This is a genomic window from Flavobacterium hauense, from assembly GCF_054457175.1.
In genome coordinates this window covers 115,343-173,013 of sequence record NZ_JBTKVX010000002.1, presented here as the reverse complement: position 1 = coordinate 173,013, position 57,671 = coordinate 115,343, and the positions used below count along the sequence as shown (strand labels likewise).

60 protein-coding genes (2 of these 60 running past the window's edge) are annotated in these 57,671 nt (G+C 42.9%); 33 read left to right on the top strand and 27 right to left on the bottom strand.

Annotation, left to right across the window (positions count from 1 at the left end):
- The 9 genes from ACX0HA_RS01940 to ACX0HA_RS01900 all read left to right on the top strand — a co-directional run.
- A protein-coding gene (locus tag ACX0HA_RS01940) for a saccharopine dehydrogenase family protein (RefSeq protein WP_458843582.1) crosses the window boundary here: on the top strand, window positions 1-1,191 show its 3' portion. It extends 180 nt beyond the left edge of the window; only the last 1,191 of its 1,371 coding nucleotides appear in the window; its start codon lies beyond the left edge, outside the window; it ends in the stop codon at window positions 1,189-1,191.
- 252 nt (window positions 1,192-1,443) lie between these two features.
- A complete protein-coding gene (locus ACX0HA_RS01935) occupies window positions 1,444-2,148 on the top strand; it encodes a hypothetical protein (protein ID WP_458843581.1) in 705 nt (234 codons plus the stop codon).
- A 131-nt stretch (window positions 2,149-2,279) separates the two neighbouring features.
- Complete coding sequence (locus ACX0HA_RS01930; protein ID WP_458843580.1) at window positions 2,280-2,978, top strand: hypothetical protein; 699 nt, start codon at window positions 2,280-2,282, stop codon at window positions 2,976-2,978.
- 138 nt (window positions 2,979-3,116) lie between these two features.
- Entirely contained in the window at window positions 3,117-3,791 is a 675-nt protein-coding gene (locus ACX0HA_RS01925) for a membrane lipoprotein lipid attachment site-containing protein (protein ID WP_458843579.1), read from the top strand.
- 87 nt (window positions 3,792-3,878) lie between these two features.
- Window positions 3,879-4,580, top strand: coding sequence for a zinc metallopeptidase (locus ACX0HA_RS01920; RefSeq protein ID WP_458843578.1), 702 nt, complete (start codon window positions 3,879-3,881; stop codon window positions 4,578-4,580).
- A gap of 175 nt (window positions 4,581-4,755) precedes the next feature.
- Entirely contained in the window at window positions 4,756-6,210 is a 1,455-nt protein-coding gene (locus tag ACX0HA_RS01915; protein ID WP_458843577.1) for a DUF1254 domain-containing protein, read from the top strand.
- Between the two features lie 15 nt (window positions 6,211-6,225).
- A complete protein-coding gene (locus ACX0HA_RS01910; RefSeq protein ID WP_458843576.1) occupies window positions 6,226-7,701 on the top strand; it encodes a DUF1254 domain-containing protein in 1,476 nt (491 codons plus the stop codon).
- Window positions 7,702-7,725: 24 nt separating this feature from the next.
- A complete protein-coding gene (locus ACX0HA_RS01905) occupies window positions 7,726-9,126 on the top strand; it encodes a DUF1254 domain-containing protein (protein WP_458843575.1) in 1,401 nt (466 codons plus the stop codon).
- Window positions 9,127-9,150: 24 nt separating this feature from the next.
- Window positions 9,151-11,526, top strand: a complete 2,376-nt coding sequence (locus ACX0HA_RS01900) for an arylsulfatase (protein WP_458843574.1) — start codon at window positions 9,151-9,153, stop codon at window positions 11,524-11,526.
- Between the two features lie 61 nt (window positions 11,527-11,587).
- Here ACX0HA_RS01900 and ACX0HA_RS01895 read toward each other — a convergent pair whose 3' ends face one another.
- Window positions 11,588-11,905, bottom strand: a complete 318-nt coding sequence (locus ACX0HA_RS01895) for a winged helix-turn-helix transcriptional regulator (RefSeq protein ID WP_458843573.1) — start codon at window positions 11,903-11,905, stop codon at window positions 11,588-11,590.
- Between the two features lie 167 nt (window positions 11,906-12,072).
- On the opposite strand from ACX0HA_RS01895, the gene ACX0HA_RS01890 reads away from it, so the two are divergent.
- A complete protein-coding gene (locus tag ACX0HA_RS01890; protein WP_458843652.1) occupies window positions 12,073-12,993 on the top strand; it encodes a DsbA family protein in 921 nt (306 codons plus the stop codon).
- A gap of 74 nt (window positions 12,994-13,067) precedes the next feature.
- On the opposite strand, the gene ACX0HA_RS01885 is transcribed toward ACX0HA_RS01890, so the two are convergent.
- The 3 genes from ACX0HA_RS01885 to ACX0HA_RS01875 form a co-directional block, all read right to left on the bottom strand.
- Window positions 13,068-13,541, bottom strand: coding sequence for a DUF4352 domain-containing protein (locus ACX0HA_RS01885; RefSeq protein WP_458843572.1), 474 nt, complete (start codon window positions 13,539-13,541; stop codon window positions 13,068-13,070).
- A 122-nt stretch (window positions 13,542-13,663) separates the two neighbouring features.
- A complete protein-coding gene (locus ACX0HA_RS01880) occupies window positions 13,664-14,542 on the bottom strand; it encodes a glycoside hydrolase family 16 protein (protein WP_458843571.1) in 879 nt (292 codons plus the stop codon).
- A gap of 153 nt (window positions 14,543-14,695) precedes the next feature.
- On the bottom strand, window positions 14,696-17,758 hold the full coding sequence (locus tag ACX0HA_RS01875) for a leucine--tRNA ligase (protein ID WP_458843570.1): 3,063 nt from the start codon (window positions 17,756-17,758) through the stop codon (window positions 14,696-14,698).
- A gap of 229 nt (window positions 17,759-17,987) precedes the next feature.
- Between ACX0HA_RS01875 and ACX0HA_RS01870 the strand changes: the two genes are divergently transcribed.
- The 7 genes from ACX0HA_RS01870 to ACX0HA_RS01840 all read left to right on the top strand — a co-directional run bounded on the left by ACX0HA_RS01870 (window position 17,988) and on the right by ACX0HA_RS01840 (window position 22,438).
- Window positions 17,988-18,860 (top strand): cell division protein FtsX, encoded by an 873-nt coding sequence (locus ACX0HA_RS01870; RefSeq protein ID WP_458843569.1) that lies wholly within the window; start codon window positions 17,988-17,990, stop codon window positions 18,858-18,860.
- Between the two features lie 95 nt (window positions 18,861-18,955).
- Window positions 18,956-19,264 (top strand): DUF3098 domain-containing protein, encoded by a 309-nt coding sequence (locus ACX0HA_RS01865; protein WP_458843568.1) that lies wholly within the window; start codon window positions 18,956-18,958, stop codon window positions 19,262-19,264.
- 3 nt (window positions 19,265-19,267) lie between these two features.
- Window positions 19,268-20,077, top strand: a complete 810-nt coding sequence (locus ACX0HA_RS01860; RefSeq protein ID WP_458843567.1) for an undecaprenyl-diphosphate phosphatase — start codon at window positions 19,268-19,270, stop codon at window positions 20,075-20,077.
- Between the two features lie 7 nt (window positions 20,078-20,084).
- Entirely contained in the window at window positions 20,085-20,783 is a 699-nt protein-coding gene (gene truB / locus ACX0HA_RS01855) for a tRNA pseudouridine(55) synthase TruB (protein WP_458843566.1), read from the top strand.
- On the top strand, window positions 20,761-21,357 hold the full coding sequence (locus tag ACX0HA_RS01850; RefSeq protein ID WP_458843565.1) for a hypothetical protein: 597 nt from the start codon (window positions 20,761-20,763) through the stop codon (window positions 21,355-21,357). The genes truB and ACX0HA_RS01850 overlap by 23 nt, the downstream gene beginning before the upstream one ends.
- 1 nt (window position 21,358) lies before the next feature.
- Window positions 21,359-21,979, top strand: coding sequence for a YiiX/YebB-like N1pC/P60 family cysteine hydrolase (locus ACX0HA_RS01845; protein ID WP_458843564.1), 621 nt, complete (start codon window positions 21,359-21,361; stop codon window positions 21,977-21,979).
- A gap of 60 nt (window positions 21,980-22,039) precedes the next feature.
- On the top strand, window positions 22,040-22,438 hold the full coding sequence (locus ACX0HA_RS01840; protein ID WP_458843563.1) for a hypothetical protein: 399 nt from the start codon (window positions 22,040-22,042) through the stop codon (window positions 22,436-22,438).
- 220 nt (window positions 22,439-22,658) lie between these two features.
- Here the strand turns inward: ACX0HA_RS01840 and ACX0HA_RS01835 are convergent, their stop codons facing one another.
- Window positions 22,659-23,276, bottom strand: a complete 618-nt coding sequence (locus ACX0HA_RS01835; RefSeq protein ID WP_458843562.1) for a thioredoxin family protein — start codon at window positions 23,274-23,276, stop codon at window positions 22,659-22,661.
- A gap of 130 nt (window positions 23,277-23,406) precedes the next feature.
- Here ACX0HA_RS01835 and ACX0HA_RS01830 point away from each other — a divergent pair, with 130 nt between their 5' ends.
- From ACX0HA_RS01830 to ACX0HA_RS01800, 7 genes are all read left to right on the top strand, one after another.
- A complete protein-coding gene (locus ACX0HA_RS01830; RefSeq protein ID WP_458843561.1) occupies window positions 23,407-24,201 on the top strand; it encodes a patatin-like phospholipase family protein in 795 nt (264 codons plus the stop codon).
- 80 nt (window positions 24,202-24,281) lie between these two features.
- Window positions 24,282-24,989: a UMP kinase gene (pyrH, locus tag ACX0HA_RS01825; protein WP_458843560.1), complete on the top strand. Its 708-nt coding sequence runs from the start codon at window positions 24,282-24,284 to the stop codon at window positions 24,987-24,989.
- Between the two features lie 23 nt (window positions 24,990-25,012).
- A complete protein-coding gene (gene frr / locus ACX0HA_RS01820) occupies window positions 25,013-25,573 on the top strand; it encodes a ribosome recycling factor (protein ID WP_458843559.1) in 561 nt (186 codons plus the stop codon).
- Between the two features lie 86 nt (window positions 25,574-25,659).
- Complete coding sequence (locus ACX0HA_RS01815; protein ID WP_458843558.1) at window positions 25,660-25,905, top strand: hypothetical protein; 246 nt, start codon at window positions 25,660-25,662, stop codon at window positions 25,903-25,905.
- Complete coding sequence (locus ACX0HA_RS01810) at window positions 25,905-26,189, top strand: type II toxin-antitoxin system RelE/ParE family toxin (RefSeq protein ID WP_458843557.1); 285 nt, start codon at window positions 25,905-25,907, stop codon at window positions 26,187-26,189. Before ACX0HA_RS01815 ends, ACX0HA_RS01810 begins: the two co-directional genes overlap by 1 nt.
- 15 nt (window positions 26,190-26,204) lie before the next feature.
- On the top strand, window positions 26,205-28,712 hold the full coding sequence (locus ACX0HA_RS01805; RefSeq protein ID WP_458843556.1) for a DUF5686 family protein: 2,508 nt from the start codon (window positions 26,205-26,207) through the stop codon (window positions 28,710-28,712).
- 188 nt (window positions 28,713-28,900) lie between these two features.
- Window positions 28,901-29,356 (top strand): endonuclease domain-containing protein, encoded by a 456-nt coding sequence (locus ACX0HA_RS01800; protein ID WP_458843555.1) that lies wholly within the window; start codon window positions 28,901-28,903, stop codon window positions 29,354-29,356.
- An 81-nt stretch (window positions 29,357-29,437) separates the two neighbouring features.
- On the opposite strand, the gene ACX0HA_RS01795 is transcribed toward ACX0HA_RS01800, so the two are convergent.
- Window positions 29,438-29,767 (bottom strand): DMT family transporter, encoded by a 330-nt coding sequence (locus ACX0HA_RS01795; protein ID WP_458843554.1) that lies wholly within the window; start codon window positions 29,765-29,767, stop codon window positions 29,438-29,440.
- Window positions 29,768-30,021: 254 nt separating this feature from the next.
- On the opposite strand from ACX0HA_RS01795, the gene asnS reads away from it, so the two are divergent.
- The 4 genes from asnS (at window position 30,022) to ACX0HA_RS01775 (ending at window position 34,422) form a co-directional block, all read left to right on the top strand.
- Window positions 30,022-31,455: an asparagine--tRNA ligase gene (gene asnS, locus ACX0HA_RS01790; RefSeq protein WP_458843553.1), complete on the top strand. Its 1,434-nt coding sequence runs from the start codon at window positions 30,022-30,024 to the stop codon at window positions 31,453-31,455.
- A gap of 99 nt (window positions 31,456-31,554) precedes the next feature.
- Window positions 31,555-32,211: a hypothetical protein gene (locus tag ACX0HA_RS01785; RefSeq protein ID WP_458843552.1), complete on the top strand. Its 657-nt coding sequence runs from the start codon at window positions 31,555-31,557 to the stop codon at window positions 32,209-32,211.
- Between the two features lie 125 nt (window positions 32,212-32,336).
- A complete protein-coding gene (rpoN, locus tag ACX0HA_RS01780; RefSeq protein ID WP_458843551.1) occupies window positions 32,337-33,803 on the top strand; it encodes an RNA polymerase factor sigma-54 in 1,467 nt (488 codons plus the stop codon).
- 4 nt (window positions 33,804-33,807) lie between these two features.
- Window positions 33,808-34,422 carry a hypothetical protein gene (locus ACX0HA_RS01775; RefSeq protein WP_458843550.1) on the top strand — a complete coding sequence of 205 codons (615 nt, stop codon included), beginning with the start codon at window positions 33,808-33,810 and terminating at the stop codon, window positions 34,420-34,422.
- Window positions 34,423-34,839: 417 nt separating this feature from the next.
- Here ACX0HA_RS01775 and ACX0HA_RS01770 read toward each other — a convergent pair whose 3' ends face one another.
- The 11 genes from ACX0HA_RS01770 to ACX0HA_RS01720 form a co-directional block, all read right to left on the bottom strand.
- Window positions 34,840-35,298: a hypothetical protein gene (locus tag ACX0HA_RS01770; protein ID WP_458843549.1), complete on the bottom strand. Its 459-nt coding sequence runs from the start codon at window positions 35,296-35,298 to the stop codon at window positions 34,840-34,842.
- Window positions 35,299-35,408: 110 nt separating this feature from the next.
- Window positions 35,409-36,170 carry a type 1 glutamine amidotransferase domain-containing protein gene (locus ACX0HA_RS01765; RefSeq protein ID WP_458843548.1) on the bottom strand — a complete coding sequence of 254 codons (762 nt, stop codon included), beginning with the start codon at window positions 36,168-36,170 and terminating at the stop codon, window positions 35,409-35,411.
- Window positions 36,171-36,264: 94 nt separating this feature from the next.
- Window positions 36,265-36,828, bottom strand: a complete 564-nt coding sequence (locus ACX0HA_RS01760) for a Crp/Fnr family transcriptional regulator (RefSeq protein ID WP_458843547.1) — start codon at window positions 36,826-36,828, stop codon at window positions 36,265-36,267.
- Between the two features lie 96 nt (window positions 36,829-36,924).
- Window positions 36,925-37,314 (bottom strand): RidA family protein, encoded by a 390-nt coding sequence (locus ACX0HA_RS01755; protein WP_458843651.1) that lies wholly within the window; start codon window positions 37,312-37,314, stop codon window positions 36,925-36,927.
- A 151-nt stretch (window positions 37,315-37,465) separates the two neighbouring features.
- A complete protein-coding gene (locus ACX0HA_RS01750; RefSeq protein ID WP_458843546.1) occupies window positions 37,466-38,035 on the bottom strand; it encodes a Crp/Fnr family transcriptional regulator in 570 nt (189 codons plus the stop codon).
- A complete protein-coding gene (locus tag ACX0HA_RS01745) occupies window positions 38,036-38,758 on the bottom strand; it encodes a porin family protein (RefSeq protein WP_458843545.1) in 723 nt (240 codons plus the stop codon). It abuts the gene before it with no gap.
- A gap of 188 nt (window positions 38,759-38,946) precedes the next feature.
- Entirely contained in the window at window positions 38,947-39,690 is a 744-nt protein-coding gene (locus tag ACX0HA_RS01740) for an SDR family oxidoreductase (RefSeq protein WP_458843544.1), read from the bottom strand.
- 113 nt (window positions 39,691-39,803) lie between these two features.
- Window positions 39,804-41,051, bottom strand: coding sequence for a beta-ketoacyl-ACP synthase II (gene fabF, locus ACX0HA_RS01735; protein WP_458843543.1), 1,248 nt, complete (start codon window positions 41,049-41,051; stop codon window positions 39,804-39,806).
- A 4-nt stretch (window positions 41,052-41,055) separates the two neighbouring features.
- Window positions 41,056-41,493: a PaaI family thioesterase gene (locus ACX0HA_RS01730; protein ID WP_458843542.1), complete on the bottom strand. Its 438-nt coding sequence runs from the start codon at window positions 41,491-41,493 to the stop codon at window positions 41,056-41,058.
- 1 nt (window position 41,494) lies between these two features.
- A complete protein-coding gene (locus tag ACX0HA_RS01725) occupies window positions 41,495-42,676 on the bottom strand; it encodes an acetyl-CoA C-acyltransferase (protein WP_458843541.1) in 1,182 nt (393 codons plus the stop codon).
- Window positions 42,677-42,793: 117 nt separating this feature from the next.
- Entirely contained in the window at window positions 42,794-43,387 is a 594-nt protein-coding gene (locus ACX0HA_RS01720) for a TetR/AcrR family transcriptional regulator (RefSeq protein ID WP_458843540.1), read from the bottom strand.
- 178 nt (window positions 43,388-43,565) lie between these two features.
- On the opposite strand from ACX0HA_RS01720, the gene ACX0HA_RS01715 reads away from it, so the two are divergent.
- Entirely contained in the window at window positions 43,566-43,883 is a 318-nt protein-coding gene (locus ACX0HA_RS01715; RefSeq protein WP_458843539.1) for an HPF/RaiA family ribosome-associated protein, read from the top strand.
- A gap of 99 nt (window positions 43,884-43,982) precedes the next feature.
- Window positions 43,983-45,083, top strand: coding sequence for a DNA alkylation repair protein (locus tag ACX0HA_RS01710; RefSeq protein ID WP_458843538.1), 1,101 nt, complete (start codon window positions 43,983-43,985; stop codon window positions 45,081-45,083).
- Here ACX0HA_RS01710 and ACX0HA_RS01705 read toward each other — a convergent pair.
- From ACX0HA_RS01705 to ACX0HA_RS01690, 4 genes are all read right to left on the bottom strand, one after another.
- Complete coding sequence (locus tag ACX0HA_RS01705; RefSeq protein WP_458843537.1) at window positions 45,080-45,658, bottom strand: low affinity iron permease family protein; 579 nt, start codon at window positions 45,656-45,658, stop codon at window positions 45,080-45,082. The genes ACX0HA_RS01710 and ACX0HA_RS01705 overlap by 4 nt on opposite strands.
- Window positions 45,659-45,742: 84 nt before the next feature.
- A complete protein-coding gene (locus tag ACX0HA_RS01700) occupies window positions 45,743-46,732 on the bottom strand; it encodes a hypothetical protein (protein ID WP_458843536.1) in 990 nt (329 codons plus the stop codon).
- Between the two features lie 32 nt (window positions 46,733-46,764).
- A complete protein-coding gene (locus ACX0HA_RS01695) occupies window positions 46,765-47,484 on the bottom strand; it encodes a LytR/AlgR family response regulator transcription factor (RefSeq protein WP_458843535.1) in 720 nt (239 codons plus the stop codon).
- Window positions 47,481-48,563, bottom strand: coding sequence for a sensor histidine kinase (locus tag ACX0HA_RS01690; RefSeq protein WP_458843534.1), 1,083 nt, complete (start codon window positions 48,561-48,563; stop codon window positions 47,481-47,483). Before ACX0HA_RS01690 ends, ACX0HA_RS01695 begins: the two co-directional genes overlap by 4 nt.
- 205 nt (window positions 48,564-48,768) lie before the next feature.
- On the opposite strand from ACX0HA_RS01690, the gene ACX0HA_RS01685 reads away from it, so the two are divergent.
- Complete coding sequence (locus ACX0HA_RS01685) at window positions 48,769-49,437, top strand: hypothetical protein (protein ID WP_458843533.1); 669 nt, start codon at window positions 48,769-48,771, stop codon at window positions 49,435-49,437.
- 57 nt (window positions 49,438-49,494) lie between these two features.
- Here ACX0HA_RS01685 and ACX0HA_RS01680 read toward each other — a convergent pair whose 3' ends face one another.
- The 4 genes from ACX0HA_RS01680 to ACX0HA_RS01665 are packed head-to-tail and all read right to left on the bottom strand — an operon-like array spanning window position 49,495 to window position 54,447.
- A complete protein-coding gene (locus tag ACX0HA_RS01680; protein ID WP_458843532.1) occupies window positions 49,495-51,165 on the bottom strand; it encodes a sodium/sugar symporter in 1,671 nt (556 codons plus the stop codon).
- Between the two features lie 15 nt (window positions 51,166-51,180).
- Window positions 51,181-52,227, bottom strand: coding sequence for a UDP-glucose--hexose-1-phosphate uridylyltransferase (locus ACX0HA_RS01675; RefSeq protein WP_458843531.1), 1,047 nt, complete (start codon window positions 52,225-52,227; stop codon window positions 51,181-51,183).
- Between the two features lies 1 nt (window position 52,228).
- Entirely contained in the window at window positions 52,229-53,398 is a 1,170-nt protein-coding gene (galK, locus tag ACX0HA_RS01670) for a galactokinase (RefSeq protein ID WP_458843530.1), read from the bottom strand.
- A gap of 26 nt (window positions 53,399-53,424) precedes the next feature.
- Window positions 53,425-54,447 (bottom strand): aldose epimerase family protein, encoded by a 1,023-nt coding sequence (locus ACX0HA_RS01665; protein WP_458843529.1) that lies wholly within the window; start codon window positions 54,445-54,447, stop codon window positions 53,425-53,427.
- Between the two features lie 132 nt (window positions 54,448-54,579).
- On the opposite strand from ACX0HA_RS01665, the gene ACX0HA_RS01660 reads away from it, so the two are divergent.
- Complete coding sequence (locus tag ACX0HA_RS01660) at window positions 54,580-55,578, top strand: substrate-binding domain-containing protein (protein ID WP_458843528.1); 999 nt, start codon at window positions 54,580-54,582, stop codon at window positions 55,576-55,578.
- Between the two features lie 170 nt (window positions 55,579-55,748).
- Here the strand turns inward: ACX0HA_RS01660 and ACX0HA_RS01655 are convergent, their stop codons facing one another.
- Together ACX0HA_RS01655 and ACX0HA_RS01650 are read right to left on the bottom strand one after the other, a co-directional pair.
- Window positions 55,749-56,468 carry an NUDIX hydrolase gene (locus tag ACX0HA_RS01655; protein ID WP_458843527.1) on the bottom strand — a complete coding sequence of 240 codons (720 nt, stop codon included), beginning with the start codon at window positions 56,466-56,468 and terminating at the stop codon, window positions 55,749-55,751.
- Window positions 56,469-56,739: 271 nt separating this feature from the next.
- Window positions 56,740-57,279: a 5' nucleotidase, NT5C type gene (locus tag ACX0HA_RS01650; protein WP_458843526.1), complete on the bottom strand. Its 540-nt coding sequence runs from the start codon at window positions 57,277-57,279 to the stop codon at window positions 56,740-56,742.
- Between the two features lie 117 nt (window positions 57,280-57,396).
- On the opposite strand from ACX0HA_RS01650, the gene ACX0HA_RS01645 reads away from it, so the two are divergent.
- A protein-coding gene (locus ACX0HA_RS01645) for a DeoR/GlpR family DNA-binding transcription regulator (protein WP_458843525.1) crosses the window boundary here: on the top strand, window positions 57,397-57,671 show its 5' end (the start). The gene runs 475 nt beyond the window's last position; only the first 275 of its 750 coding nucleotides appear in the window; the start codon lies at window positions 57,397-57,399; the stop codon falls past the right edge of the window.

Here is a 57,671-nt window from a genome sequence, read left to right as displayed (position 1 = left end):
GAGCAACAACGAAAAAGCGAAATCAGCAAAGCACATATTGTTATATCAATGCTGCCGGCGCATCTTCACCTTGAAGTAGCCAAAGACTGCATTACTTACAAAAAACACATGGTTACCGCTTCATACATAAGCCCTGCCATGCAGGAACTCGATGAGCTGGTAAAAGAAAACAACCTGGTTTTCATGAATGAGATTGGCCTTGACCCGGGCATTGACCACATGAGCGCCATGAAAATCATAGACGATATACGCGATCAGGGCGGCAAGATACTTTTGTTCGAGTCGTTTTGCGGAGGACTTGTTGCCCCTGAAAGCGATAATAACCTGTGGAACTATAAATTTACCTGGAATCCGCGAAATGTTGTGTTAGCAGGACAAGGCGGTACTGCAAAATTTATCCAGGAAGGTTCATATAAGTACATTCCGTACAACAAGCTTTTCCGAAGGACAGAGTTTATGGAAGTTGAAGGCTACGGCCGTTTTGAAGGCTATGCCAACCGTGACTCCCTTAAATACCGAAGCGTGTATGGTCTTGACGATGCCCTTACCCTTTACCGAGGAACCCTTCGCAGGGTGGGCTTCTCTAAGTCATGGAACATATTCGTTCAGCTTGGCATGACTGATGATTCTTATATCATGGAGAATTCTGAAACCATGAGTTACAGGGAGTTCATTAACTCATTCCTGCCCTATCACCCTACCGATTCGGTTGAGCTGAAACTGCGCCATATACTGAACCTTGACCAGGACGACATTCAATGGGAAAAGCTGGTTGAACTTGACCTTTTTAATGCTAATAAGATCATTGGATTGCACAATGCAACCCCTGCACAGATACTTGAAAAGATACTTAGCGATAGTTGGACACTGGGCCCTGAAGATAAAGACATGATCGTGATGTACCACAAGATAGGCTATCAACTGAATGGTGAGCGCAAACAAATTGACGCCACAATGGTATGCATTGGTGAAGACCAAACCTATACTGCGATGGCAAAGACCGTAGGCCTTCCTGTTGCAATTGCTGCGCTTCAGATCCTTAACGGAAACATAACTACTCCGGGGGTACAGCTTCCCATAAACAGGGAGGTATACCTGCCCATACTTGAAGAGCTTGAAGATTTCGGGGTTGTTTTTCACGAAAAGCAAAACACCTACATGGGCTATAACCCAAATAATGTAGCTAGCTAGATACGCTTTAACTAACTCAATATTACAAACCTCTCCTTCCCGGAGAGGTTTTTTTTATAAATATCAGATACTGATAATTAAAACATAAAGTCATTGTCCCAATTTTACAATTTCCGTGATTTTTTTCCTGCTAAATTTGCGGAATAAAATCATTCCGCAAGCGTCAAAATTCCTATATTTACGAGTAATGAAGCACTATTTTGGCATGTTCTTTGGTTTTAAGAAAACAAATCAATTAAAAATCAATCACAAATGAAAAAAGTATTATTTATTGCAGCTGCTATTATTGGTATGCACTATTCAGTAAACGCACAGGATTCAGAAACAACCACACCTGCAGATTCTCAAAGGTATGATGACAATAACCCGGGCAAAGGCCTTTATGTCTCTTTTGGGGTAGCCGGCAACGACGGCTTTAAAATGAATGACAGGCTAAAAGCACAAGGCCTGCCTGAACTTAATTCTACGGCATTTGAATCAACCATCGGTTGGTACATTATGATGAACAAATTGTCTTTCGACTTTGAGATCGTAGCCAGTTATATGGATGAAAAATCAGGGACCGACAGGGTGCGTAATGTCAATACGGGAATCAACCTTCGTGGTCATTACAACATTTTCACGAACAACAAATTCTTCATTACGGGGGGTGCCGACCTTGGCTATGCCTTCAATAACTTCAACATCAATACCCGTGGCAGGCTTATAGACCTGAATGACCTTGACCCGGCTGATAATCCCGGACATATTAACCTGTATAACGACCAGTTTATAATGGGGCCATCGGCAGCGTTTGGATTTTTACAGAATACAGACTATAAGATGAGACTAAATTTTGGATACAACTGGGCAGTGGTAAGCGGTCAATGGAGATCTCAGTTTGGTAATGTACAGAATACTTTCAGAGAAAACGGGCAAGGGCATTTTTATGCTAAGCTTTCGTTAATGCTGGACTAACAGGTACTGCAATATTTTACAGGAAGCCATTCGCAATAACGAATGGCTTTTTTGTGTTAAATACATGTAGTGAAATTAGGATATAACTCGTTAACTTATATCTTTACGCCTCATTCTAAACCAACTAATAAATGAAAAAACTGTTTTTTGCGCTTTTCGCGCTTACTGCGCTTGTCTCGTGCTCAGATGATGATACCAACAGCACCAACAATGAGGAAACTCAAAAATTTGTCACTTCAATGATAATTGGCGAAGGGGAAGATGCAGAGATGATAACCTTTCAGTATGATGATAACAAAAACCTGAAGACCTATCTGGAGGATGGCGATGTATCATTTACATTTACATACAATAGTAATAATGAATTGGTAACTATAACTGACGCTTTTGATGAATCATCATCTGTTGAGATTCAATATACTAATGGTGTATTGTCAGGCTACACGATCGATGGCTCTACCTTCCCCATTACATACAATGAAGAGACAAAAAAATATCTATTTGGCGGTTTTGGGATAGAAGTAGGCCTTGAGGGCAGGGATATTGGAACAGTAGCTGAAGCAGATGAGGAAGACTATGTTACTATTGATTATTTTGATGCCTATAAAGGACCGATGTACAATGTGCCTACCAAAGACATATTTTTAGTGAGCCTGTTTACAGATCTTTATTATTTGACCTCAACAAAGTCAATTAGCGGAATGAACGATGAAGGTCAGAATTATTCAACTGAGAGTACTTATGACGAAGACGGTTATGTAACAAAGATGATCTTAAAATCAGGAAGTACTAACGAAGATGTGATAACATTTCAGTATTCAGAATTATAAAACTTGCAGCTGCAAGTTTTACAGGAAGCCATTCGCAATAACGAATGGCTTTTTTTAGGCCTCAAATTTAACATTCCGTTTTGGAACGTTATTATCTAAAAAAAATATCTTTACACCTCAACCTAAACCAATTAAAAAATGAAAAAAATCCTGTTTTCGCTCTTAGCGATAGCCATACTTGCATCGTGTAACAATGACGATGACAAGAACAACAACCAAAAGTTCATGACTACGGCCGTTGTAGATGGCGACCCTATCGTATTTCAATATGATGACCACAAAAACCTTAAAGCCATGTTTGGCGACGGTGAAGCTATCTACACCTTTGATTATGATGACAACAATAATCTTATCGCAGTAAGAGATGAAGATGATATAGAACCTTTCATAACGATACAATACCAGAACGGTCAGCTGGTAAGCATTACCAATAGTGGTGCGACAATTCCGGTTACCTATAATGAGCAGACAAAAAAATATGTTTTTGGCGGAGTGAATATTGAGGCCGGCCTTGTTGGGAAAGACCTTGGTACGGTAGATGAGACCGGAGGCGAAAACTTGCTTACCCTTGAATATGTTTCGGATCACAAAGGGCCTTTTTATAATACACCAACTAAAAACCCTTTCTTGATTGGTTTACTTGTAGACCTTTATTATTTTACATCGACCAGGCCTATTGCTAAAATGATTGATGATGGCCAAACATATACCACCGAGAACATGTATGATGAGGACGGTTATGTTGTAAAAACTGTTTTTAAATCAGATACACAGGAACAGGCAACGATTGTTTTCCAGTATTCAGAGTTATAGGCAATCTGTCAAAATTTCATACAAAGCCAGTCTGTAAAAGATTGGCTTTCTTTTTGATATAGGTATAGAAACCAAAATTTTAAAACAATGTTAGGATATTATATACTGTTGGGACTAATCGCGCTTGTGAGCTTTGCCGTAAGTGCTAAGCTGAAGAGCAAGTTTGAATATTACTCTAAGGTACAGCTTCGCAATGGCATGAGCGGGGCTGAGATCGCGCAGAAGATGCTTAGCGATAACGGCATTTATGATGTTAGGGTAATCTCTACACCTGGTCGCCTTACCGACCACTACAACCCTGCCGACAAAACGGTGAACCTTAGTGAGGCTGTATACAACCAGCGCAATGCAGCTTCGGCTGCCGTTGCTGCCCACGAAGTAGGCCACGCAGTACAGCACGCTACGGCTTACCAGATGCTGAAGCTGAGGTCTAATCTTGTACCTATGGTAAACATTTCGTCGGGAATGGCACCTTTTATAATAGTTATTGGCCTGGGTATGGGAGCTGCTGCTCACATAGGCGCGGGTTATTATATTGCTGTTGCAGGGCTTATTCTTATGGCGATCACAACGCTTTTTACACTTGTAACCCTTCCCGTAGAGTATGATGCCAGTAACCGTGCCCTTGCTTGGTTAAAGAACAAGAACATGCTTACCCCAAATGAATATGAAGGTGCCGAAGACTCACTGAAATGGGCTGCCCGTACCTATCTTGTAGCAGCCATAGGCGCGCTTGCCACACTGGTATATTTCGCCCTTCAGGTATTTGGAGGTTCAAGGGAGCGATAAGCTTCCTTTCTATATATAGTTTGAAAATCCGCTACGGTTATACCGGGCGGATTTTTTTTGTGCTATTATGTTCCATTTTATAATCTGCAACATCATTGACTGTCAATGATTAGAAGGTAGGAAAGTTTGTTTTTAATTTTAGGCTTCTTCAATACGAATCAAAATTATTACACTTATGAAACAAGCACTTCCTTATCTATTTATGTCACTTCTTCTGATTACATCATGTAAAAAAGAACAGAAAGAAGCGGGTAAAAGTGAATCCGGCACAATAGCCCAAAGTGATTTTAAGCCTGAAAACGTTAATGAACAGGCAATATACAGCAGCGCATTTAATGCAGTGGTATGGGGAATGCCTGCCGTAAACTCTGAACTGATGCATGAAAGCCTGGTTGCTGCCAAAGGCGATTACAACCAGATTATATATTGGTCGGATCTTATCAATGACAAAAACCAGACGCTTACGCCAAATCCTGATGTGATCTATGTAAATCCGTTTTATGATACCCGAAAAGGCCCTGTAGTGCTTGAAATACCTCCTGTAGATGGTGTTTCGTCCATAACAGGCTCTGTAGACGATGCATGGCAGACAGCAATTGAAGATGTGGGACCTGCGGGAGTCGATAAGGGCAAGGGAGGCAAATACCTGATACTTCCTCCGGGCTATAAAGACCCTGTGCCTTCGGGTTACATACCGATGCCTTCATCGGTGTATACCGGATTTGTGATACTTCGCTCCAATCTTACCGACGGTAGCAAAGAAGATATCGCCAGGGCCCTTGAGTACGGCAAAAAAGTAAAGATCTATCCGTATTCGCAGGCGTCGAATCCACCTCAGACACAGTTCCTTGATTTGCTTCAAACGGATTTTGGCAATGTAATACCTTATGATATGCGCTTCTTTGAAACTCTGAATAGCTTTGTGCAGAGAGAGCCATGGCTTGCACGCGATATGGCGATGATAGACAGGCTTAAGACTATCGGCATAGAAAAAGGAAAACCTTTTAACCCTGATGCAAGGACTAAAGAAATACTTACCGCAGCAGTGCAGGATGTGCATGTGTGGCTTGACCAAAAATATGAGGATATATTTAAAAATTCTTTTTATGAAGGGACATTATGGACAATGCCTGCAGAACCTGAATTTGCAAAAGCCATCATGGGTAATTATGAAGATACGTCGAGCTATCCGCTTAACCAAAGGGCTGTTTCCTATTCCATGGGTTATTTCAGTACCAAACATTTGGGAACCGGACAATATTACCTCATGACACCAAGAGACAAGGACAGGAAACCGTTAGACGGTTCTAAGCTGTATAAACTGCATCTGCCTGCCAATGTGCCTGTAAAATTGTACTGGTCCATAACAGCCTATGACCGCGAAACGCATGCCCTGATACAGGGTATGAAGTACTATAGCCGCGCCTCTACCACACCGGGATTGCAAAAAAATGCAGATGGTTCTGTAGACGTATATTTTGGTGCCAAAGCCCCGGCAGGAAAAGAACGCAACTGGGTGCCTACCGATGCCAAAAGATCGTTTGAACTTCTCGCGCGTTTCTACGGTCCTGAAAAAGGATTTTTTGATAAAACATGGACAATGGGCGACGTAGAAGAAGTAAAACAATAACCAACTAACAATATCATGAAAAAAATTATCCCTTCACTTTGTATGCTGCTAGCTTTAGCAGCCTGCAAAAAAGAATCTACTGAAACGGCTACCACAACCTCTGTCGAAAATACAGATGGCTATGAGTTTGTAGGCGGCTATCCTACCGAAAGGACAATACAAAAAGCCTATGATGAGGCCGACCTGTACCGTGCGGTTCAGGCTTATAAGTTTTTCTATCCCAGTGTTTCGGGAGAAGCTATGTTTAAAGGCAACGAACCTGTTGGCGTAGTAGCCAACACAGCATTTGGTACACTTGATACCAAGCCCGGACAGGTAGGCTTTACACTAAATTCCGATACGCCTTATGGCCCTATACCCATTGACCTTTCTAAAGGGCCAATGGTGGTCGAGGTACCTGCGGGTCCGCTTATTGTTGTAGCCATGGATGTAAACCAACGCTGGGTTGCCGACATGGGAATACCCGGTCCTGATGAAGGCAAAGGTGGAAAACACTTGTTACTGCCTCTGAATTATAAAGGAACATTGCCTGCATCGGGCTACCATGTATGGAAAGCTTCTTCGGATAACCTCATCGTAGGGATACGTTCACTCCCCGTGGGTGGCGATGTTAAGGCCGCAATTGAACGTATTAAGACGGTAAAAGTATATCCGTTCAATAAAACGGCAGACTGGAAAGAACCCACATGGTCTGACCTTACCGGAAAGCCACAAAACACTACCCCTCTGGAATGGGAAAACAATATAAAATACTGGGAGAACCTGAATGATGTCATTCAGCGGGAACCTGCCTATGAGGGTTACAGGAACTACTATGGGGAACTGGCAGTATTGGGTATAATCAAGGGTAAAGAATTTAAGCCGGATGCACGCATGAAGGGAATCCTTGAAAAAGCGGCTAAAATTGCCAATGCCCAAATGAGGGTACAATCGTTTGCCGACCGTCGCCCGGATCGCATTGTGTGGAAAGACCGCCAGTGGGAATGGGTAGAGCTTAGGCCAGAGAATGGCGACTTTGATTTACCAACTTATGTAGACCTTGATGCCCGCGAAACGTGGTTTTATCAGGCAATTGGCGCTTCACCCTCTATGGCAAGGCGCAAGGAAGGAATGGGTTCGCTGTATTGGCTTGGACTTAAAGATAACACCGGCAAATATGTAGACGGTGCCAAAACGTATAAGCTTACGATGCCTACACCACTACCTGCGAAACTGTTCTGGTCAGTTACTATTTATGACGCCGAAACCCGAAGCCAGATCGCAACCGACCAGAATATGGCAGCTTTGCGCTCTATGTTTGAACTAAAAGATAAGATTGGAGGCCAGAGCGTAGACCTGTATTTTGGCCCTAAAGCACCCGAAGGAAAAGAAGGTCAATGGATAAAAACCATACCGGGCAAAGGCTGGTTTGCCTACATCCGTATCTATGGCCCCGATGCCGAAGCTTTTAACGGAAGCTGGAAACCGGGCGATTTTGAAGAAGTGAAATAATTCCAATCATAAAAACCATTATACATGAAAAAAATATTCCTGCTGTCGTTGTTGGTGTTGATGGCATCATGCAAAAAAGAAAAGACTGAAGAAACAACAACCGTAGTTGCTTCTTCTGGATCCGAAGTGGCGCAAACGGCCAAAGAAGCCTTTGCTTTTGGTCTTCCATTAGTGCTGATGGACGTTACCCGAATTAAAATGACCAATGGCAATAATCCTGCCGCATCAGCACCCAACGCCTTTACGCATTTGTCTTATTTTCCCGATGCTACCTTTCGGGATGTGGTAAGGGCAAATGCAGACACCTATTATTCTCAGGCAACCCTCGACCTTAAAAAGGAGCCGATGGTATTGTCTGTGCCTAATACCCATGGGCGCTATTATATGATGCCTATACTCGATGCCTACACCAATGTGTTTACATCGCCCGGTACACGTACAACCGGTAATGAAGCCCACAACTTTCTTGTTACCGGACCCAACTGGAAAGGAGAGGTGCCTGCGGGAATGGAACAGCTAAAATCGCCTACCGATATGGCATGGATAATAGGCCGCACGCAGGTAAACAGCAAAGCCGATGGCGATAAAGTGGTTATTCCGCTGCAAAAACAATATAAGCTTACACCATTAAGCGCCTGGGGCAAGCCTTATACACCTCCGGCTGCTACGCCAAATCCTGACGCCTCTAAAGAAGACCCTAATGCTATTGTAAAAGCGATGTCGGCAGAAGAGTTCTTTAACTACGTGAACAAGCTTATGGCTGATAATCCTCCAACTGCGGCCGATGCTCCGGCAATGAAGAAGTTTGCCAAGATAGGTGTTGGTCCGGGACTGAAATTTAGCCTTGCTTCGTTTACGCCCGAAGAGCAGGAAGCTATTAAAAAGGTGCCGGAAGAGATATTTGCAGCCATGGATCAGGAATCTAAAAAAGGAGCCAGTTTGGTAAATGGCTGGAAGCTAATGCCGGATAATGTTGCGGATTATGGGACTGATTATCAGACAAGGGCTTTTATAGCCTACTATGGACTGGGGGCTAATCTTCGCGAGGATGCGATATATCCTGCCTGTTCTTATGATGCCGATGGTAATCAGCTTAATGGATCTAATAACTATGTACTACATTTTGATAAAGGCAAAACACCACCTGCAAAAGCCTTCTGGTCACTGACCATGTATGATATGGAGGGATACATGGTGGCAAATCCTATTAACAGAAATGCCATTGGCGACCGCAGCAACCTGAAAACAAATGCCGATGGATCGGTAGATATTTATTTCCAGAATGCTTCTCCGGGTAAGGATAAAGAGGCCAACTGGCTGCCTGCGCCTAAAGGCGAGTTCAATATACTGCTTCGCGTATACTGGCCGAAAGAAGAAATGCTTAACGGCAGCTGGAAAGCTCCTGCTGTGAAAAAGGTAGGATAAGGACCAAGACCAAACCAACTAATTATGAAAACAATAGTAAAAATATTGATTTTGTGTTCCCTGTTCTCTATTAGGGCAATGGCACAGGATAATAAGAACAAACCGCAGGAACAGCCTAAAGCTGCCGGTGATGGCGTGAACCTGCCCCCTCCGGATTTTCATTTTAACGGATATGTAGGGCGAACCTATCTGGATTCTGACCCTCCACAGTTCCCGCAGCCCGTAAAGGCACCAAAAGGTGCACCTAATGTAGTGCTGATACTACTGGATGATTCGGGCTTTGGGCAGTTCAGTACCTTTGGAGGAGGCATCCCGTCACCTACTATGGATAAGCTTGCCGCTGAAGGACTTCGTTACAATAAATTTCATACCACGGCACTATGCAGCCCTACACGGGCCGCACTTATAACAGGGCGAAACCACCACTCGGTTTCCTTTGCCGGAATTACTGAGGCGGCTACAGGTTATGAAGGATATACCTGTGTAATGCCACGAAGTACTGCCACTATTGGCGAAGTGCTGCATCAAAACGGTTATATGACCGCGTGGATTGGAAAAAACCATAATACGCCTGCTTGGGAAACCAGTGCAGCAGGGCCGTTTGACCGATGGGCGAATGGGTTGGGCTTCGATTATTTTTATGGATTTAATGCAGGCGATATGAACCACTGGAATCCGGTGTTGTTTGAGAATCGTAATCTGGTGCCTGCCTCTGCCGATCCTGATTATCACATGACCGTAGATCTGGCCGACCATGCTATTTCATGGGTGCAAAAAGTTAAGTCTATAGCTCCTGATAAACCTTACTTTTTATATGTAGCTCCCGGTGCGGCACACTCACCACACCATGCACCCCAGGACTGGATTGCAAAATTTAAGGGCAAATTTGATATGGGATGGGATGCCTACAGGGAACAGGCTTTTGCAAGACAGAAAAAACTGGGAGTAGTGCCTGCCGATGCAAAACTGACACCAAGGCCTGAAAGCCTCCCCGCATGGAGTTCACTTAATGCCGACCAAAAAAGGCTTTATGCCCGAATGATGGAAGTGTTTGCCGCTTATGGCGCACATTGTGATTATGAAATGGGAAGGGTGATAGATGCTGTGAAGCAATTGCCCGGTGCCGACAACACTATATTCATATACATTGCGGGAGACAATGGTTCCAGTGCCGAGGGTGGCATTGAAGGCTCGGTAAATGAGAACCTTTTCTTTAATGGCTTTCCTGAAAAATGGCAGGATAACCTGAAAGTAATCGATGAACTGGGTGGGCCTAAACATTACAATCACTTTACAGCCGAATGGGCATGGGCCATGTGTACACCGTTTCAATGGACAAAACAGGTGGCGAGCCATTTTGGAGGTACGAGAAACCCGATGATCATTTCGTGGCCTGCCAAAATAAAAGACAAAGGAGGACTGCGCAGCCAGTTTACCCATACTATTGATGTCGTGCCAACATTGTATGAAGTAATAGGCATTACCCCTCCCGAAACCGTAAATGGGATTCCTCAAAAGCCTATAGAGGGAATAAGCTTTGCCTATACGTTTAATGATGCAAAGGCCAAAGAAAAACATACGACCCAATATTTTGAGATGGCTGTAAACAGGGGTATATACCATAATGGATGGATGGCCTCTGCATTATCTTTTGCTCCATGGAATCCTAACAGGGGAGCATTTGATCCGGATAAGCAAAAATGGGAATTGTATAAAGTGGATGAAGACTTTACACAAGCCAATGACCTTGCAGCCAAGAATCCACAAAAGCTAAGGGAAATGCAGGATTTATGGTGGGTTGAAGCCGCCAAATACAACGTGCTTCCTCTCGACTGGAGAGCTGTAGAAAGGCTTAACGGAGAACTTATGGGAAGGCCTACGCTTGCGGGCAATCAAAAATCTTTTACCTATTACCCCGGACAGGTTGCGCTGCCAAGCGAAGCCGCTCCGCGTATATTGAACAAATCATGGTCGGTTACTGCTGATGTAGAAATACCTGATACTGGTTCCGAGGGCATGATACTTACCCAAGGAGGCATAATAGGCGGCTATGGCCTTTATGTAAAAGACGGCAAGCCTGTATTTATCTATAATTACCTGGCATTAGACCGTCCAACTCTGACCGGTAAAAATGCCTTGCCAAAAGGAAAGGTAAAACTTGTTATTGATTTTAAATATGAAGGTAAAGGAGAAGAAAGAGGTAAAGGCGCTACAGTTACCATGTCGGTAAATGGAACTAAAGTTGGCGATATGCATTTAGAGAAAACCATTCCTCTACAGATTTCATTCAATGAAGGAATGGACGTTGGTATGGATGTTGGTTCTCCTGTAGATTTTAATTATAAGCCGCCTTTTGCTTTTACCGGTAAAATAGAAAAAGTGACAATAGATTTGAAATAGACAGGATACTTTGATAATTGAAAATCCGCTCCTGATAACAGGGGCGGATTTTGTTTTTATACTATTCTGCCGAAAATAATTCAAGTTGCCTGAAAACCGGCACTAAAGATTTGCCCTTGTCTGAAAGTGTATATTCAATATGTAAAGGCTTGAGTGTAACGGTGTTTTTGTCCAGCAATCCGCTTTCATGCAATTCCTTAAGGGCAGTGGCAACAGATTGTTTATTTGCCCCGTTGAGGTCTCTCATCAAGGCGTTGAAACGCACCGGGCCTTCAAGCGCAAAGCGAAATATCTGTGGCTTCCACTTGCCCGAAAGCTGTTTTAATAGCCCTTCAGCAGGACATTCATTACTGTTATTCTGGTCTTTTCCCATAGTCATCTTTTTTTGACTTATTGACTCGTATGTGTATACTTCGCAACTTTGCAGTAAAATTATCAATAATGAACGATTCTCCAATACAGCTATTTAAAACAATGAAGAAAATAGTAACCATTATACTAATAATGATAAACTGTTACGGATGCCAGTCGCAAACAAATAAGAATATGACCGATACTAAGAATAATCCCCTGATGTGTGACCCTGTTACAGGCACTTGTGAAATGCCGGAACAGGCAGCTAAGACAGAAAACGTAGCCATTGTCCCTGACAACAAGCCCGTAAAAATAATTTACTATACCGATCCTATCTGTTCTTCATGCTGGGGAATTGAGCCACAGCTAAGAAAACTTAAGCTTGAGTATGGCGATTATTTTGAGATCGATTACAGGATGGGCGGACTGCTGCCCGACTGGAGCTATAATAGCGGCGGTATCAGCAAGCCGTCTGATGTAGCACACCATTGGGACGAGGCGAGCCACCACTATGAAATGCCTATTGACGGCGATGTATGGCTTGAAGACCCTCTGGATTCGTCTTACCCATCGTGCATTGCCATGAAAGCGGCACAGATTCAGGATAAGGATAAAGCCGTGAAATTCATGCGTATACTCAGGGAAAAGCTATATCTGAATAAAAAGAATATTGCCAAATGGGAGAATATACGTGAGGCTGCATTACTTGCCGGACTGGATACCCAAAAATTAGAAAAAGATTATAACGGTCCTGCAAAACAACTGTTTGAAGCCGACCTGAAAATGGCAAAAGACCTGGGTGTTCGCGGATTCCCAACTATTTTCTTCTCTGACGCAACAAGCAACCAGCTGACGGTCTATGGTTCTAAGCCCTATGCAGACTATGAAAGGGCATTATTATACCTGCATCCTGATGCTAAAAAGAAAGCTATCGCGCCAAACAGTGATGTTCTTGAACTGTTTGCAGTTTACCCGACATTAGCCATAAAAGAAGTTGCCGTGATTCTTAACATCAGTACCACCGAAGCAAAAACAAAACTTGAAGAGCAGCGCACTAAAGGTAAATTGGGCGTTATGAGCTGCAAGAATGGGGTGTTGTATGTGAGGAAGTAAAAAAAATAATTTGAAGAAGGATCCGCTGAGGTATGCCCAAAGCGGGTTTTCTATTTCAGGCATGATCCAATTAATTACTTTTCTTCAATAATTGGATATCTCCTGTCTTCAATAAATAATTCTTTTGGTTTGGCTTTATCGGGAAATTCAAATAGTACGATCCTGTCAATCTCTTTATGGGGTTTTATTTTTATTTTTGTTCTTGCAAAATAAGTCTGCATTGTTAAAAAAGGATATAAAGTGTCCTGTTCCGTTGAAATGTATACATCTGCGAAATCGAAAGTGCAATCTTTATCGCCGTCATTCCTTAGTGTAAGTTTCAGTTTTACAAATTTCATCCCTTCATCGGCAAGATGAGGTTGAGTACCCGATACTCCTTTAGGTACACCGGGACCATTCATCGAATAATTATTGGTTGTTACGGAAATTACATAATCTTCGGACACTTTTCTGAATGTAACCGACAATCCTTCAACATTGTTGTCGGCTCTAAAACCTGAAGCAATAATTATAAGCAGCGTTAACAGTAAAAATATTTTTTTTCGCATTAATCAGTAATTGGCGGTTAATTGGGCAGCCAAATTAACCGTTACTTTTTAAATACCTGTTTCCTGAATATTAAGAATTCATAGATTCATCTCCCCGATTCGACATTAATTATGAAAGATGATTATTCAGCCTTAAAGACCTTTACCCAGTCTACATACATCGATGAGGTTTTTATTTTTGATTCGTCAAAGTCGTCGCCAAACATGGTGCCGCCAACTGCGAGATTAAGCACGATATTTTGTGTTTTGCCAAAAAAAGCAGGTATATATTGCTGTCCCGCTTCTGTAGCTACTCTTTTTTCTATCACTTCGCCATCGAGCAGAAAGGTCAGGCTATTTTTTCCCCATATCAATTCGTATACATGGTAGCCGCTGCTAAGGTCTTTGTTGGTAGTTATCTCTTCAGAGGTCAGGTCGTCATCGGTAACCGCAACATCAGGCTGGCTGCCATAATAATAATTAGTGATATAGCCATGTTTATCTCCTGTGGCTTCGAGTATATCGATCTCGCCATGGGTAGGCCACGGATTGCCGTAACTCCAGAAAGCAGGCCACATACCGTATGAAGAAGGTAGCTTTATACGGGCACTGATGCGAATTTTCTGTGTTGGAGAGGTATGGGCAACTTCATAAACCGACTCTATCCTGCCCGAGGTGTAGGCATAGTCAGACAGTTCGTCTTCGCCCGGCAAAATTGAGCCTGTAACATCTTCTTTCCTGGACTTTATCTCAAGAATGCCATTAGAAACGATGAGGTTTTGCGCTTTGTATAACTGAAGTTCTTCATTAAAGGCACCACCTTCCCAAATGTTCCATCCGTTCAATCCGCTGGTAAAATTATCTTCATAGACCTTGGTATATCCTTCTGCTGCCAAAGCACTTTCGTCAAGGTCAAAATCAACCGGCGAATTGTTTTTAGCAGCATCTTCACTGCTGCTGCAGCCCACGATCATAAAAAAGGAAGCAAAGACAGGGACTACTATTCTGAAGATGTTTTTCATAAAGAAGGATTTAAGGATATAACGTCAAATAATGTGCCTTAGTTGTATCAGCTATAATTAATATTTAAAAGCTCCGGAAGAACGGCATGATAACCGCTCCTCCGGAGCCTTATATAATCTCATGACATCTTATAGTATGATGCCAAAGCGGTATTACATTACTATATTAATGATCCTGCCCGGTACCACAATTACCTTTTTAGGGGCACCTCCGTTAAGCTGCTGTGCAGTACGCTCATCGGCAAGGATTACTTTTTCTATCTCAGCGGCACTCATATCCATTGGCAATTCTATCATAAAGCGGGTCTTGCCATTGAATGACACAGGGTATTCTTTGCTGCTTTCCACTAAGTATTCAGGATTGAATATAGGGAACGGCACCGTAGAGATACTTCCCTGATGACCCAGCCTGTTCCATAATTCCTCGGCAATGTGAGGTGCATAAGGCGATATCAAAACAGCAAGCGGCTCCAGTATGGTACGCTCATGGCAGTTCATGGCCGTAAGCTCATTAACCGCGATCATGAACGAACTTACAGAGGTATTGAACGAGAAATTCTCTATATCTTCCTGCACCTTCTTGATGGTTTTATGAAGCGTTTTATAAGCCTCTGCACTGCCCGGATTAGTTGTAACAATAAGTCCGTTATCGTCAAAATACAATTTCCAAAGTTTTTTCAGGAAGCCTGATACTCCCGTGATACCCGCTGTATTCCACGGTTTAGCCTGCTCTAACGGCCCAAGGAACATTTCGTAAAGACGAAGCGTGTCGGCACCATACTGCTCACAAATATCATCCGGCGTTACCACATTGTATTTCGATTTAGACATTTTCTCTACCTCGCGGGTAGTTATATACCTGCCTTCTTCGTCAGTAAGCACTACAGCTTCTGCCAAATCCTTGTCCAAAGCGCTTTTCTTAAAGGCTTCAACATCCAGTTCGTCGGTAAGCCCTTTTAGTAAAGAAACATCAACATTACGTTTAATAAGATCGGCTGAACTGTATACCACATCAAATGTCCAGCTGCTCTTTTCTCCATATTTTTCTTCAAGCCATTTTTCAATAGTATTCGAAGATCGCCCTTCAGAGATATTCTTGTAGATCTTTTCAGAGATCATAAATGGCATTCTCGCAGGCACGGTAGCTTCATCTACTCCCGGTTTTGCCACAGCATTCAGCTGGTATATGTGAATGAACGCACTTGTACCAAGGATCATTCCCTGATTGATCAGTTTTTTGAATGGCTCCTCCTGGTTAATGTACCCCCTGTCTTTAAGGAACTTGTTCCAGAAACGGCTGTACAATAGGTGGCCTGTAGCGTGCTCGCTTCCGCCAATATATAAATCTACATTCTGCCAGTAGGCTTCAGATGTTGGGTCAACAAACTCATTATTGTTATGCGGATCCATATAGCGTAGCCAATACCATGAACTTCCTGCCCAACCCGGCATGGTGTTAAGCTCTAACGGAAATACGCTTACGTTATCGATAAGGTCGGTTGCAACTACTTTGTTGTTGGCAGCATCCCATCCCCAGTCTTTAGCATTGCCAAGAGGCGGCTGCCCGTCTTCGGTAGGAAGGTATTTCTCCACATCCGGAAGGCGCACCGGCAAATGCTCGGTAGCGATCATCTGCGGCATACCGTTTACATAATATACCGGGAACGGCTCGCCCCAGTACCTCTGGCGGCTGAAAACAGCATCGCGAAGGCGGTAATTGGTCTTGCCCCTGCCCTGCCCTAAGTCTTCAAACGACTCAATGACTTTTTTGGTAGCTTTCTTGTAATCGAATCCGTTAAGGAAATCAGAGTTCTGAAGCTTTACATTGTCTTTAGAACCGTAGGCCTCTTCAGAAATATTAGCTCCGTCAAAAATATTTTTTATTTCGATATCGAAATGTTTTGCAAAATCATAATCGCGCTGGTCGCCCGCAGGTACAGCCATAACGGCACCTGTACCATAACCGGCAAGCACGTAGTCGCCTATCCATACCGGAATCGGCTCTTTGGTGAATGGATGCTCGGCGTATGCGCCTGTAAACACACCCGAAATGGTTTTTACATCGGCCATACGCTCACGCTCACTGCGTTTTGCAGTAGCATCAACATAGGAATCAACAGCAGCTTTCTGCTCAGGTGTAGTAATCCTGGCTACAAGGTCGTGTTCCGGAGCCAGTGTCATGAAAGTTACACCAAAAATAGTATCAGGACGTGTGGTGAACACCTCGATAGTATGACGTTTATCGTCTTCGCCCACCTCGCTGAATATATCTTCGATAAATGCCCTAACACCAAGGCCTTTAGTTGCTTTTAGCGCATCATCAGCTTCTTCATGCGTAAGCACATTGAAGGTTACCGATGCCCCAACCGACTTACCGATCCAGTTTCTCTGGCTTTCTTTAAGCGATTCGGTCCAGTCTATCGTTTCAAGTCCCTGTAATAACCTTTCGGCATAGGCCGAAATGCGCATGCTCCACTGCGTCATCTTTTTACGGATAACAGGGTAACCTCCCCTTTCAGAAACGCCATTTACTATCTCGTCATTAGCAAGTACCGTTCCCAGTGCCGGGCACCAGTTCACTTCGGTTTCGGCAAGGTAGGTAAGCCTGTACTGTAATAGTATTTTTGATTGCTCTTCTTTCGTAAAGCCTTTCCACTGTGCGGCGGTGAAGACGTCGATATTGTCGTCGCTAACAGCATTTACGGCAGCGTTTCCTTCGGCTTCAAATTTTGCGATTAGCGTACTGATGTCCTCAGCCTTATCGCTGTCAATATTGTACCATGAGTTGAACAGCTGGATGAAAATCCACTGTGTCCATTTATAATATTCAGGATTAGAAGTTCGCACTTCACGGTCCCAGTCGAACGAAAAACCTATCCTGTCCAGCTGTCCGCGGTAACGAGAAATATTGGCTTCGGTGGTGATGGCTGGGTGCTGCCCAGTCTGGATGGCATACTGCTCTGCCGGAAGGCCAAAGCTGTCATATCCCTGCGGGTGCAGTACGTTAAAACCGGTGTGGCGTTTGTAGCGCGCATAAATATCTGATGCGATGTAGCCCAGCGGGTGGCCTACGTGAAGTCCCGCCCCTGATGGGTAAGGAAACATGTCAAGCACATAGTATTTAGGCTTATCGCTTACGTCCTCAGCACGGAAAGTGCCGTTCTCTGCCCAGTATTTTTGCCATCTGGCCTCAATTTCGTTCGGATTGTATCTCATCTTAAAAGGTTCTTAGCTGCTTAGTGGCTAAGGTTCTTAGGTTTTTTACTTATCGTATAATTCCTGAATCGTCGGGTTTGGGTAGAAACCTCAGAAACTAAGCACCTCAGTACCTCAGCAACTCAGAAGAGCACAAATTTACGCTTATTGTACGAATGTCAAAACTTTGCCCGTTATAAAGATGTATATAAAAAATAGTTTATTTATTTTTACCGCTAAAATCTAACCTATGGCCACATCTTTTGAAAAGTTTCAGAAAAGACGTCTGATCTCTTCTTATTTTTCTGTTGTATTGTGCATTTTCATCGTGCTTACCCTTTTGGGTGCCCTTGGGCTTTTTGTTATCAATACCGATAAGATATCGAGCCACGTTAAGGAGAACATCCCCATGACGGTATATTTTAAAAGGGAAGCTACCGACAGCATCAAAGAAGCTTTTGGCGTTATGCTGACCAATTCAAAATACATAAAAGACCATAAGTATGTGTCTAAAGAGGATGCGGCAAAGAACAATCCGGACATCGTAGGCGATTACGAAACGCTTTTGGACAATAACCCGCTGCTTGATTCGTATGACATTCACCTGAAAGGCGAATACGTTCAGCCAAAAAAGATAAAAGACATTGAGGTAGAGCTTCGTTCTGATCCTTATGTAGGCGATGTAAGCTATGACAATACCCTTGTAGGCATGGCCAACGAGAACATCAAGAACATCAGCTTTTGGATACTGGTGCTTAGCAGCATACTTGCTGTAGTTGCCATGCTGCTTATTAACAGTGCATTGAGACTTTCCATTTACAACCACCGCTTTACCATCAAGACCATGCAGATGGTGGGTGCCACCAAATCGTTCATCCGTAAGCCTTTTGTATGGAGAGGCATCAAACTTGGACTTATAGGCGCTTTATTTGCCATTGCAGCACTTATATATCTTGTATATTGGCTTGACGGTGCTTTTCCGGTACTTGATATTTGGGAAGACTGGGTTCCTACTGCCATCGTGCTTTCGGGAGTACTGGCGTTTGGTATCATCATTAGTATGATAAGTACGTTCTTTGCAACGCAGCGATTCCTGAATTTAAGGACGGACGATCTTTACTAGAAATAGTATTGCGTATTGAGATTTTAGACATTAGATAATAAACAACATACTCCGGACATCCGACTTCGGACTTCGGACAAAAAACAAAAAAACCGATGAAATCGAATAACGAAATAAACAGCCACTTCCTTTTTGAGAAAGTAAACTATAAGATACTATTGATAGGCCTTGGTGTTATCGCACTTGGCTTTATCCTGATGAGCGGCGGGGGCAGCGATGACCCTAAAGTATTCAGTGATGCTATCTTTAATTTCAGAAGGATCAGGCTTGCGCCAACAGTGGTGCTTATAGGCTTTGGCGTTACTATATATGCTATCCTTAAAAATCCTGCTCCGGCAGAGAAAACCACTACAGGTGAGACTTTCCCTAAAGACGCTGAGATCAAGAACTTCAAAAAGAAATAATACATGGATTTTATCCAGAGCATCATACTTGCCATTATAGAAGGGCTAACCGAATATTTACCTATCTCTTCTACCGCCCACATGATCTTCGCCAGTTCCTATTATGGCATACAGGAAGACGACTTTGTAAAACTCTTTCAGGTATCCATACAGTTTGGAGCCATACTGGCCGTGGTGGCATTGTACTGGAAAAAATTCTTTGACTTCAGCAAACTTGGCTTTTATGTAAAGCTTGCCTGTGCCGTTATACCGGCATTGGTACTGGGTTATATTTTTGACGACATGATCGATTCGGCGCTGGGCAACCCTATCCCTATCGCAATCGTACTTATCCTTGGCGGTATCGTATTATTATTCGTAGATAACTTCTTCAAGAACCCTGTAATCGTTAAAGAAGAAGACATTACCATAAAAAAAGCGGTAACCATAGGCTTATGGCAATGCCTTGCCATGATGCCGGGTACCAGCCGCGCAGCTGCCTCTATCATTGGCGGAATGCAGCAAAAGCTTACCCGCGAAACTGCTGCCGAATTTTCGTTCTTCCTTGCTGTGCCTACCATGGCCGCGGTAACGGTATATTCGGTATTCGTTAAGACCTATCACCAAACTGGCCTTAAAGGCTATGAGCTGCTTACCCAAAACAGCGACAACCTTAAAATGTTCCTTGTGGGTAATGTAATCGCTTTTATCGTTGCCATCATTGCCATTAAAGGTTTTATAGGCATCATCAAGAAATACGGATTCCAGCCCTGGGGCTGGTACAGGATTATAGCCGGAGCTGCGCTTTTGGCTTATTTTACAATTTATAAATAATACTGTTGTGGCTACACCCGAAGATTTCCAGGAAGGAAAAGTTGTGCTGATTGACAAGCCATTGACCTGGAGTTCGTTTCAGGCCGTGAATAAAGTAAAATGGGCGCTAAAAAAGCACCTTGCCCTTAAAAAAATAAAAGTAGGCCACGCCGGAACGCTTGACCCTCTTGCTACCGGACTTCTTATAGTATGTACGGGTAAATTTACCAAACGCATCATGGAACTTCAGGGTATGCCAAAAGAGTACACCGGTACGTTTATGCTGGGCGGCACTACCCCATCATTCGACCTTGAGACCGAGGTAAACGCAACATTCCCCACCGAACATATCACCGAAGAACTGATACACGAAACTATACCCCATTTTTTAGGCGAGATCGACCAGCAGCCTCCCGTATTTTCGGCTATCAAAAAGGATGGTAAACGCCTTTACGAACACGCCCGTGCCGGCGAAGAAGTAGAGATTGCTTTCCGAAAGACCACCATTCACGAATTTGAAATTACCCGCATTGCCCTTCCTGAAATTGACTTTAGGGTAGTTTGCAGCAAGGGTACCTACATACGCTCACTGGCTAACGACTTTGGTAAAGCACTGAATTCAGGAGCGCATCTTACTGTATTACGCCGTACTAAAATTGGTGAATTTGATGTTGCCAATGCCATATCTCCGCAAGACTTTGAAGATGAAGTTGAGGCCTCAGCATAGGCTATGCCTGTTGCTCCTATTGGTAGTTTCGTGCGTTTATGCGCAGGATGGCACTACTGTATTTGTTACAGGCGAAATCAAAAAAGAGAAAAAAGAAAAAACACCTTTCTTTGGTGAAGCAGGAGCCTTTTCTAATTTTTCCATCTCTGTTCCCCTACGCGGAAATGATAGTGATTATGAACCCGAAGAAGATATTTCATGGTTTGCCCCTGACGGCATTAGCTTACACGGCGGGTTTGGCGTACACTCAACCGAGACAATTGCCTTTAGCATTAACACGGGTATAGACGGCATGATCTCCAAAAAACTGGTAGCCGCTCCTGTATATGGCTCATTGCTGTTCAATCCAAAAGTGGGCGACGAAACTACACTTACACTACAGGCTGGTGTGGGCTGGGGATTTGCCCTTGGCCGCGGCGACCTTTCAGGCCTGTACCAAAAATACCGACTTGGTTTTGCAAATGGCGATAATATGGGTATTTTTATCGAAGCCAACATCTATAATTTTGAGTTATATAATGCAACTCAGGTAGGCAGCCTCAATCTTGGCATTTGTTTGTTTAACTTTGAATGACATGAAACATTTAGTTCTTCTTTTACTTCTAAGTTTCTGTTCGCTTTTCGCACAGCAAAAAACCACGCTTAAGGACGGCGACCTCCTTTTCCAGGACATGGACTGCGGCCCGTTATGCGATGCCATAGAAGCCGTAACAGAAGGCTATCAGGACAACGACTTCAGCCATATGGGCATGGTGTACCACCGCAACGACACCATTTATATCATTGAAGCCGCAGGCAATGCCGTGCGCCTTTCTACCCTTGAGAAATTCTCAAAAAACACCAAAAAACCGATGCTCATTGGCCGTGTGAAAAAGCAATACCGCAAACTCATTCCGCAGGCAATTGACTTCTCACTGAAACAGCTTGGTGTTCCCTACGACGACGAATATGTATACGATAACGGCAGCTATTACTGTTCTGAACTTCTATATGACGCCTTTATGTTCGCCAATGGCGGAAAACCGTTCTTTCAGCTATTCCCAATGACCTACAAACAGCCCGGCACGAATGAATTTTTCCCTGCGTGGGTGGATTATTACAAAGCTATCGGTAAAACCATTCCTGAAGGCAAACCGGGATGTAATCCGGGTGGTATGTCAACATCGGAGAAGATTGAGATTGTGGGGAAGATTTAGTTTTCAGTCACAGTCGCAGTTTTCAGAAGTACGAGGAACGAAGCAATCTAAAAGAAAAGTATGAAGAAAATTTCCGCTACCCGAGACCCTATAATATTCAAAGTAATGGCTATAATTATGTTGATTTTTGCAACTATAGCAAGTGTCGACGCAGGCACATACTTTTTAATGATTCCTGCAATACTATTTGCTGCATTTGCTTATTTCAAAAAAAATGAAGTTGTTTATATCGACAAAAATGATTTCGTAGTAAAAGGTAAAAAGATACTGATTAAAGATGTAATTTCTATTAGAAAAGCCTTTTTTATTCCTAATTACAGAGTGAGATATTATGATAAAGATGATAACATTAAAAGCTTCAAACTTAAAGTCGATTCATTCATGAATATAAATCCCGAATTCATGAAGAAACTCCAGGCATTGGCAGCAAAGAATAACCATAATACCAGTCTTCTATAAGAGATTGCCACGTCGTACCCCTCGCAATGACAGTACTGTGGCAAATCTGCGTTAATCCGCCCGATTCGTGTTATCCGCGTTCTACTATGAGATTCTTCATTGCATTTCATTCCGTTCAGAATGACACTCAAAAGCATAAAAAAATCCCCGGCTAAAAGCCAGGGATTATATTTATGAACAGTAAACTGTTAACTTAAAACTGTTAACCGTAAACTAAAATTTACATATTCTCAGAGTTCTCAAGCAGCAGGGTTATCTCTTCCATGGTGCTGACACCTTTATCGTGCAGGTACCACTTTTGCAGGTCTTCTTTGGCTTGTGGAGTTACAACGCCGTGTTTGGCTTTATCATCCATGATAAGCTTGGCGGCATCATGCGGGCGCGGACCCCAGCTGCCACGGGCTACAAGGCTGTCGGTTTCTACCAGAACGAGTTTCGGGATAGAGCGTGCGCCATTAGTAAGGTAATCGCCCATCAGTTCGTCGTTCTCATCGCGAAGCACAATTTTCAGGTTAAGTTTATCACTTTCGCCTACAAGCTTATTCATAACGGGGACTATCTGTGCCGCATCGCCACACCAGCCTTCGGATATCACCAATAGCGTATGCTGTTTCTTAAGTTTCCCTAATTTTTCTTTTATCGCATCAGGCACGTGAATGGTCTTGTCAAGACGGTTCATGCGCACCTCATTCAGTGTTGAATAATGTGTTAAGTCTTCGCTTTGCGTATTACCTGTAGAAAGGCCATCGGCAAGCAATGCAGAAACATGCTTCCTATAATCTTCATAAGAGAAGCTTTTGTTTATGCTATTTTCAATCAATGATGTTGTTACGTTCATATCTCTCAATTTTAAGTGCAAAATTAATGATAGTTTTATTATATCAAAAAAAAGGCCATTCTGCAACAACAGAAAAAAGTCAGGAGAGTTCAACAAAAAACTGTAAATTAGTCAGGTAAATTACTATGAAATGAAAATCGACGGGGGTTCTATAGGACTGGTACTTTCGGGTGGGGGCTCGAAAGGCATAGCTCATGCGGGCGTTTTAAAATATTTTGATGAGATAGGGCTTGAGCCTTCACATATTGCGGGTACAAGCTCGGGTGCCATTGTGTCGTCTTTATATGCCTGGGGCAAGCAGCCCGAGGAGATATTGGAATTCTTTAAATCGATATACTTTTTTCACTGGAAGCATTTTACCTTTCGCAAGGCGGGTTTTATTGACTCAGAAGCTTTCCGCGATTATTTCTATTCGGTTTTCAAAGACGCTACCCTTGGCGATATGCCCTATAAAATGCACCTTACTGCTACCGACCTCGTATCGGGCAAGCTGCGCATTTTTGGCCCGGAGACCAAGATCGCCGATGCTGTACTGGCATCATCGGCATTCCCCGGAATTATTTCTCCCTATGAGATTGACGGAAGATTATACAGTGACGGAGGAATCATCAATCATTTTCCTTCAGATATTCTGCAGGGACGCTGCGACAACCTGATAGGCATTTATGTGAGTCCGATACAAAAAATAAACGCGGGCGACCTTCGCACCATACGTTCGGTAACCACACGCGCCTACGATTTGCTATCGGCCAATACCAACATGCAGAAATTTACGCTATGTGACTGGGTAATAGCACCTGACGAACTGGCACTATACAGTACTTTTGAAACCAACAAGGCCAAAATGGACGAGATTTTCCAGATAGGTTATGAGGCTGCAAAAAAGTCGCACGGAGAACTGATCCCTGTCCATCCGCTGCCTTAAATAAAGGCTTATACAGAGTCATAAAATTGTATTTTACGAAAAACATTTATTACTATATTTGCACCAGTAAAAATTACCCTATGAAATACAACAGAATCCTGTTAAAGCTGAGTGGCGAAGCCCTGATGGGCGACAGGCAATATGGCATTGACCCTAAGAGGCTTGCCGAATATGCAGCGGAGATAAAGCAAATACATGAAAAAGGTGTTGAGATCGCTATCGTAATTGGTGGAGGAAATATTTTTAGGGGTGTATCGGGTGCCAGCAATGGCATGGACAGGGTTCAGGGAGACTATATGGGTATGCTTGCGACCGTAATTAACGGTATGGCATTGCAGGGAGCCCTGGAAGATGCAGGAATGCAGACACGTCTTCAGACTGCACTTAAGATTGAAGCTATTGCCGAACCATACATTAAAAGAAGAGCGGTGCGCCACCTTGAAAAAGGCAGGATCGTAATATTTGGAGCCGGAACGGGTAACCCATACTTTACTACCGATACGGCAGCCGTATTGAGAGGTGTAGAGGTTCACGCCGATGTTATCCTGAAAGGAACACGTGTAGACGGTATTTATACTGCCGACCCTGAGAAGGATCCTTCGGCTACAAAATATGACACGCTTACCTTTAACGATGTACTTGCAAAAGGCCTGAATGTAATGGACACTACAGCATTCACGCTTAGCCAGGAAAATGAACTGCCTATCATTGTGTTCGACATGAACAAAGAAGGCAACCTGATGAAAGTTTGCGAAGGCGAACTGGTAGGAACTACAGTAAACGTTTAATTTTTTATCATAAGAATTACACCATGGAAGAAATCGATTTTATCTTGGATAGCACTCAGGAATCAATGAACAATTCTATTGCGCATCTTGAAAAAGAATTCCTTAACATCCGTGCCGGAAAGGCATCACCGGCCATGCTTGGCGGTGTGTTTGTAGACTATTATGGCTCACAGACACCTCTTTCGCAGGTAGCAAACGTGAATGTGCCTGACGCAAGAACCATTACGGTTACGCCTTGGGAAAAAAGCATGCTTCAGCCAATCGAAAAAGCAATCATGATCGCTAACATTGGCTTTAACCCGATGAACAACGGTGATAACATCATCATTAACGTTCCGGCACTTACCGAGGAACGCAGGAGAGATCTTGTAAAACAGGCTAAAGTGGAAGCGGAAGATGCTAAGATCGGTATCAGGAACGTTCGTAAAGACGCTAATACCGACATCAAAAAACTGGAGAAAGACGGTGTATCTGAAGATGCCTGCAAAGGCGCAGAAGAAAGCGTTCAGGAACTTACCAACAGTTACATCAAGAAAATTGACGAGCTACTGGTACTGAAGGAAGCCGAAATCATGAAAGTATAAGTTCGAATCCGCCCATCGTGGCGGATTTTTTGTATATCATAAATTAGCGGAAAAGTCGTTATCTTTACATTATAAATACCATTGTCATGGATATAGCTGTAAAAAAACTGGAATTGATCGACTGGCTGATGCATCTGAAAGATGAAGCCAAATTAGAAAGACTGCTTGATTTTAAAGCAGAAATGGAAGAAGGCATAGTAGCTTACAGTGCAGTTGGCGTACCTATGGATATCAATCAGTATAAGGCTAAACTGGAAAAAGGATCAAATGATATAAAAAATGGCAATTATATGACTGATGATGAACTTGCCAATGATATGAAAAACTGGTAATGGCCGAAAAACTTTCTATAATATGGTCAAGTGAGGCCATCTCTGATTTAAAGTCTGTTTTTGTGCATTTGCAGGAATCAAATTCAAAAGAGACTTCATTAAAAATCAGAAGCGAAATCTTTAATGCTCCATATAATATAATCTTCCCTGAACAATACCAATCTGATGAATATCGCCGGGTTATCGTTCGCAATTACAAAATATATTATACCCATTTTAAAAAAAGGATACAAATAGTCGGCATATTCAACACTAGCAGGCATCCTTCTAAAATGAGAAGATAACTCTTCTTTTCAACTATGAGAATACTCACGTTTTTGCTTTTATTCTTTTCCCTGACAGGCCATGCACAATCGGCCATCACGGGTATTGTAAAAGACAGTAAAACTGAAACACCGCTACCCTTTGCTACCATTTACCAGCAAAACGGCAAGAGCATCATCGCTGATGTTGACGGCAAATTTGTAATCGAAAGAGCACCTGTTCACGAGATATTCACAGTTACCTATATTGGCTATGGCGAGCGTTCGTTTAAGATCACGCCGGGCAGGATATTCTATTCGGTAACACTGGAGGCAAAATCCGGGCAACTGCAGGAACTCGTAATTGATGGTGCCAATCCCGCCAATGAGATCATCAGGAAAGCAATTCGTGGAAAAGTGATCAATGACCCGCAGCAAAAGCTCAACAGCTTTAGCTACAAAACCTACGAACGCCTTATAGTAACTGCAAATCCGGATTCTATTGCCGGGAACCTGGATTCTATTTATGCCTACGAGAGAGCTGCTAAGATTTTCAAAAAAATAGACTCAACCGAATATAAGTTCAAAAAACTTATCGAGAAACGGCACATTTACCAAACCGAAAAAGTATCTGAATTCCTCTTCAACAAAAACCAGGGGCTTAAAGAGAATGTACTTGCTACACGCATGGCAGGATTCAAGCAGCCATTATATGAGTTCATTGGGCTGAAGCTGCAATCCTATTCCGTTTACACAAACGACATCGATATTCTCGAAACAAAATATGCCGGTCCACTGGCATCGAACGCACTCAAAGAATACCATTACAAGATACTCGACACAGTAGCTATAGACGGACGTGCTGCCTATATGCTGTATTTTACACCAAAGAACAAAAAGAAGAAAAAGAAACTTGACGGCATTATTTATCTTGACATGCAAAACTATGGTGTTGCAAAAGCGGTGTTCAGGGTAAAGAATGTGCTGGATGTAACTTCAACACATTTCTTTAGGTACGAAAAAGAAAAAGGCATTTGGTTCCCGGACAGGAAAACCCTGAAAATAGTTAAGGGAAACAATCAGGATGATATAAAAATACTGGGAGAAACCATTAAGTTTGACGCAGCAAGTACCGGCAAGCGTAAACGTGAAACCGAACCATCGGACCTTGTATATGTATATTCTGAAGCCGGTAATTTCGACAAGAAATTCGACAATCCCGTTACTATAAGGCGTGCAGGAGTAGCCATTGATATTACCAAAGAAGCCATAAACAGGCCCGAAGAATACTGGAATAATTTCCGCCCCGACACCCTTGACACCCGAAGCCTGACCACCTATACCGAAATGGACAGCCTTGTAGCCAAGGAAAACTGGGAGCAGATCATTATTAAAGGGAAACGTATCATCAACGGTTACTACCCCTTAGGGCCTTTTGACATCGACCTTCAGAAATTTATAAAGTACAATAACTATGAAGGTTTCAGGCCGGGACTAGGTTTTGTAACCAACAGCAAGTTTGCCGAAACGTTCAGGTTAAGCGGCTATGGTGCGTATGGTACCAAAGACGGTACCTTTAAGTACGGCATGGGTGCGGCAGTTCGTGTTGGCAACTTCTCTAACTCATGGATAGGGGCTTCTTACATGGATGATATTACCGAAATTGCGAGTACCTCATTTGCCACCGATAAAAAAGCATTTAAGATCTACGACCCAAGGTTCCTGAATCTTTTGACATTCTATAACCACCAGACCTACATGGCGTATATAGAAACAAAGATATTTCCAAAAACGGAGAGCCGCTGGCAGCTGGAGCGAAGCCGTATTGATCCTAAATTTGGCTATACCTATATTCCTGACGAGAAACCTTACTCGCTGTTTTACCTGACCATGGCAACAGTATCGGTACAATGGAATCCTTTCAGCGATTACATGCAGACACCGAATGGACGCATCGAAACCGAAAAACGCTTCCCTAAGTTTGCTTTTCAGTACACCCAGTCATTATCTGATGTACTTGACAGCGATTTCACCTTCAGCAAGCTCGATGCTAGGGCAGAATATGAGAAGAAGTACCTGAATGGCCAAAAAACATCGGCACTTATACAAGCCGGAATTGCCGTAGGCGATACTCCCCTGACGCACCTGTATAGTACCTCTCCCAACAACCTGAGTAAAGATGGGGTGCTGGCACGCGTGAATTTTGCAGGTAAGAACAGTTTCGAGACCATGTATTACAATGAGTTCTTCTCAAGCCGTTATGCCACAGCACAGCTGAGACATGCTTTCAGGAAGTTTACCATTTGGCGTTTCTTTAAAATGACTCCGGCACTGGTTACCCGTGCTGCCTGGGGTGCAATGCAGGATAAAAGTGATCATGTAGGCGCTGAATTCAACACCCTTGACGAAGGTTATTATGAAAGTGGCGTTGAGCTTAACGAACTGATAAATATTGCAGGGATTTCGGCAGGAATCTCATCATTTTATCGCTATGGCCCCTATCATCTGCCCCAATTTGAGAAGAATATCGCGGTAAAAGTTTCGATTGGTTTTAGTTTGTTTTAAATCGTAAGGACGTACTCCTGCAAGGTCTTTGAGACCTTGTAGGTATCATTCAACATTTGATCCAAACCTACAAGGTTTTGAAAACCTTGCAGGTTAACCCACAACTAATGCGACGATACAAACTTCAGCCCTATTATCGATAACTATGTGAACTCTCCAAAAGAAAATATATTTTCTAAATTTGACATATGGATGACGTAAACAACTTACAAGATGGCCTCACCCCCGACCCCTCTCCAAAGGAGAGGGGAGCGAAACCGTCTCCCGGGTATATGACTGTTGATAACCTAAAGGCTAAAGAACTTATTCAACTTGGTAAAAATAATCGCAAAGGAGCTACACTGAGTGAAACCATACTTTGGAATTATATAAGAAATCGTAAACTTGGAGAAAAATTCCGTAGGCAACATGCAATTGGAGCTTACATACCTGACTTTGTTTGCCTGGAAAAAAGATTAATCGTGGAAGTAGATGGAGATTATCATAATACCCCTCAACAAATGGAACTTGACGAGAACAGAACTTTAGAACTCGAACAAAAACATTTGTTTAAGGTAATACGATTTAGGAACGAAGAAGTTTTGAAAGACATAAATACTGTTTTAGAAAAGATCAAAACAGCATTGTCTGAAAGAAGATTATAGCAATTACAGGCTCATTAAAAACAACCCTCGAAGTTCCTTCCCCTCTCCTTTGGAGAGGGGCCAGGGGTGAGGCCAAAAATTCTAATGCGACGATACAAATTTCAGCCCAATTATCGAAGCTATAAGTGTAGCAAGGAAGAACAACCTCCAGAAATCTGACGGTTCTTTAAAAACAAAGATTCCCATAAGGACAGTGCCTACTGCTCCAACACCAGTCCATACTGCATAGGCAGTACCTATAGGCAGGGTCTGTGTCGCTTTATACAGCAATATCATACTAATGGTCAGGCATACAAAAAAGCCACCCATCCAGTAGTTAGAAATAGCACCCGTGGTTTCTTTGGCCTTGCCAAGGCACGAGGCGAAACCTACTTCAAACAATCCGGCGATAATAAGTAATATCCAGTTCATTACAGTTAAATTTTATGCAAAGATAAGACTCATGAACCCCGCTGCATTTTACATTTGTTAAATTGTATTGCGCCTCTCGGAGTCATCTGCTATTCGAAATAATATGGCCAATAACAAATTTGTAAAAATTAGTGTAATTCATGGCTGATATTAAATACACCTTTTTACGCTTTTTACTACATTTGCAGGCATTTGCATCCTGTGGCATAAATCACGGGGCATTTTCCATAAAAACAAAGTTTAAATCTTAAAAAATGAAACACACAAAAGTTAAAGACCTGCTGAACAGCGCGAAGCCTGTTGATGATGTATTAGTAAAAGGATGGGTAAGAACTTTTAGGAATAATCAGTTTATAGCCCTCAATGACGGATCTACTATAAATAATATCCAGTGTGTAGTTGACTTTGAAAATACACCCGCAGACACTTTAAAACGCATAACAACCGGTGCCGCTGTAGCTATTAAGGGTAACCTTACCGAGAGCCAGGGCGCAGGACAAAAATATGAGGTACAGGCTAAAAGCGTAGAAATTCTTGGAGACTCTGATCCTGAGAAATTCCCTATGCAGCCTAAAAAACACTCTTTGGAGTTTTTACGTGAGAATGCCCACCTACGTGTGCGTACTAACGTGTTTGGTGCAATCATGAGGGTACGCTCGGTACTATCATTTGCGATTCACCAGTACTTCCAGGAAAAAGGATTCGTATATGTGAACACGCCTATCATCACCGGTTCTGATGCTGAGGGTGCAGGCGAAATGTTCCAGGTTACGTCGCTTCCGGTAGGCAACCCGCCACTGAATGAAGAGGGTAAAGTAGATTACAAACAGGATTTCTTCGGAAAGGAAACCAACCTTACCGTATCAGGCCAGCTGGAAGGTGAGACTTTTGCAATGGCATTAGGTCAGATCTATACGTTTGGACCAACTTTCCGTGCTGAGAACTCTAACACCTCGCGCCACCTTGCAGAATTCTGGATGGTAGAGCCTGAAGTTGCTTTTAACAACCTTGATGACAACATGGATCTTGCTGAGGATTTCATCCAATACGTAATCAAATATGCGCTTGACCGTTGCCAGGACGACCTTAAATTCCTTGACCAGCGCCTTGCCGATGAAGAGAAGCAAAAACCGACAGCAGAGCGCAGCGAAATGGGCTTATTAGAGAAACTTCAGTTTGTACTGGAGAACAACTTTAAGCGTGTGAGCTATACAGAGGCTATCGACATCCTTATGAGCTCTAAGCCAAATAAGAACAAAAAATTCAACTATATCATTGAAGAATGGGGTGCTGACCTGCAAAGTGAGCACGAGCGTTTCTTAGTTGAGAAACACTTTAAATGCCCGGTAATTCTATACGATTACCCTGCAAAGATCAAAGCATTCTATATGAGATTAAATGATGACAAGAAAACCGTTCGCGCCATGGATATCCTTTTCCCTGGGATTGGTGAGATCGTTGGAGGATCTGAAAGAGAAGAGCGCCTTGACGTGCTTCTTGAGAAGATCGCCGAGCTTGGCATCGACGAAAAAGAACTATGGTGGTACCTTGATACCCGCCGTTTTGGTAGTGCAACACACGCGGGCTTCGGACTTGGTTTTGAGCGCCTTGTATTGTTCGTAACCGGTATGGGTAACATCCGTGACGTGATTCCTTTCCCAAGGACACCGCAGAACGCAGAATTTTAATTTTCTCAGTAGTGAGAATTGAGATAATAGTATTGAGAAAGCCTTGCAGTAATGTAAGGCTTTTTTGTTTATTTTTATTCATAACTCTAACCTTATAAAATGATAGAAGAACTTATTAAAAGAACAAACCTTTACGAATTTTATCACGATTGCGATTTTAAGCTTGAATCATATAATTATAACGCGCCTAAGCAAATCTTCAGCGTTACAACATCTATCAACCAAATAAGCTATGATCATTTTGTTGAGTATGAGGAATGGAAAATTACTTGTATAAATACTGAAAGGGTTTCCGGTTTTGATTTTGATATAATGATGCCCTATATCAAAATGAGAATTATTGAAAACCATCCATTGCTATGGCTTTATCACGATGACGAACTCTATTGTGAAATATCAGGGACACCAAAAGACTTTAATCAATTTGTTTATCAGTTAGTACATCTACTCGAAGCCGAAACAGGCGGATGGTTATCATTTCATGACATTTTCCGTGGATTTATGAATCTCGCTCACAAAGGGAAGTTTACATCAAAAATATCTTTCCCATTGGCAAAAAATCTTGACACAATTTGCAAAGAACAAAATTTAATCTTTAAAATTGTTGAACGCTCATCGGGTGAAGACAAAGGATATGCAGATAAACCAAATGCTAAACTCCTGATGTTCGGCAATTCGGATGTAAGCCCGTATGAATATAATCTGGGGCAATCTTATGTAATTGCGGAAGAATTTATCGCCGAAAGAATTAAATAACTACGAACCGATATTCATCAAAAATTATACCTCATCTTCACCTTATTATAATTTTATCTAAAAAGGCTTAGCAATTGCGACCTGTTTTTTGTAATTTTATACTGTAAAAATGACCGCGTTTACTTATGCTTAAGCAGAACTTACAATTAAAACTATCCCAGAAATTATCGCCACAGCAAATCCAGCTGATGAAGCTGATACAATTGCCTACGCAGGCATTTGAGCAACGGCTTAAAGAAGAAATGGTAGAAAATCCTGCCCTCGAGACAGGAAAGGAAGATGAATACGAAAAAGACGAGTACGATACTACTGAGGATTTTGATGATTATGACGACTATGATAACGAACGCATTGATGCCGACGAGATAAACATAGACGAATACCTGAGCGATGACGAAATTCCGGGATATAAGACGCAATCCAACAACTACAGCGACGACGATGAGGACCGTAGCATGCCGTTTGCAGCTCCGATTAGCTTTCACCAAAACCTTATCGACCAGCTGAATACCTTTATCCTTAGTGATGACGAACGTGAGATTGCCGAATTCCTTGTGGGAAGCATTGACGACATGGGCTACATCCGCCGAAGCATCCCCGATATTGTAGACGACATGGCCTTTACACAGGGCATTTACACCGACGAAAAGACTACCGAACGCATACTTCACATCATCCACGAACTGGAGCCTTCGGGCGTTGGCGCACGCGACCTGCAGGAATGCCTTTTATTACAACTAAAGCACAGGACTCCTACCGCCGCGGTAGACCTTGCCATAGATATACTGGAGCACCAGTTCGATGCTTTTACCAAAAAACACTACGACAAGCTGCTTCAGAAATACGATATCTCACAAGACCAGCTGCGTGCTGCGATTGACGAGATCGAAAGGTTGAACCCTAAACCGGGAGGCACTTATGAAAGCAGCAACAGAACCGTGGAACACGTGGTGCCCGACTTTGCCATACGTATTGTGGACGGTGAACTGGAACTGACCCTTAACGGACGAAATGCTCCCGAACTGCACGTTTCTAAGGATTACCAGGAAATGCTGCAAACCTATAAAGACAGCCGCGAAAAGAACAATGCCCAAAAGGATGCTGTACAGTTCATCAAACAAAAGCTGGATTCGGCAAAATGGTTCATCGATGCCATCAGGCAGCGTCAGGAAACCCTGTTCGTGACCATGAATGCCATCATGCACTATCAGGAAGAGTACTTCCTTGACGGTGAAGAAGCTAAGCTGAAACCGATGATCCTTAAAGATATTGCCGATATGGTGGGTCTTGATATTTCTACCGTTTCGCGTGTAGCCAACAGCAAGTATGTAGAAACACCTTATGGTACCAAACTAATCAAGGAATTCTTCTCTGAAGCCATGAAAAATGACCAGGGAGAAGACGTATCGACCATTGAGATCAAGAAGATACTGGAAACTGTTATCAGCGAAGAAGACAAGCGCAAGCCGCTTCCTGACGACAAGCTTGCCGAAATACTGAAAGACAAAGGTTACCCTATTGCAAGGCGAACGATTGCAAAATACCGTGAGCAGCTTGATATTCCTGTAGCGAGGATGAGGAAGAAAATATAAACGCATGAAGAAATTCCTGGCGATATTCTCTTACCTCTTTCATCCGTTATTCGTACCGGTCTATGCTACGTTGTTTTATTTTGTGGTCGCCAACAGCTTTTTCTACGAGCACGAAATTTACCTTGCCTTTATCCAGATACTGATACTTACGGTTTTGCTTCCGATGTCGGTATTTTATCTCATCCGCTCATTAGGCAAGATGAAATCAAAGCTTCCCAATGCCAAAGAACGGAGGCTGCCACTGGCCATTTATGCCCTGCTTATTTTGTTTCTCATAAAATATAGCTTGTCTATAATAGTGATTCCCGAGCTGTATTATTACTTTACGGGAGTGCTTATCAGCACCGTAATTACGTTGGCTCTTGTATTGGCTAACCAAAGCCCGAGCCTGCACACAATGGCTGTAGCTTCACTCACTGTTTTTGTAATAGGCATCTCATCCTATTATCATATCACCTACCTGTACTTCATCGCCTTTTTAATAATCTGCACAGGAATTGTTGGCTCTTCGCGCATGGCGGCACGATCGCACAGGCTGAGCGAAGTACTGCTTGGTGCACTCATTGGCATAGTCCCACAGGTAGCGCTTTGGTTTGTATGGTTAGTGCCGGCGGTTTAAAAGCCGAGGGCGTTGCCAACGGTTACTCTATCTGAATCTTTCAGGTTCTCATGCCGTCATTCTGAGGTCGGTACTTCAATTTCATTCATTCCCTACGGGAAATAATCATAACCCGATAACTTTTTCTACCAACATTAAATCGCTACGCGATAAACTACTCATTGAGGTTTCCCGTTAGGGAAATAATGTTGGTAGCTATGAATTAGAATACGGAAAGCTTTCCCGTAGGGAATGAATAGAGATTGCCACGTTGTACCTCCTCGCAATGACAATACATGTTGCAATTGCTATGAACTAAGTGAAATGGAGTCGAAGAATCCTGTCTTTTAATAACATACTCCTTAAACATTTAAAAAGGAAACTGCTTCTCACACACTTATAAGCATGAGAACTCCCCACGCTGGCGTGATATAACCACTAGTTAAATTTTACAGCAGTCCCGGCGACACCACTATCCGCTAATTTCCTAAAGAAAGGGATTTTGTATATAATCACCGGGCTTAGCAATGTTGACAGGATAATGATATAGAAAAACGATCTCGCTAAATAATCTTTTGTATCGGGCATAAAGATAAAACCATACAACAATGAAATGAACACATACATGCTGCAGTTAATAATCATTAATTGCATGACTCTGTTTTTAAGATTCAACTCTCTGCCAAGCACGGAAAAGATGCCTATTGAGAAAACAAAGTAAAACATCAACCTCATTATTCCCAAAAAAGCATAATCCGAAAACATCATTATTACTTTTCTTTGATTAAATCCACTATCATCAGCAATGGTATACAGGAAGCCTATAACAAAGCTCAGCAGCGTTTCCGTTATTAAAAAAGCCAAAAGCAAAACCACAATCGAAAATATTTTCTTCATCGTAAACGTAAGATTTATCTTCATCTAAGATACTGAATTCATCAAACAAAAGACAAACAAAAAAGCCCTCACACTCTCGCATGAAGGCTCATTCACTTAAGCACCATTATTTATTTCTTTTTCAATTCAGCTAATATGGCCTCACCTACCGCTTTAGCTGATTGTGGGTTTTGTCCCGTAACTACTCTTTGATCAGTTACTACATGTTGCTGCCACATCCCTGATTTCTCAAATTTGGCACCGTGGGCTTTCAGTCCGTCTTCTAATAAGAACGGCACTACTTTAGTAAGCCCTACAGCTTCTTCTTCCTCATTGGTAAAGGCATTTATCTTTTTACCGTCAATAAGGTACTTACCGTTGGACAATTTGATATTTACCAATCCCGCAGGACCGTGACATACGGCTCCAACGATTCCGCCTTTCTCATACACGGCAGCGGCAATCTTTTGCAGTTCAGTATTATCGGCAAAATCCCACATGGCACCGTGTCCGCCTGCATAGTAAATAGCAGCATAGTCGGCAGGATTGACCTGTGATGGCTTCAGGGTGTTCTCTATTTTGTTGTGGTATTCGGTATTCTCCCAAAATTCCTTATTCACAGGGTCTTTAAGGTCAAAACCGTCAACAGGGGCTTTACCGCCTTTCGGACTTACAAAATCAATCTCATATCCGGCTTTGTGCAGCACTTCCCAAGGATGTGATGCCTCGCCAAGGTAAAAGCCTGTCGGTTCGCCCGTACTTCCTTTTTTGTCGTGGCTCGTTACCACAAACAGAATTTTCTTTTTGCCCATGTTCTTCGATTTTTTAGCCTGTGCCAATGCCGGTACAGTACTTATTAATAGTATCGCTATAACTTTTGCTATGTTATTCATTTTATAATGATTGAAAATTATAGCACAAAGTTCGGGAGAAAGAGACAAACGGCGTTTGATCTACATCACAAATATGATGTGACCTGCATCACGCTTATGAAGAAAGCCTGCTCAATGTTTCTCGGGTAACGCCAAGGTAAGAGGCCAGCAGGGTTTTAGGAACCCTCTGAAAAAGTGAAGGATATTGTGCTAGTAATTGCTCATAGCGTTCTTTGGCACTCGTAGTAAGCAGGGATAGAATACGCTGCTGCAAGCCCACATAGCCAAAGTTGGATTTCCTCCTGAAAAAATGTTCAGCCTTATGGAGCCCGGCACAAAGCTTTTCGGAATTTTCCTGCGAAAGGTACAGCACCTCGGTATCTTCAAGGCAGTCAAGGGATAATGTAGCAGGAGTATGGAAATGATAAGCCTGGTAGTCACTCACCCACCAGTCTTCCATCGCAAACTGCATGATGTGCTCTTTGCCTGCAGCATCGGTATGTACAAGCTTTAAAAGACCCGAGACCACAAAATAAGAATGGTTAACAGCGTCACCTTCCTGAATGAGAAACTGGTGTTTTTTGAGCTTTTTTGAAGTAAAATGGGAGAGCACGAACGCAAACTCGTCATCGGTAAGCGATACGATCTTTTCTATATGTTCCCGAAGCTTTTTGCTCATATAAGATTATCCTGTCTTACAAAGGTGCAAAAGTTTACCGCTAACACCAAAAAATAAACGCCATGCTTTACACATGGCGCTATATAAGATTTTGTTTTATTTTACAACCGTGGCTTCAAGTTCTACCTTTAAGGTTTCGAAAAGGGTTTTTACCTCTAAGAGTGTAGTCGCCTGCTTTATGCCGTGTTTAGCGATCCAATCCTGAAAGATAGGGAAATGAGGCCAGAGCTCTTCAGTTGAAGTAGTGTATATGCTTAACCTCACAATATTTTTAGGCTCGTAACCTGCATGACTGATAACTTTCTCTAAATTCGCTATTGCTTCTTCCAGCTGACTTTTCATATTGGCATTACTGGATGTGCCGTCGGCATGCACTGCCGCCTGGCCCGAAACATATAATGTCCCTTGTACATTCTTTACCTCAACAGCTTGTACATAGCTGCGTTCGTCCTGCCATTTCCAGGGACTGAATTCTCTTTTTTCCATTTGCTTTGCGATTTTGGTTTGTGCCAGTACAGGCACAACCGTTAATAATGTAAATGCTAAAATTTTTGCTGCGTTTTTCATACACTGCAAAATTGCAAAGAATGGATGTGAGCTACCTATGACATTCGTCACAGATATGAAGTGAGGTTTATCACATTAACTTAGAGAGCCTGCTCAGTGTTTCGCGCGAAACACCCAGATAGGAAGCGATCATTGACTTTGGCACGCGCTGCAACAACGAAGGGTAACGTTCCAGCAGCTGCTCATAGCGTTCTTTGGCATTACCGGTAATCAGCGAGAGGATGCGTTGCTGTGAGCCAATATGCCCCCTGTTAGCCTTTTCTAGGAAAAAATGCTCCATCTTCTGCATACCGGCACAAAGAGCCTGATAGTTCTCGAGCGTAAGGCAAAACACTTCGGTATCTTCAAGACAGTTTAGCGACATAGTAGCCCTCGTCTTATTATGAAAGGCCTGGAAATCGCTCTCCCACCAATCTTCCATGGCAAAAGATACGATGTGCTCTTTTCCTGAAGTATCGGCATGTACCAACTTTATAAGCCCTGATACCACAAAATAAGAATACGGCACCGGCTCGCCTTCCTGAATGAGGAACTGGTGTTTTTTAAATTTTTTTGAAGTGAAATGAGACATTACGAACGCAAACTCATCGTCGGTAAGCGATACGATCTTTTCTATATGTTCACGAAGCTTTATGCTCATCTAAAGGATATAGAAGATCAACCCGATATTCGCCGAACGCAGTTTAAGCTTCTCGTCAGTCTCTGCTATAGGAGCGTTATTGTATATGGGCGAAAGTCCGTAATAGGCATAAATATTCCAGGTATTCCATCCGGCAGAAATATAGGCTCCGTACACAAAATCGTTAAGATTTATATCTCCGGTAACCTTCTCTTTAGGACCGCTTTCAGGTTTATATAATGCCTTGTCGGCAAACAGCCAGCTTACCTTAAAACCAAGATAGATACGCCAGAATTCATGATCTATGGCATTACTGTTCCTCCAGCGCAATTCAAGCGGAACTTCGAGATAATGCAATACCAGCTTATTCTTGTCGTAGCTGCCTTCAGGTACTGTTCGATAAACATTGGCGCCATTAAGTTCCTCAACAAGCATATTGTGCTTTATATTATTGTATGAATAGCCTAATCCAAGTGCCACGGCATAAGTACGGTTCTTATTGATGGGCATATCCCTCAGGAAACCCACGGTAATACCCGTAGAGAAAGCATATTGCGAATAATCTTTTGGCTTTTCCTGTATTACATTATACGAAATCGAAGCATAGAACTGGTCTTCACGGTATTTGGCATCAAATACCGGCGCGACGCTGTCTTTCTCAATGGTATCGGTGACTATAGGCTCAACCTGTGCCAATGCCGTAAACCCTGAAAAAACCAATAAAACCAGAAGTAAATGCCTCATAATAGTATTCGCGTGATTGCTGTCTTACAAAGATGCAAAAGTTTAGGCAATAGTTTCAGGCTTACACCAAAAATTTAAGAATAAACGAGAGATTCTTCCTTCGTCAGAATGACAAACAGCCTTGCAAGTACAAGGCTGTTTTCTGAATAGATATGAATATATAAAGACGGCAATTAAGCCGGGATGCCTTATGAAAGTCCGTTCATTACCAATAGCGCCTGATCAGGATCGGCAAGGCTAAGCCTGTAGATGTCTTCGGTCTGTCCGGTGCGAATCTCGAACCTGTCGTTACCCAATGCATCGATAAGATCGGCTACCAGTACCGATGGCGGGATACCATTCTCTCCCCCTATTGCAGCAGAAAGCTCTGTATTTACCAGTGGCGGCATCAGTTCGAATACTTTTACGGTTGTTTCTTTAAGAGCAAGCCTTAGCGACTTGGTATAGGAGTGCAATGCTGCCTTACTAGCTGAATAAGTTGGCAGATGCTGCGTAGGCACAAAAGCCACTATAGACGATACCGTTATTACCGCAGCTTCTTTTTGTGTTTTCAATACGGGTAATAACTTCTCTGTAAGGCGTACAACCGAAAGAAAGTTCGTTTCAAACTCCGATACGGCAATATCGTAGGCTCTTTCATCGCCATCTGCCAGATGATGGATGTCGGCACGGCCCGCATTGTTTATCAGTATGTTCAGGTCGGGGAATTCTGTTTTGACACGGCTCACCAGATCGTTCACGTTTTGCTCATTGCTCACGTCAAATGGTATTGCAGTAACATTACCCAGTTCGGCAGCGGCTTTGTTCAGCCTCGCTTCGTCCCTTCCGGTAATAATCACCTTGTTGCCAAGCGCTGTCAGTTGGCGCGCCATTTCTAATCCTATTCCGGCACTACCGCCAGTAATCAATATTGTATTTGCTGTTGTTTTCATTGTTTTAGAATTTATATATGTAATTATTTTTTTTACCACTAAGTGCACTATGCTTTTTTCACAAGGAACACAAAGCTTTGTGTCAATTTGTGCTTCCATTGTGTTCTTTGTGGTTAAGTCGTTTTTTTAAATATCGAAGTAGCAGTATGCCCTCCAAAACCAAAGGTGTTGTTCAGGGCATACTGTATGTTTCTTTTTTCAGGCTTGTCAAGCACCAGGTGAAGTCCCTGCGGAATAGCCGGGTCTATATTTTGTACATTGATCGTTGGCGGAACGATGTCATTCTTAACCGCCAGCACGCTGATGATGCTTTCTATAGCTCCTGCTGCCCCCAACAGGTGCCCTGTCATTGATTTGGTGGCGCTAATGGCTACATCCTGCCCGTTAAAAACGGTATGTATTGCATTAAGCTCACTCAAATCGCCCACCGGAGTAGAGGTAGCGTGTGCGTTGATATAATCAATATCGTTTGCTGTAAGATTGGCATCCGCTAACGCTTTTTTCATGCCCAGTGCCGCTCCAAGCCCGTCGGCAGGAGTGCCTGTTAAATGATAGGCATCGGCCGCCATGCCGCCACCTACGATCTCAGCATATATATTTGCGCCTCGTGCCACGGCATGGTCCCAATCTTCCAGAATCAGTGCTCCGGCACCTTCTCCGGCTACAAAGCCATCTCTGTCGGCATCGAAGGGACGAGAAGCTGTTTGCGGGCTATCATTTCGTTTGGACAAGGCCTGGGAAGCGTTAAAGCCCCCTATAGATGCAGGTGTCAACGCCGCTTCACTACCCCCTGCGATCATAATGGTTGCTTTACCAAGGCGGATTGTATCAAAGGCAGAAATGATAGCTGTATTAGATGAGGCACAAGCCGATACCGTGGCATAGTTAGGGCCATGAAGCCCATAACGGATGGACAATACCCCTGCTGCGATATCTACAATCATTTTTGGGATAAAAAACGGATTGAAACGTGGCGTGCCATCGCCTTCATAAAACTCTTTAAGCTGTTCCTCAAAAGTGCTGATCCCCCCATTACCCGATGCCCAAATCACACCCACGTCAAAACGTTCGTGCTGCGGCATGGTGCCAAAATCAAGTCCGGCATCTTTCACCGCCTCATCGGCAGCGGCAATGGCATATTGGGTGAACAGGTCATATTTTCGGGCCTCTTTCCTATCCACATATTGCTCAATATCAAAGCCTTTTACCTCATGGGCAAAATGGGTTTTGAATTTGGTGGTGTCAAATTTGGTTATAGGCCCTGCGCCGCTTTTCCCGGCAAGGATATTCTCCCAAAATTCGGCAACCGAGTTACCCAATGGTGTTATGGCTCCAAGGCCTGTTACAGCTACTCTTTTCATCGTCTTATTTCTTGATTTCTGTTTTCAGCAGGTTGGTATATCCTTTAGCAATAAGCCTTGTACGGTCGGCATTCCAAACCTCGCACTGGGCGTTTACCACCTGGCTGCCTTTTTTAATAATTGCGGTATCTGCCAGTACTACATCGCCTTCGCGGGCAGCAGAGAGATAATCGATTACCAGATTTACCGATACATAGAAGTATGGCTCACCATAGGATATCAGTGTTGCACCAATGGCATCGTCTATAATGGCTGCTGTTATGCCGCCATGAAGCGTACCAAAGGGATTGGTCATTTCTTTACGAATCGTATGCTGGAACGTAAGGCTGCCTTCTTCAACCTTCAACACCACAGGCCTTAGCCATGCCATAAAGGGAGAAGGCGATTCGGTAACTTCCTTACCGATGTTTGCTTTTAAAATATCTGCTGCTTGTGAGAACATATTATTGGTTTTTTAGGTTTTCTATTACAATTGCCGATGCACCGCCGCCGCCATTACAGATGGCAGCTACACCATATTTACCGCCTTCCTGTATAAGTACCGAAGTAAGTGTGGTTATTATCCTTGCTCCCGATGCACCTATGGGGTGGCCCATTGCTACACCGCCGCCGTAAATGTTTATCTTTTCAGAAGGTATCCCCAGTATCTGCCTGTTGGCCAATATCACAGCTGCATACGCCTCGTTGATCTCAAAATAATCAATATCATCCTGCAATAATCCGGCTTGTTTCAATGCTTTCGGGATTGCCAGTGATGGCGCAGTAGTAAACCATTCCGGTGCCTGTGCGGCATCAGCATAGCCAATAATTTTGGCAATAGGTTTCAGGTTGTATTTTTCTACCGCTTCCGCAGAAACCAATAGTAATGCGGCAGCACCGTCGTTCAGGTTACTGGCATTGGCAGCGGTTATGGTTCCGCCCTCTTCAAATACCGGTTTTAGGGTCGGTACTTTATCCGCGATCAGCTTGTACACATCTTCATCCTTGTCGATGGTCACACTTCCCGAGCGCTGTTTTATTTCTATCGGAATGATCTCATTGTCAAATTTCCCATCTTCAAAGGCTTTGGCTGCCCTGCCATAGGATTCAAGTGCATAGGCATCCTGCTCTTCGCGTGATATGTTGTATTGTCGTACCGTAATTTCAGCGGCATTCCCCATGTGGAAGTCGTTATACACATCAGTAAGACCATCTTTCAAAAGACCATCGGTAAGCAGGCTGTGCCCCATTTTGTTACCAACTCTCTGCTGAATGTAATGCGGTACATTACTCATGCTCTCCATGCCTCCGGCAACAACTACGTTGTCTACACCAAGCTGTATCTGCTGGGCACCAAGCATTACGGCTTTCATACCCGAAGCACATACTTTATTAATGGTAGTAGCATCAGTATGGTCGTCTATTCCCGCAAACTTAGCCGCCTGCCTTGCGGGTGACTGACCTAAATTAGCCGACAGCACGTTACCCATATACACCGAGTCAATTTCATCAGCAGGGATAGTGGTTTGTGCCAATGTGCTTTCTATAGCGATCTTACCCAACTCTGTTGCACTAAAGCCTGAAAGGCTGCCAAGGAATCCACCTATGGGTGTTCTTTTTGCCGAAACTATAAATACGTCTTTCATAATTTTATGTTTTATACCGATCGGTATATTTTACTTTAAAAAAATAGCTCTTATCGATTAAATGTAATGTTACGTCTACATAAAATATACCGATTGGTATATTTTATAGTAAAAATTTTAACTTGCTATATCCTGTATCATTTTTTCGCCCTGCTTTACGGCAGCTTTAAGTCCGTGCATTTTCCCTGTAACCTTAGCCAGCATAATACCACCTTCGATCAGTGCAATGAATGCCCCAGCGAAGTCTTTGGCATTAGTGCCCTGTTTTATCTGTCCGGCTTCAATGCCATCGGCGATAACTTTCTCCAAATGTGCATACCAGTTCTCGATCGCCCCTACCGCTTTTGCCCTAAGCAGGCCATGAGTATCGTCAGATTCTATTGCCGTGTTCAGCACCGGGCAGCCCCCGTGTAGCATCGGAAGGTTCACAAAATCAGAAAATACCGTAAGGTATACTTTCAGCTTATCGATGTTGTGCGGTTTGCCTGCCATTTTGGTTTTAATCAGCGATACAACATTACCATAGTTGTAATCAAAAGCAGCCAAAGCTACCTCATCCTTGCTTTCAAAGTTACCATATATACTACCCTTGGTAAGGCCTGTAGCTTCTACAATATCGTTTATAGAAGTTCCTGCAAAACCCTTCCTGTTAAAGATAGGTGCTGTCTTCTCTACGATATACTGGCGTGTCTTTTCGGCTTTACTAATCATCGTGCTTATCATTTTCTACACTACAAAATTATACCAATCGGTATATTCTGCCAAACGAATTCCCATTTATTTTTTCTATCGCATCATAGAGAGATAATGGTAATGTTAACCTAAATTCTTTCGCTGTCAATCAAAAAATCCCTAAATTTACTACACATAACTATAAAACCACATGACTATGCAGATTCAGTTTAGCATCGATTGCAAAGACAACGGACATGAAAGAATTGAAAATTATTTCACCACGACAATAAATGAAACATTAAAAAAATTTGATGACAAGATAACGAGCGTTAATGTACACCTTGCCGATGAGAACGGTTCTAAAACAGGCCCGGACGACAAACGCTGTACGATCGAGGTTCATGCCACGGGACTTAATCCTGTTGCTGTTACCAACCATGCCGATTCGGTTGAGAAATCGATTAAAGGTGCAACCGACAAAATGAAAAGTGCTTTGGAGCACGCTTACGGCAAACTTCAGAAGAGCCACTAAGATTACCAAAATTCTATATAGAGAAAACCCTTCGATAGTATCGAAGGGTTTTTATTTTGCTACAATTAGAGTATGTTTGCTTTATAAATTACTATTGTCATGAGTGCGCTTAAAAACATCTATTCACCTGTATTTTATGAAAGATTGTCGGCTGTGCTGGCACAATCACTGCCCGGTTTTGACAAGGCAAAATTCATCAGCCTGATCAATTCTGATGGTTTTGAACATAAAGAACTCAAAGCAAGGATGCGCCATACCGCCATAGTGCTGCATCATTTCATGCCGCAGGATTTCAGCAAGGCAGTTGATGCTTTGCAAACAATTATAGAGAATTTCAGGAAGACAGGCTACGGACAGGATAGCCTTGCCTGCATGTTCCTGCCGGATTATGTAGAAGTATATGGCCTTGACCATTATGACGATGCCGTGCGTGCACTCGAATATATTACCCAGTTTACCAGCTGTGAGTTTGCCGTTCGCCCTTTTATGATCAAATACGAAAAACAGATGATAGAGCAAATGACTGCCTGGTCTAAACACGACAATCATCATGTGCGCCGTTTTGCAAGCGAGGGCTCAAGGCCAAGACTACCCTGGGCAATGGCGATTCCATCGCTTAAAAAAGATCCGTCACCTGTACTGCCGTTACTGGAAAACCTGAAGAACGACCCATCAGAATATGTGCGTCGAAGTGTTGCAAACAATATCAATGATATCGCCAAAGATAATCCGGATGTTGTTTTGGCCATAGCCAAAAAATGGAAGGGATCTAACAAGGAAACTGATGCCATAGTTAAACACGGAGCTCGCACTTTACTGAAACAGGGGCATCCTGAAATACTGAAAGTTTTCGGGCTTGATGCTACCCATATTGACTATTCCCGATTTGAAGTACTTACGCCAAAAGTGAACATGGGCGACAGTGTAGAATTTACTTTTGCGATAGAAAATAAAGACTCGCAACCACAAACCGTGCGCCTTGAATATGGCATGTACTACCGCAAAGCTAAAGGCCAGCTGGCTAAAAAAGTGTTCAAGATAAGTGAGAAGATCTACCAGCCTGGCGAAAAGGCCGTGATAGTTCGCAAGCAATCGTTCAAAGCGATCACCACACGGGTTTTCTATCCCGGCGAGCACCAATTATCCATCATCATCAATGGGGAAGAAAAACAACCTGTACTCAGCTTTGAGCTGGTTTAAGCTTTTGGAGTTTTAGGTTTCGCAGGCTGGGTTTTAGTCGCTGTGCTTTGGGCTTTAGATTTTGAAGTTTGTGGCTTTGAAGCCTCAGCCTTCGGACTTTCGACACCTGCCTTTTGCCTCTTGCCTTTTTCACTTTTCAGCTCATGCCTTACCTGTGCCTCGCCTATGGAATGCGATTCTTTCAACGTTCTTTGCTTTTGAGCAAGCTCTGCCAGCTTACGATAATATTTTTCGAGTACTTCAAGCTCATCCTCGCCGATGTCCTCAATATCTACAATACGGTTAGAGGCAAGTTCGTGCGATGCCAGCAGTTCGTTGAGCTTTATCTGTATTGCGAGAGAGTCTTTATTCTGTGATTTCTGGATAAGGAATACCATCAGGAAAGTAATAATGGTCGTACCCGTATTGATAATCAATTGCCAGGTCTCACTATAATCGAATATAGGGCCGCATATAGCCCATACTACAACAATGAGAAAAGCACCCAAAAATACGGGAGTGCTTCCTGTTGCTTTGGTTACCTTTTCGGCGAATTTTTCAAATAAACTTTTCCCCCTTTTAGATTGCTTTGCCATGATTCATAGATTTTTATCTATTAAAATTAGGCAATAAAAAGCGGGAATAGTTTTAAAGTTATCATAATGCTTTAGTTCTTTATTCTATTTCTTCTTTTTAGAAAACGGATTGAACGAAAATCCTAAGCTAAAATAACCCGTACCATCCTGAGTAGTCGAAAAAATGTAATCATTGGTTGACTCTCCCCTCTCCGAAATCCTTGAATTAAAAACATTGGCAAGCCCTGCCTTAAATGTACCAATCAGGGTATTGCTGAACCAGTGCTCGTATGTAATCCCCGAACGAACTTCAAGCTGGCGGTAGTCGAAAACCTTACCTGCTCCAAACTGGGATGATTGCAGGTAAAATCCGTCGCTAATGAGTTCGCTGCCCAGCGATAGTCGCCCATTGGTAAACACATCGTGTTTCAGGAACAGCCTTTGCGGCAATATAATATCCACCATCCACCCGGAATTAAACCTGTGATCGAGCGTAAAGACCGGTGCTGCCGGTACCGGAGAGGTCGGGTCCAACAGTATAATAAGTCCCAGGGTCATTTTTGTTTTGGCATTGGCTTTAAGCACAATTGATCCGCCTACAAAACCTTTAATACGCTGCGCATCGCGTTCATTGCCATCGGCAATAAAACTTGCATTGTAGATAAAAGGTTTTTTAAACAAGGTGGTATATCCGGTAAAGCTTAGTGCGGCAGAGATATAATGATAATCATAACTTTTAGTATACGAAGCCTGATCGACCCCGTTAAAATCTTTTACCTGTTCCAGTTCTGCATACTCATATTTATAGTTTGCAGTCGCAGTAACATTCCATTTCTTCTTCATAATCACCGGGATGTTAGCAAAAAAATTCAGCTTCGATCTGTTTTTTATTCGCCCGCTGATAAAGTCGTTATCCCGTAATTCACTATCAAAATCCTGCGGCAGGTACTGAATGTACTTAACATCAAAAACACGTGTAAAGGGAAACTTATCGGCAATTGCAGCCTGCATTTTTTCTTTTACGGTCTCATTTTCCTGAGCGTTGGCAGTAAGGCATAACAATGCCGATGAAAACAAGATTAACTTTTTTTTCATGATTATTATATGATTGATTGATGATTGAACTCTTAGAGCCTGCCTGAGAGATTTTTGCCTAAATAGAGTTCCAGAAAATCCTTTCTAAATACATCTCCTATTGGGATTTCTGTGTTTTTTATATATATGGTATGATTATCAAACGAATCGATATGGTTTATATTGACCAGGTATGACTTGCTTACCCTGGCAAACATGGCCGGATTGAGATGCCCGTGTATGGTCTTGAGATTCATGGCCGTGATTATCTTATTATCATCGATATAAATAACAACATAATCTTTAAGCCCTTCTACATACAGTATATCCTTAAACAATATCTTATGGTATCTCCTTTCCGACTTTATGAGCATAAACTCGGCATCCACACTTTCCATAAGGGCATTCTGCCCCCTTAAAAGTTCATGATACCCTATCGCTTTCTGTACCGCTTTTATCAATCGCTCCTTGTTTACCGGCTTCACAATATAGTCTATAGCCTCAACCTCATAGCTTTGCAGGGCATACTGCGAATAGGCGGTGGTAAAGATCACTAACGTTTCTGACGGGATAGTCGCTGCAAACTCAAGCCCCGTGATACCCGGCATTTGTATATCTAAAAAGATAAGGTCTACTGTGTTTTCGTCCATAAATGCCCTGGCTTTTTTCACACTGTTAAAGCTGCCGGTCACGGTAATATCCGTCATATCCTGAAGCTGAAGCAACATCCCTTCGCGTGCCAGTGGCTCGTCGTCTACTATAATGCAATTCATACCGGCAATATTAGGTTAACTTCATACTCATATTTATCATCACGGATTTCGAGCGTAAAATCGGTACCATATAACAGCTCTAACCGTCTCTTTACATTAGCAAGCCCCAAACCACCGCTTCCTGAAAGCTCTAAGGGCTCTTTTGCTTTAGAGTTAATGCAGGTAAAATACAGTTTGTTGCCATCAAGCGTAAAATCTGCTTTCACATACGACGCATAATCAGGGTCTACACTGTATTTAATAGCATTTTCTACAAACGCTATAAACATATTAGGCGGCAGGCTGAGGCCCTGAGGCATATCATCGCTATCAGCATTATTTATGGTAAGGCTAAAAGTAAAATCGTCGCGCCTTATTTTTTCCAGTTCCATAAAATCGCTCAGGAAATGTATCTCTGACGACAGCTGAACCGATGCCGCATTGTTCTCATACAACTGGTAGCGTAAAAAATCAGATAGCTTCACGATTATCAGCGATGCCTTCTCAGGGTCTTTGGTAACCAGCACATTCACATTATTGAGCATATTGAACAAAAAATGTGGATTTATCTGGTTTTTCAGCTCTTTCAGCTCCATTTGCAATGTTGTTTTCTCCAGTTCTGTTATACGCCCCGTATCGGTTTTCCATTGCTGGAATAATTTTATGGCTGTAGAAGAGAACACCGTTAATGTGATAATATTGGCAGCGGCGAGTATTTCCCTGAATATACCTATTCTTGCTGTTTTGGGTAATATCCTGTGCGGGTCAAAATAGATAACATGCACCTGACGCACAATCGCAAAGGTTATCACTATAATGCTTATAAGCTTAATAAGATAGTTTACATATTTCCCCCTGAACAAAAGGTAAGGCACTAATATATACATATTAATGTAAACCATTAGAAGGAAATAAGCCATCCACATAATACGGATGTAAAGGTCATAAGGCTCCTCAAATTCTATCCGCTCGCCACGGTCCAGCAGCGTTAGTGCCAGATAAACCCATATCAGCAAATGACGATACAGCCTGTACTTTTTATCTACAAAAAAGTTTACAAACCAGTTTTGTGTACAATATATATCCTTTACTCCCTGCATATTATTTTTAATCTTTGCGAAGTACGCTAAAAACAGTTGCTTACAAAACTTATTTATACAAAACCCTGTTTATATTATACAAAGCACTTTTAAGCTGGCATCTGTTTCCGCCTATAAAAGCTTTGGTATAAAATAATTCCCATTTGGTATAAAAAAACAAAGCCCAAACTTATTGCAATCTACATTTGAATAAACTTTTTGTACCATGGATGCAGCAACGATAGAACAATGGATAAGTGTGATTGAAGATAATGATTTTATAATTGACAAGGACAAACGTATCGAGAACCTCATCAATTTATGGAAATTTGCATCCTGCTATGGCAATGGTTCGCAAATTACTGAGGATGGCCTGATGGACACCGCGGGCCGAAAAAACATAAGCGTAACTTTTACAGACATCGACCTGAAGCAGGCACCAAAAAACAATTTCATAAACAATATATTCAGTACTATTGAACCCGTCTTGAACGATAAGCATAATGGGGCTTATTACATCGAGCTTAACCATCAAAAAAACAATTTCACTTCAGGCAGCCTAATGGAACTGGAAGAAGAAATTATCAATGCAATACATGGCAACCTGACACCCTATAACCAGGTAAAAAAGATCACTAAGGTTAATGCAGCTGTCGGCATATATTCTAACATAACAGCCAAAGATTGCAACAGGGAAGATATTGCCGGTGTTATTGAACAAACAAGCAGCACAGCCAATTGGCTGGTATTGGTACTGGACAGGCTTGTAAGCCACTGCGACAGCTTTTACATTTTCGATGATGTTTTGCTGCAGCCTTTCAAAACAGAATATGAGCAGCTTTTCCTTTTTGATTTTTATAAAGGCGAGATCATACAGCTTGCTACAACAAAATAAAAAGCCCGGCACATTACTGGCCGGGGCTTTCTCAAACAAACATACAACAAAATTATATTACCAGAAGAAGGTGTACAGTGCCGCGATAATGGCTGTCACGATAATGGCTCCCACAAGGAAACCGTTCGTCACCTTAAACATAGATGTGTCAATCTCAAGGCCATTAGTAGTAACGCCTTTGCGGTATTCTTTAACGCTTATAAAGAACATACCTGTTACACAGATAAGGAACACGAAGCCCATCCTGTCAATGAAAGGGATCTCAAACACACCATCGGCATTGGCCACGGCTAATCCCCAGTCATAAAGGAATTCAAGGTTCACAAAACCCGGAAGGAACTTAAAGATCACCGAGAAGATGAATCCGCCTATCATACCGAACAAAGCGGCATTTGACGTTGTTTTTTTCCAGAAGAAGCCCAACAGGAACATCGCAAAGATACCGGGGCTCAAAAAGCCCGTAAACTCCTGTATGAACTGGAAACCTCCTTTTTTATCGATACCCAAAAATGGTGCAATGATGATGGCGACTATCATAGCCGTTACCACGGTTATTTTGCCCACTTTTACCAGTTTCTCTTCGCTGGCTTCGGTATTCAGTTTTTCTTTATAGATGTCAAGGGTAAATATGGTCGCGATACTGTTGGCCTTACCTGCAAGCGACGCCACAATAGCTGCAGTAAGCGCGGCAAAGGACAAGCCTTTAAGCCCCGAAGGCAGCAGGTTCAGCAATACCGGATAGGCACGGTCAGGGTTCAGTTCGCCGTTTTGAAGCATCTCTGCCTGAAAGCCACCCTGCTGGTGCAGCACATAGGCCGCAATACCAGGCAACACCACAATTATAGGCATTAGCAGCTTCAGGAACGAGGCAAACAATATACCACCCCGTGCGGTTTTTAGGTCGGCACCAAGGGCACGCTGGGTAATGTACTGGTTGCAACCCCAGTAATTAAGGTTAATGATGATCATCCCCCCCACCAATACCGATATTCCCGGAAGGTCGGCATAGTTAGGATTCGTTTTGTCAAATATCATATGGAAGTGGTCGCCCGCCTGCGTAGTCATGTGGTTGAAACCATCTATAACTCCCGAGCCTCCAAAGTGCTCTGCTACAAGATTAAGCGCAAGATAAGTGGTTGCAAGGCCGCCCAGTATCAGGAAGAATACCTGTATAACATCGGTATAGCCAATGACTTTCATCCCTCCAAGCGTAATAAAAATCGCAAAAACAGCCAGGAATGCCATACACAGGTTCAGGTCAATACCCGATATGCTGCTGATGGCCAAAGCGCCTAAATATAATATAGATGTCAGGTTTACCACCACATACAGCAACAGCCAAAAGACGGCCATAATCATGGCTACGCGCCCGTTATAACGCTGGTTCAGGAACTGCGGCATGGTAAATATCTTATTCTTGAGGTATACCGGAATAAAAAATATGGCAACAATAATAAGCGTGATAGATGCCATCCATTCATAGGTTGCAATGGCAAGGCCCATCTTAAAACCGCTTCCGCTCATGCCTATGAATTGCTCGGCACTGATGTTGCTCGCAATAAGCGATGCCCCGATAGCCCACCATGTCAGCGAGCCTTCGGCCAAAAAGTAATCGTTACTGCTGGTGCTTTCTTTCTTTTTTCGCCTGTATATCCATAGCCCGTAGCCTACGATCAGTATAAAATAGAATAAGAAAACAACATAATCGGCAATAGATAATGCTTTCATAGTAAGGCGGTGTGGTTATTTGGTTAGCTTGTAATGTTTTTCAGAAAGATTTCTAAGGATCTCTGCACTTTTTTCGGGTGAGATATCCCTTTGTGCCTCGGCCATCATCTCGTAACCCACCATGAATTTCTTAACAGAGGCAGAACGCAGCAACGGCGGATAAAAATGCATGTGAAAATGCCATTCAGGGTGCGGTTTCCCGTCGGTTGGTGCCTGATGGATCCCTGACGAATAAGGGAAAGACGTTTCAAACAGGTTGTCGTATCTCACGGTGATTGCTTTCAGTATTTCGGCAAATGCCAAAGATTCTTCAGCAGTCATTTGGGTAATAGTGCCAAAATGCCTTTTGCTGATGATTATGGTCTCGTACGGCCACGTAGCCCAAAACGGAACCACAACGGCAAAATGAGCATTCTCTGTTACTATGCGCTCCTGTTTTACAAGCTCTTCAGCAAGATAGTCAGCCAGCAGGCTTTTATTATGTTTTTCATAGTAAGCAAGAAGGCTGGCTTGTGTTTTTTCGACTAAAGTTGGCAGTGACGACTGTGCCCATATCTGCCCATGCGGATGCGGATTGCTACAGCCCATTACACTACCCTTGTTCTCGAATATCTGTACGTGATTGATGAAGTCTTTACTTCCCAGTTCGGCATATTGCTGTTTCCAGGCTTCCACCACTTTTACCAGTGCACTTACCTCCATTTCAGGAATGGTCAGGTTGTGCTTTGGCGAAAAACAAATCACTTTATTGATACCCCTTTCCGGCTTCAGCTGAAACAGCGGGCTGCTTTCAGGAGTGCTTATCTCATCGGTAAGCAGCGAAGGGAAATCGTTATCAAATACAAAAACGTCGGTATAGCGGTCATTCTGTACCCCGTTAGAGCGCACATTCCCGGCACACAGGTAGCATTCAGGGTCATATTCAGGCAAAGCATTATTGGCAGCACTTTCCTTTTGCCCCTGCCACGGCCTTTTGTTGCGGTGCGGCGATACCAGCACCCACTCTCCCGTTAAGGGATTATAGCGCCTGTGCGGATGTTCGTTATTGTCAAATACCTGCATATTATTGTTTATAAAGGGTTGTACCTTTTGAAATCTTTATTTTATATGGTGTCAGCGTTATCCCGAATTTTGCTTTATACTCAGTACTCACACGATCGATCAGGGCATCTTCGCTTCCTTTTTTCACCAGGTTGATGGAGCATCCGCCAAAACCGCCGCCCATCATGCGTGAGCCTGCTACGTTATTATCATTCCTTACGGCATCCACCAGGAAATCGATCTCCTCGCAGCTTACCTCATAACCTTTCGAAAGGCCGTCGTGGGTAGCAAACATCAGTTCCCCCAATGCGGCAAAATTTGATGCTTCGAGTGCGTCAACAGCATCGAGCACGCGTTGTATTTCCTGCACCACGAACAGGCAGCGTTTAAAATTGGTTTCGCCCAGTTTTTCACGCTGTGCGATTACCTGCTGCTCATTGCAGTCCCGAAAGGTCTTTACCCCCGGATAAGCTTCTTTAAGCACCGTAAGTCCGGTCTCTACCTCCTGCCTGCGGGTATTGTAGCCCGAGGTAAGGTGCGTATGCTTTACATTACTGTCTAACAATAATAATGAATATTCTTTAAAATCGGCTTTATGGTATTCATATTCAAGGGTATTGCAGTCCAGTTTTATCACGCTGTTCTTTTTTCCGAAAACAGATGCAAACTGGTCCATGATACCACAATTCACTCCCACAAAAGTGTGTTCCGACTTCTGCCCTATCAGGGCGATATCTTCTTTGGATAATCCTAAACCGAAAATATGGCTGAACATATAGCCGATACCGCATTCCAGCGCCGCCGAAGATGACAGCCCTGCTCCAATAGGTATCGTACTGCTAAAAACAATGTTCACGCCTTTGAGCGCATTGCTGCGGCCTTTCAGCTGATGGATAACCCCAAGTATGTAATTGGCCCACATGATTTGTGTAGGCTTCAGTTCTTCATTTATATCAAAAGAATAAGTCTCCCCAAGGTCTTTGGCGATAATGGTACTCTTAGAGCTGCCGGACTCTGACACCGCAAAACAAATGTATTTGTTGATGGCTGCCGGAAGCACAAAACCATCGTTATAATCTACATGTTCGCCAATAACATTGATCCTCCCCGGAGAAAGGAAAATATGTTTGGGCTCTGTGCCAAAGGCTGCCTCAAAGGCAGCCGTTACCTGTTTAACTAGTTTCTTTTTCATTATATCTTTCGCCCCTGAGAGGCTGTTTATAGCTGTTCAAATTTCCAGATTGTCTTCTGGGTATAGGTTTCTCCCTTGCGCAAAACCGCATTTGGAAAATGAAGTTTGTTTGGGGCATCGGGATAGTTCTGTGTCTCAAAGCATATTCCGCTCTGCGTGTGGTAGTCCACTCCTTCTTTACCCGCTATCTTACCAAAACAATTGCCCCCAACATAAATATGCACCGAAGGCTGATCGGTATATACCGACATTTTCAGTCCGCTCACGCTGCTGGCGAGTATCGCTGCCGGCTGGGCATTGACACCAAGCACAAACGAAGTGTCAATTTTTGCAGGACAGGCAGATGGAACTTTAAAGTCGAACCCCTTCTCGCGCGCCTCAATATAATTACCCGTGGGTATACCGTCTTCGGCAACTTCAAGCATCACCACACTGTTTACCATAAGCTCGTGGCATGATATTGTTGCGGTATGCCCTTCAAGGTTAAAATAGCTGTGCTGCGTGAGGTTTATCACAGTATCTTCGCTGCTTTTGGCAGCATATTCAATACTGATCTCATTGTCAGGAGTAAGCATATAGGTTACGCGGGTAAGCAGCTCTCCGGGAAAAAACTCTTCCCCATCAGGACTGGTATAAGCAAAGGTTATCGATGCCCTGTCTGCCTCCTGCTTTACCTCTGTCACTTCCCAAACGGCACGCCCAAAACCTGATCTGCCTCCATGAAGCGTGTTCTCACCATGGTTTTTGGCAAGGACATGATCCCTACCGTCTATACTAAAAGTGCCATTACCCATGCGCCCGGCATAGCGCCCAATGACCGCCCCAAAATAAGGCGGACTTGGCAGGCTGTACGATTCCATATAACCTTCGAGGGTTTCAAAACCCAAAACAACATCGGTCTGTACACCGTCTTTTCCTGTTACCAATAACGAACGTATAGTCGCCCCATAACTGATAAAAGCTACAGTCAGCGCCTTGCCGTTTGTCAGTGTATATTCATGTACTTCAGTTCCGTCCGGAAGGATCCCGAATAATTTCGCAATACTCATATCAGTAAAATGAGAAATATGATTTTTTTAGTTTGTTTCTTTATAGAATCAGCACCAAATGTAAATGTTAATGCGCACCGATCATACCAGTACCTACCAGTTTTTGTATCTTTACCACCAGTTGCATTCATCATGAAAATAATAAACATCGATAGCAGGCATAGCTTGCCCAAATACAAGCAGATCATTTTATCTGTAGAGACAGCCATTGCCGAAAAGCGCCTTAAGCGGGGTGATAAGCTTCCATCGGTCAATAAGGTTGCCCTGGAATTTTCGCTTTCAAGAGACACTGTGCTATTAGCCTATGACGAACTGAAAAAACGCGGCATCATTTATTCCAGGCTCGGCAAGGGCTATTACATCAAGAGTGAGGAATTCAGCTTTGAACGGCGCATCTTTTTGCTTTTTGACGAGTTCAACTCCTTCAAGGAAGACCTTTACAATTCATTTATGGAGACGATGGCTAACCATGCGCAGATTGATATCTTTTTCCATTATTTCAGCATCGAGGTCTTTAAAAAGCTCATCAACGAGAACAATGGCGATTATTCAAAATACATCATCATGCCAACCACGCTTGAAGGGGCAGCGGCAGCTATTAAGGCATTGCCCGCAAATGATGTCTACATTCTTGACCAGACCAATGACGAACTGAGCGGATACCCATCAGTACACCAGAATTTTGTAAAAGACATGTATAACGGCCTTACAGAGGGTAAGGTAAAATTGCGCAATTATAAAAAACTGATATTGATATTTCCTTCCTTTAAGCAGCCACCGGGCATGGCTGAGGGATTTACAGGCTTTTGCACTGATAACGGTTTTGACCATGAGATAATCCCCGATTTTGAAAACCGGCAGCTAAAGCACGGCGAGGCCTATATTATTCCTAACGACCGCCATCTGGTAAGCGTTATGGAACAAGCCCGTGAAAGAAAACTGAAAATAGGAGTTGATGTAGGTGTGATATCCTATAACGACACGCCCCTGAAAAAAGTGGTAGGCAATGGCATCACGACCATATCTACCGATTTCAGGGAAATGGGAAGGCTTCTTGCCGAAATGATAGTAAAACAGGATAAAGGGCAGATTGAGAACAAGAGCAGGCTGATCGAGAGGGGGTCGTTGTAACAGCTTCGGAGAAGCGGCATATTTATAGGGCCCATGAACCTATCAACGAAGAGCTCCGGAGGAGCGGAATATAATCCCGCTCCTCCGGAGCTCTTTTAATATTTCATAATAATTTCTATAAATATGTCGCTCCTCCGGAGCTTACAATATTTACCTAATCAATCTGTATATTAATACTCAAAGTTAAAGCCCTTTTCGGTAAGCTTTTCATAGATCTTAGGGTCAAATTCATAAAGCTGGGCAGCGCGGTGCGAAACATCCTTTTGTTTTTCATCGAGTGCTACAAGCAATTTCATGTGCAGTATCTTTCGCCTGAAATTGGATTTATCCATCTCTATGCCCAGTATCTGCTCATACAGCTGCATCAGTTCGAACAATGTAAATTTTTCAGGCAAGAGGTTAAAGCCTATCGGTGCCTGTCGTACACGACGGCGAAGATTCATAAGGCTGTAATCGAATATCTCGTTATGATCATAGATAAGCTTGGGCACATCGGCAATTTTACACCATTTGGCGTCTGATGCTGTAAAGCCTGCACGTATATTATAATCCTCTTTCTTTACCAGCGCATAATACCCAATTGTAATAACACGGCCCAGCGGAAAACGGTCAGGATCCCCAAAAGCCTTTAGCTGCTCGAGATAGGTATTATCAAGCCCTGTCAGGTCGGCCAACAGCCTGTGGGCAGCTTCGTCGATACCTTCATTCTCATGTATCCATCCCCCGGGCAATCCCCACTCCCCTTTACGGATGCCGTGGGCATGCTCAACAAGCAGCACTTCAAGGCTTCCCTTGTCAAACCCAAAGACAACACAATCTATGGAGATCGCATTCATAACTGAACGTTCCGCAATTTTTCCCGATTCTTTATCAATAGTATTAGTAGGCATCTCTTACATTTAATACCTACGAATATAAACAATTTTAAGAACGACAAGTCGGGCTTTTCTTTAAAAAACAACAATTCATTGCCCTTTTGCCTAAAATTTCGCTCTTTTCTTGTTATTTATTGCCAATATAGGAATAAAAACAGTCGTTTATTGTCATTATAACCATATACTATAAACCCTGCAAGACTTAAAAATCCTGCAGGGTTACCCAAATATTCAAGCCATAAACATCTTTGGCTTAACTCAGTTATTCTTAAACTTCGGTAGAAATTTATTCAGCTGCTTCAAATCCCTTCAATAACCCCGATACCTCATTCCAGTGGTTTACCCTTTGATGGTGATTCAGGTTTACATTATGAAAGGCCGTAAACATAAGCGGCTTTCCTTTACAGAAGTCAAGGTTCTTAATATGGTCATCGATCATATAATCGGTATCGATGATGCTCTTATCGCCGCAAAAGATGATGTTCTTCCAGCTGATAAACGGGAAATGCTCAGCAAGCCACTCGTGCTTTTCGAACAGTGACAGCGGAAACTCCATCGCTGCAGATACAACATATACATCATAGGTTTCCATAAGCGAACGCACAGTTTCTACAGCACAGTCCATTACCGGAATGTTGCGGAAGAAGCCTTCAGTATTCAGTATCTTTATTAGCAGTTCTTTATCAGGAAAAAGCTCGTGGTCCTCTTTTCCCTGAATCTCATCTCTTGTAATAGTACTTCCGGTTTCCCTGTTGTACCAGTCTATGAGGTATTGTTCAATATCGGCGAGTACGCCATCCATATCTATAGCTATCGATTTTTTCATTGTTGCATTATTTTGCATGTTATTGCATTATTACGGCACAAAGATAGATACATTCATTTTAGTATTGCAATATTTTGCAATAAATATTTGCGTATATTTGCAACATACTGCAAATTTATGATAAAAGAAGAACGTTTACAGTTTATATTAGGTCAGCTAACACAGGACAGCAGGGTGCGCCTTGACGAGCTTAGCGAAATGCTTAAGGTATCGGAAGACACTGTGCGCCGTGACATTAAGGAACTAGACACCCGCGGTCTGCTAAAGGCCGTACGTGGCGGAGCCATAGTGCACTCACCCATCCCTCACCATTACAGGGACAGGGAGAAATATGACCTTGGCCCTAAAAAAGTGGTAGCAACTAAAGCGCTTGATTTTTTACAGGATGGACA

Excerpts from the sequence above, each read along its gene's own strand:
- ACX0HA_RS01935 (WP_458843581.1), top strand. The coding sequence starts at position 1,444 with ATGAAAAAAGTATTATTTATTGCAGCTGCTATTATTGGTATGCACTAT.
- ACX0HA_RS01930 (WP_458843580.1), top strand. The coding sequence starts at position 2,280 with ATGAAAAAACTGTTTTTTGCGCTTTTCGCGCTTACTGCGCTTGTCTCG.
- ACX0HA_RS01925 (WP_458843579.1), top strand. The coding sequence starts at position 3,117 with ATGAAAAAAATCCTGTTTTCGCTCTTAGCGATAGCCATACTTGCATCG.
- ACX0HA_RS01920 (WP_458843578.1), top strand. The coding sequence starts at position 3,879 with ATGTTAGGATATTATATACTGTTGGGACTAATCGCGCTTGTGAGCTTT.
- ACX0HA_RS01915 (WP_458843577.1), top strand. The coding sequence starts at position 4,756 with ATGAAACAAGCACTTCCTTATCTATTTATGTCACTTCTTCTGATTACA.
- ACX0HA_RS01910 (WP_458843576.1), top strand. The coding sequence starts at position 6,226 with ATGAAAAAAATTATCCCTTCACTTTGTATGCTGCTAGCTTTAGCAGCC.
- ACX0HA_RS01905 (WP_458843575.1), top strand. The coding sequence starts at position 7,726 with ATGAAAAAAATATTCCTGCTGTCGTTGTTGGTGTTGATGGCATCATGC.
- ACX0HA_RS01900 (WP_458843574.1), top strand. The coding sequence starts at position 9,151 with ATGAAAACAATAGTAAAAATATTGATTTTGTGTTCCCTGTTCTCTATT.
- ACX0HA_RS01895 (WP_458843573.1), bottom strand. The coding sequence starts at position 11,905 with ATGACTATGGGAAAAGACCAGAATAACAGTAATGAATGTCCTGCTGAA.
- ACX0HA_RS01890 (WP_458843652.1), top strand. The coding sequence starts at position 12,073 with ATGACCGATACTAAGAATAATCCCCTGATGTGTGACCCTGTTACAGGC.
- ACX0HA_RS01885 (WP_458843572.1), bottom strand. The coding sequence starts at position 13,541 with ATGCGAAAAAAAATATTTTTACTGTTAACGCTGCTTATAATTATTGCT.
- ACX0HA_RS01880 (WP_458843571.1), bottom strand. The coding sequence starts at position 14,542 with ATGAAAAACATCTTCAGAATAGTAGTCCCTGTCTTTGCTTCCTTTTTT.
- ACX0HA_RS01875 (WP_458843570.1), bottom strand. The coding sequence starts at position 17,758 with ATGAGATACAATCCGAACGAAATTGAGGCCAGATGGCAAAAATACTGG.
- ACX0HA_RS01870 (WP_458843569.1), top strand. The coding sequence starts at position 17,988 with ATGGCCACATCTTTTGAAAAGTTTCAGAAAAGACGTCTGATCTCTTCT.
- ACX0HA_RS01865 (WP_458843568.1), top strand. The coding sequence starts at position 18,956 with ATGAAATCGAATAACGAAATAAACAGCCACTTCCTTTTTGAGAAAGTA.
- ACX0HA_RS01860 (WP_458843567.1), top strand. The coding sequence starts at position 19,268 with ATGGATTTTATCCAGAGCATCATACTTGCCATTATAGAAGGGCTAACC.
- ACX0HA_RS01850 (WP_458843565.1), top strand. The coding sequence starts at position 20,761 with ATGAAGTTGAGGCCTCAGCATAGGCTATGCCTGTTGCTCCTATTGGTA.
- ACX0HA_RS01845 (WP_458843564.1), top strand. The coding sequence starts at position 21,359 with ATGAAACATTTAGTTCTTCTTTTACTTCTAAGTTTCTGTTCGCTTTTC.
- ACX0HA_RS01840 (WP_458843563.1), top strand. The coding sequence starts at position 22,040 with ATGAAGAAAATTTCCGCTACCCGAGACCCTATAATATTCAAAGTAATG.
- ACX0HA_RS01835 (WP_458843562.1), bottom strand. The coding sequence starts at position 23,276 with ATGAACGTAACAACATCATTGATTGAAAATAGCATAAACAAAAGCTTC.
- ACX0HA_RS01830 (WP_458843561.1), top strand. The coding sequence starts at position 23,407 with ATGAAAATCGACGGGGGTTCTATAGGACTGGTACTTTCGGGTGGGGGC.
- pyrH (WP_458843560.1), top strand. The coding sequence starts at position 24,282 with ATGAAATACAACAGAATCCTGTTAAAGCTGAGTGGCGAAGCCCTGATG.
- frr (WP_458843559.1), top strand. The coding sequence starts at position 25,013 with ATGGAAGAAATCGATTTTATCTTGGATAGCACTCAGGAATCAATGAAC.
- ACX0HA_RS01815 (WP_458843558.1), top strand. The coding sequence starts at position 25,660 with ATGGATATAGCTGTAAAAAAACTGGAATTGATCGACTGGCTGATGCAT.
- ACX0HA_RS01810 (WP_458843557.1), top strand. The coding sequence starts at position 25,905 with ATGGCCGAAAAACTTTCTATAATATGGTCAAGTGAGGCCATCTCTGAT.
- ACX0HA_RS01805 (WP_458843556.1), top strand. The coding sequence starts at position 26,205 with ATGAGAATACTCACGTTTTTGCTTTTATTCTTTTCCCTGACAGGCCAT.
- ACX0HA_RS01800 (WP_458843555.1), top strand. The coding sequence starts at position 28,901 with ATGGATGACGTAAACAACTTACAAGATGGCCTCACCCCCGACCCCTCT.
- ACX0HA_RS01795 (WP_458843554.1), bottom strand. The coding sequence starts at position 29,767 with ATGAACTGGATATTACTTATTATCGCCGGATTGTTTGAAGTAGGTTTC.
- asnS (WP_458843553.1), top strand. The coding sequence starts at position 30,022 with ATGAAACACACAAAAGTTAAAGACCTGCTGAACAGCGCGAAGCCTGTT.
- ACX0HA_RS01785 (WP_458843552.1), top strand. The coding sequence starts at position 31,555 with ATGATAGAAGAACTTATTAAAAGAACAAACCTTTACGAATTTTATCAC.
- rpoN (WP_458843551.1), top strand. The coding sequence starts at position 32,337 with ATGCTTAAGCAGAACTTACAATTAAAACTATCCCAGAAATTATCGCCA.
- ACX0HA_RS01775 (WP_458843550.1), top strand. The coding sequence starts at position 33,808 with ATGAAGAAATTCCTGGCGATATTCTCTTACCTCTTTCATCCGTTATTC.
- ACX0HA_RS01770 (WP_458843549.1), bottom strand. The coding sequence starts at position 35,298 with ATGAAGAAAATATTTTCGATTGTGGTTTTGCTTTTGGCTTTTTTAATA.
- ACX0HA_RS01765 (WP_458843548.1), bottom strand. The coding sequence starts at position 36,170 with ATGAATAACATAGCAAAAGTTATAGCGATACTATTAATAAGTACTGTA.
- ACX0HA_RS01760 (WP_458843547.1), bottom strand. The coding sequence starts at position 36,828 with ATGAGCAAAAAGCTTCGGGAACATATAGAAAAGATCGTATCGCTTACC.
- ACX0HA_RS01755 (WP_458843651.1), bottom strand. The coding sequence starts at position 37,314 with ATGGAAAAAAGAGAATTCAGTCCCTGGAAATGGCAGGACGAACGCAGC.
- ACX0HA_RS01750 (WP_458843546.1), bottom strand. The coding sequence starts at position 38,035 with ATGAGCATAAAGCTTCGTGAACATATAGAAAAGATCGTATCGCTTACC.
- ACX0HA_RS01745 (WP_458843545.1), bottom strand. The coding sequence starts at position 38,758 with ATGAGGCATTTACTTCTGGTTTTATTGGTTTTTTCAGGGTTTACGGCA.
- ACX0HA_RS01740 (WP_458843544.1), bottom strand. The coding sequence starts at position 39,690 with ATGAAAACAACAGCAAATACAATATTGATTACTGGCGGTAGTGCCGGA.
- fabF (WP_458843543.1), bottom strand. The coding sequence starts at position 41,051 with ATGAAAAGAGTAGCTGTAACAGGCCTTGGAGCCATAACACCATTGGGT.
- ACX0HA_RS01730 (WP_458843542.1), bottom strand. The coding sequence starts at position 41,493 with ATGTTCTCACAAGCAGCAGATATTTTAAAAGCAAACATCGGTAAGGAA.
- ACX0HA_RS01725 (WP_458843541.1), bottom strand. The coding sequence starts at position 42,676 with ATGAAAGACGTATTTATAGTTTCGGCAAAAAGAACACCCATAGGTGGA.
- ACX0HA_RS01720 (WP_458843540.1), bottom strand. The coding sequence starts at position 43,387 with ATGATTAGTAAAGCCGAAAAGACACGCCAGTATATCGTAGAGAAGACA.
- ACX0HA_RS01715 (WP_458843539.1), top strand. The coding sequence starts at position 43,566 with ATGCAGATTCAGTTTAGCATCGATTGCAAAGACAACGGACATGAAAGA.
- ACX0HA_RS01710 (WP_458843538.1), top strand. The coding sequence starts at position 43,983 with ATGAGTGCGCTTAAAAACATCTATTCACCTGTATTTTATGAAAGATTG.
- ACX0HA_RS01705 (WP_458843537.1), bottom strand. The coding sequence starts at position 45,658 with ATGGCAAAGCAATCTAAAAGGGGGAAAAGTTTATTTGAAAAATTCGCC.
- ACX0HA_RS01700 (WP_458843536.1), bottom strand. The coding sequence starts at position 46,732 with ATGAAAAAAAAGTTAATCTTGTTTTCATCGGCATTGTTATGCCTTACT.
- ACX0HA_RS01695 (WP_458843535.1), bottom strand. The coding sequence starts at position 47,484 with ATGAATTGCATTATAGTAGACGACGAGCCACTGGCACGCGAAGGGATG.
- ACX0HA_RS01690 (WP_458843534.1), bottom strand. The coding sequence starts at position 48,563 with ATGCAGGGAGTAAAGGATATATATTGTACACAAAACTGGTTTGTAAAC.
- ACX0HA_RS01685 (WP_458843533.1), top strand. The coding sequence starts at position 48,769 with ATGGATGCAGCAACGATAGAACAATGGATAAGTGTGATTGAAGATAAT.
- ACX0HA_RS01680 (WP_458843532.1), bottom strand. The coding sequence starts at position 51,165 with ATGAAAGCATTATCTATTGCCGATTATGTTGTTTTCTTATTCTATTTT.
- ACX0HA_RS01675 (WP_458843531.1), bottom strand. The coding sequence starts at position 52,227 with ATGCAGGTATTTGACAATAACGAACATCCGCACAGGCGCTATAATCCC.
- galK (WP_458843530.1), bottom strand. The coding sequence starts at position 53,398 with ATGAAAAAGAAACTAGTTAAACAGGTAACGGCTGCCTTTGAGGCAGCC.
- ACX0HA_RS01665 (WP_458843529.1), bottom strand. The coding sequence starts at position 54,447 with ATGAGTATTGCGAAATTATTCGGGATCCTTCCGGACGGAACTGAAGTA.
- ACX0HA_RS01660 (WP_458843528.1), top strand. The coding sequence starts at position 54,580 with ATGAAAATAATAAACATCGATAGCAGGCATAGCTTGCCCAAATACAAG.
- ACX0HA_RS01655 (WP_458843527.1), bottom strand. The coding sequence starts at position 56,468 with ATGCCTACTAATACTATTGATAAAGAATCGGGAAAAATTGCGGAACGT.
- ACX0HA_RS01650 (WP_458843526.1), bottom strand. The coding sequence starts at position 57,279 with ATGAAAAAATCGATAGCTATAGATATGGATGGCGTACTCGCCGATATT.